Raw genomic sequence first — 57,671 nt, 5'->3', positions numbered from 1 at the left:
GGGGTGGGTGGGGGCGCCGAGCCGAGGCGCGGTTGTCGGGGCCCGCGGAACGCGAGCAATGGAATCCCAGGGGTTGCGCGCGTCGCCCGGCTCAACTGTGGTGGTGAATCGTGGGTCACGGGCCCGGCTGGGTGAAGTGTGGTGGGTACTGCCGTTTCGGTGGGGGGACCTTTCGGGGTTCGGGGGATGCTGTCGGGCAGGCGCCCTCGGGGGCACCCGGCAGAGCAGCGTGGTGCGGGGCCATCCCTCCCCCCGTCCCTGCACCACGCTGTACCGGCCGGTACGTCTGGACTACCCCACATCCGGATGAGGGTGGGGGTGCGAAGGCTGTCCGCATCGGTGTGCCTTTCTGCGCCGGCGGCCCTGCGGGGCCTTGTCCGCATGCTGCTTCCATGAGAAGGCGTGGCGTCCAATGGGGCGAATCGGCGTAGGCCGGCAGGGGGATTGGGGGTGCCGGACGTTTACGCGGGCGTGGGCCGGGTGGTGGGTCATGGGTGGCGCCCGTAGGGCCCTCGCGCAGCGACGCTGCCCCAGGAGCGCCCTGTGATGCGCCGTCCAGTCCCATCGACGCCCGCTCCGGGAGGTGTGACGGCCGTGCCGCGTGTGCGACCGGGGGAATTCGCCGAACACCGGAACCAATGGGTACGGGTGGGGCCCCGGGCCAGGCGCGGTTGTCGGGGCCCCCGAAGCGAGCAGCCCGAACCGGTTGGTTCGCCCGCGTCGCCCGGCTCAACTGTGCCGATCAGTTGTGGGTCACGGATTCGGCGGGGTGAAACGGCTGGCACCGACGCGCGGTCGCGAATTGCGCGTGCTCGCCTGACACCCGCCGGAGGCCGCTGCAGTGGCCGGTCGTGGCGGCTCCTGCCTGCTGCGCCGCCACCGCGCGATGCGGTCGTCTCAGGCGTTAGGGATGCGTAAAGGTTTTTTAGGCCGGGACCTTTCAGGACCCTTGCGGTGTCTTCCGGGCGCGGAGGCGTGCAGGCCGGTAGGCGGGGCCTTCCGCGGGTGCGTTGCGCCGTTCTACGTGGGTTGTTGAGGTGCGGGTACCGGTGACCGGGGTGGCAGGCAGTGCCCGGGGCACAGGGTCAGCGCGGGTACTTCAGCGGGCCTGTCCGGTGCGGGGCCGCGTCGGGGGCAGGCTCATACTCGATGATCGTCGCGAGTCCTTAGCTGGTGGGCGTTGTGCAGGTGCGCTGGAGAGGTCGGAAGGGTGATGGGGGATATGAGCGATGCGGATCAGACGGGGATGCCGGAGGTGGTGGACAGTCCTGCTCTGCGGGCTCAGCCGTCCGGCGGCGTGGCGCGGTGGTTGCTGCGCCACCAGGTGCAGCCGGTCGGTCCGGCCGCGGGCGAGGGGCATGCCGAGCCGCACGCCTGGTGGAAGGTGATGTGCCTGACCGGTGTGGACTACTTCTCCAGCCTGGCCTACGTACCGGCGATCGCCGCACTCGCCGCCGGGGCGGTCTCGCCCCTGGCGACACTGCTGATCGTGGCGCTGACCTTGCTGGGAATGCTGCCGATGTACCGGCGGGTGGCGAAGGAGAGCCCCCACGGAGCCGGGTCGGTGGCGATGCTGGAGGACCTGCTGCCGTTTTGGCGGGGCAAGCTGTTCGTGCTGGTCCTGCTCGGGTTCGTGGCCACGTCGTGGATCATCACGATCACCCTGTCCACGGCGGACGCCTCCGTGCACGTGGTGGAGAACCCCTTTTTTCCCGAGGCGCTGCACGGTCACGAGGTCGCCCTGACGGTGGCGTTGCTGCTGGTGCTCGGAGGGGTGTTCCTGCTGGGGTTCAGTGAAGCGGTCATTGTGGCCATCCCGCTGGTCGCGGTCTTCCTGGCCCTGAACGCGGTGGTCATCGGTGTGGGTCTGGTGGATGTGTTCACCACGCCGGGGGCGTGGTCGGCGTGGACGGACGCGCTGGGCGACGAGGGCGGCGGCCTGGGGGACCTCATGCGGCCGGCGCTGCTGGCGTTTCCGCTGCTGGTGCTTGGCCTGTCCGGCTTCGAGACCGGCGTGAGCATGATGCCGCTCGTGGCCGCCAAGGGTGCCGATGCCGGGCAGCGGCTGCGCTCGCGGATCCGCAACGCCCGCAGGCTGCTGACCACCGCCGCGCTGATCATGAGCGTCTACCTGTTGTCCGCCAGCTTCGTCACCACCGTCCTCATTCCAGAGAAGGAGTTCGAGGAGGGGGGTACGGCCAACGGCCGCGCCCTGGCCTGGCTGGCTCACGAGCACGTTGGTGAGGCGTTCGGCACCGTCTACGACATCAGCACCATCTTGATTCTGTGGTTCGCCGGCGCATCCGCGATGGCCGGCCTGGTCAACATCGTGCCCAGGTACCTGCCCGACTACGGCATGGCCCCGAGTGGGGACGCGCGGTACGCCCCGTGGTGATCGTCTACACCGCGCTGTGCGTCGTCATCACCATCGCGTTCGACGCCGACGTCGACGCCCAGGCCGGCGCGTACGCCACCGGCATTTTGGCCATGATGGTCTCCGGCGCCTTCGCCGTCACCGTGTCCTCGGTACGCCGCCGCCGACGCGCGACCGCCACAGGCTTCGCCCTGCTCACCGTGATCCTGCTCTACGCCTTGGTGTACAACATCGTCGACAAGCCCGACGGCATCACCATCTCGGGCATGTTCATCGCCGGCATCATCGCCGTGTCGCTGGTGTCCCGGGTGTCGCGTACCACCGAACTGCGCGCCGACCGCCTCGTCTTCGACGAGGCCGCGCGCCGGTTCATCACCGACACGCTCGCCCACGACAACTCGATCAACATCATCGCCAACCGCCGCCAGGCCGGCGATCTGGCGGAGTACTCCGACAAGGAGCGCGAACAGCGCGGCACCAACCCGGTACCCGGCCGCGCGGACGTCCTGTTCCTGGAGATCGACGTCGTCGACCCCTCCGACTTCAGCGAAACCCTCACCGTCCACGGCGTCGAAGTGGACGGCTACCGGATTCTGCGCGCCGAGGCCCCGGCCGCGCCGAACGCCATCGCCGCGGTTCTGCTGGCCCTGCGCGACGCCACCGGTGTCCAGCCGCACTGCTACTTCGCCTGGGCCGAGGGCAGCCCGCTGATGCACATGTTCCGCTACTTCCTGATCGGCCGCGGCGACACCGCTCCGGTCACCCGCGAAATCATCCGCAGTCACGAACCCGACCCCACCCGGCGCCCCGGCATCCATGTCGGTGGCTGACGGGCGGTGCGCTGGTTCAGATGGGACACCTTGAAGACGGCTTGGGCCGTCCCACGGTCGATACGCGCACAGCTGACGCATTCCGCTCGCACCGCACAGCAACAGCCCGCGGGTGTGGCAGGCGGGCACGTCCTCGTCGAGCAGCCGCCGCAGCGGCCCAATGGCGACGAGGACGTGCGGATCGCCCTCGAAGCGGCCCGGCCGGGCCTCGAGGGACCGGTTGCCGGCCGCCGTCGCACCAGCGGGCCGACACCAGACGGTCCGTGCGCACGCTTCGCTCGCGCAGCAGACCCAGGCACGCCATCCAGCCCGGGCCCGCCGACACCTGAGCAGGAACAAGCACCACGAACAGCAGCACGGCGAGTGCGGACCACAGCGCGGCACGCAACAGCGTGACCCTGCCTGCGCTGGCGTCCGTCAGAGGCATTAGCCCAAGGGGCGTCACGGCGCAGGCGAACCGTGCATTCGCGGCCAGCCGCTGTCTCGCACCGCTGATGCAGGAGAGCGGGCGCGCCTGGCCCTGATGTGTCTCATGAGCCCGACGGTAGAACCGCAAGGTGTCCACTCGACGGCCATTGACGCGGAACTGTCGCCGCGTGAGCGGCTCCTTGACGGCCTTCCCCTGACACAGGCGCGCGAGGAACTCTTATCAGAACAGGCTGCTCACGGCCTGTAGATCAGTTCGATCAGGAACGCGGCGATCAGGGCCCAGGCGCCGATCCCCATCAGCCACAGCCAGTCCGCGAGCCCACCGGCAACGGCCAGGGCCACGGCGGACAGCGCGAGGCCGACGACAATGCGCCGCATACCGCGGTCCGGAGTGGCAGTCATGCGAGGACCCCTGGACAAGGCGCTACGCCTTCCGTTGCTGACAGTCGAGGAGCAGTCTTCGTTGCCCACCGGCGGTGGTCGGTCATGGGGCGCAGCCTACGCCGCCCAGGATCGAAACGAGCCGATAGCCGGCGCAGCGCGATCGGCCCGACAACAGTGACTCAGGGCACTTCATGTGCGGACCCCGGCGTCCGCCGACGCCGGCTTCCTGCTGGCCGGGCGGGTGGGCGTAAGAAGTTCGTCAAGGTGGCGCCTATGGCCGTAAGGGACCCGTCAAGGGTGGTCGTGCCCGCTCAGAACCGCGCTTTCCTCGTGAGGTCCGTTTCAACCGAACCTCAATTCAGGAGCTCGCGATGGCCGATCTGGCCTTCGTCGTCACCACGGTCGCGGTGTTCGCGCTGGTGGCTTTTATTGCCAAGGGGGTGGCGAAGCTGTGACTGCCGAGAACATCGTCGGCCTGATCGTGGCCGTCTCCCTGCTGGGCTATCTGATCCTCGCCCTTGTGTACCCGGAGAGGTTCTGAGCACGGATATGAGCCCCTTCCTCGCTGGTGTACTCCAGCTGCTGGCGCTGATAGCTGCCCTGGCACTGGCATACCGCCCGCTCGGCGACTACATGGCCAAGGTCTACGGATCCACGAAGCATCTGCGCGTGGAGAAGTGGATCTACAAGGCCGTCGGCGCCAACCCCACGGTGGAGATGCGCTGGCCCGCTTACCTGCGCGGCGTCCTCGCCTTCTCCGCGGTGAGCGTTCTCTTCCTGTACGGCCTCCAGCGGCTCCAGGGATCGCTGCCCGGCTCGCTCGGTTTCGCTTCGATCGATCCGGACCAGGCGTTCAACACGGCCGCCTCGTTCGTGTCGAACACCAACTGGCAGTCGTACTACGGCGAGCAGACCATGGGTCACGTCGTACAGACCGGCGGCCTAGCGGTGCAGAACTTCGTCTCGGCCGCAGTCGGCATGGCGGTCGCGGTCGCTCTTGTACGGGGCTTCGCCCGTTCTCGCACCGGCGAGCTGGGCAACTTCTGGGCCGACCTGGTCCGGGGTGTCGTCCGTATCCTGCTGCCGATCTCCGTCGTCGGCGCGCTCGTGCTGGTCGCATGCGGCGCCATCCAGAACTTCGCGGGCATCCACGAGGTCGGCCAGTTCATGGGTGGTACGCAGCAGTGGAACGCCGGTGCGGTGGCCTCCCAGGAGGTCATCAAGGAGCTGGGCACCAACGGCGGCGGCTACTTCAACGCCAACTCCGCGCACCCCTTCGAGAACCCCAACGCCTTCACCAACCTCTTCGAGATCTTCCTGATCCTGCTGATCCCGTTCTCACTGACGCGCACCTTCGGCCGCATGGTCGGCAGCGTCAGGCAGGGGTACGTGATCCTCGCCACGATGGCCACCATCTGGGTCGGCTTCGTGCTGCTCATGTGGGCGGCCGAGTTCGGCGGTCACGGCCCGGCGTTCGAGGTGGCCGGCGGGGCGATGGAGGGCAAGGAGACCCGGTTCGGGATCGGCGCCTCGTCGATCTTCGCGGTGTCGACCACGCTCACGTCGACGGGCGCGGTGGACTCGTTCCACTCCTCCTTCACCGGCCTGGGCGGCGGCATCACCATGCTCGGCATGATGCTGGGCGAGATCGCCCCCGGCGGTGTCGGCTCCGGCCTGTACGGGATGCTGGTGATGGCGATCATCGCGGTGTTCATCGCGGGGCTGATGGTCGGCCGTACACCGGAGTACCTCGGCAAGAAGATCTCCACCCGCGAGATCAAGTTCGCCGCCTGCTACATCCTGGTCACCCCCGCGCTGGTGCTCTGCTTCACCGCGGCGGCGATGGCTCTGGACACCCCGGGCCACGCGATGACCAATTCGGGTGCGCACGGATTCTCCGAGGTTCTGTACGCCTACACCTCGGGCGCCAACAACAACGGCAGCGCCTTCGCGGGCCTCAACGCCGACACCCAGTGGTTCAACACCACCATCAGCCTGGCGATGCTGCTGGGCCGGTTCCTGCCGATGGTGTTCGTACTGGCCCTGGCCGGTTCCCTCGCCCAGCAGACGCCCGTCCCGGCCACCGCAGGCACCCTCCGTACCGAGAAGCCGCTCTTCACCGGGCTGCTGATCGGCACGATCCTGATCATTACCGGTCTGACCTACTTCCCAGCCCTGGCGCTGGGTCCGCTCGCCGAGGGGCTGGCGTCATGACCACCGACATCAAGAAGCACGAGGAGCCCGGCTCCATGCCCACCGCCACTTCGACCCTGGCTCCGCACTCCGATGTGCCGACCGGCCACAAGACCGAGCCAGGACGCGCGGGCGGGGGTCTTTTCGACCCCAAGCAGTTGGTCAAGTCGTTCCCGGACGCCGTCCGCAAGCTCGACCCGCGGGTGATGGTCAAGTCCCCAGTGATGTTCGTGGTCGAGATCGGCTCGGTGCTCACCACTGTGCTGGCGTTGAAGGACCCCGGCGACTGGTTCGGCTGGGCGATTACCGCCTGGCTGTGGCTGACCACGATCTTCGCCAACCTGGCGGAGGCGGTGGCCGAGGGGCGTGGCAAGGCGCAGGCCGACACCCTGCGCAAGGCCAAGACCGACACCGTCGCGCGGCGTCTGGCGAAGGACGGCAAGAGCGAGGAGCAGGTGCCGGGCACCGAGCTGCGCATCGGGGACCTGGTGGTCTGCGAGGCCGGGGACATCATCCCGGGCGACGGAGACGTCGTCGAGGGCGTGGCGTCGGTCGACGAGTCCGCGATCACCGGTGAATCGGCTCCGGTGATCCGTGAGTCCGGTGGCGACCGAAGCGCCGTCACGGGCGGTACGAAGGTGCTGTCCGACCGCATCGTCATCAAGATCACAACGAAGCCGGGCGAGACCTTCATCGACCGGATGATCGGCCTGGTCGAGGGCGCGGCCCGGCAGAAGACGCCCAACGAGATCGCGTTGAACATCCTGCTCGCCTCGCTGACCATCGTCTTCCTGCTCGCCGTCGTCACCCTCCAGCCGTTCGCGATCTACGCGGGCGCCAAGCAGTCGATGATCGTGCTGATCGCCCTGCTGGTCTGCCTGATCCCGACCACGATCGGAGCGCTGCTCTCCGCCATCGGCATCGCGGGCATGGACCGGCTGGTACAGCGCAACGTGCTGGCGATGTCCGGCCGCGCGGTCGAGGCCGCGGGCGATGTGTCGACGCTGCTGCTCGACAAGACCGGCACGATCACCCTCGGCAACCGGCAGGCCGCCGAGTTCGTCCCGGTCAAGGGCACCACGGAGGCCGAGCTGGCGGACGCCGCCCAGCTCTCCTCGCTGGCTGACGAGACGCCCGAGGGGCGTTCCATCGTCGTACTGGCGAAGGAGAAGTACGGGCTGCGCGAGCGGCACCAGGGCGAGCTGGCGCACGCCGAGTGGGTGGCCTTCACCGCCCAGACACGGATGTCGGGCGTTGACCTCTCCGAGAACCTTGAGGCACGCAAGGTCCGCAAAGGCGCCACCGGCTCGGTTATCGCCTGGGTGACGGAGCGCGGCGGCACGGTCGCCGAGGACGCGCAGACCCTCACGGATGCGATCTCCCAGGCGGGCGGTACGCCGCTGCTGGCCGCCGTCGAGGATGACAAGGGAGCCCGAGTCCTGGGCGTGATCCACCTCAAGGACGTGGTGAAGGAGGGCATGCGGGAGCGGTTCGACGAACTGCGCCGGATGGGCATCAGGACGGTCATGATCACGGGTGACAACCCGCTGACCGCGAAGGCGATCGCTGAGGAGGCGGGCGTCGACGACTTCCTCGCGGAGGCCACGCCCGAGGACAAGATGGCGCTGATCAAGCGCGAGCAGGCGGGCGGCAAGCTGGTCGCGATGACGGGTGACGGTACGAACGACGCGCCCGCGCTCGCGCAGGCGGACGTCGGCGTGGCGATGAACACCGGGACCTCGGCCGCCAAGGAGGCCGGGAACATGGTGGACCTCGACTCCAACCCGACCAAGCTGATCGAGATCGTCGAGATCGGCAAGCAGCTCCTGATCACGCGCGGCGCGCTGACGACGTTCTCGATCGCCAATGACGTGGCGAAGTACTTCGCGATCATCCCCGCGATGTTCGCCGTCGCCTACCCCGGCCTGGACAAGCTCAACATCATGGGCCTGGCCTCTCCCGAGTCCGCCATCCTCTCGGCCGTCGTCTTCAACGCGCTGATCATCATCGCGCTGGTGCCGCTGGCCCTGAAGGGCGTGCGCTACCGGCCGATGAGCGCCGACAAGATGCTGCGGCGCAACCTCGGGATCTACGGGCTCGGCGGGCTCGTCGCACCGTTCATCGGCATCAAGATCATTGACCTGCTCATCTCCTCCATCCCCGGAATCGGCTGACCTGCCATGAACAAATCTGTCGGAAACACGGCCCGGCTGATCGGGGCGGGGCTGCGCGCTCTCCTCGTACTGACCCTGGTGTGCGGCGTGATCTACCCGCTCGCGGTGACTGGAATCGCCCAGGGCCTCTTCAACGACAAGGCCAACGGCTCGGAGATATCCGCGGACGGCAAGGTCGTCGGCTCGGAACTCATCGGGCAGACCTACAACCTGCCGTCGAAGCCGGGCGAGGAGACACCGTCGCCCGATCTCAAGTGGTTCCAGCCGCGCCCGTCCAACGGCCTCGGCGCCAACAGCGTCAATACCCAGTACAAGCTGATCCTCTCCGGCGCCACCAACCGCTCCGGTGACAACGAGGAACTCATCCAGTGGGTCAAGGACGCCAAGGCAGCCGTCGTCAAGGACAACTCCACGGCCGACCACAAGGTTCGGCCCTCCGATGTGCCGGCCGAAGCCGTCACCTCCTCGGCCTCGGGCCTCGACCCGCACATCTCCCCGCAGTACGCCGACCTCCAGGCCCACCGCGTCGCGCAGAAGAACCACCTCGACGTCAAGCAGGTGCAGAAGCTGGTCGCCGACCACACCGACGGGCGAATCCTGGGCTTCATGGGCGAACCTCGCGTCAACGTCCTCAAGCTCAACATCGCCCTCAAGGAACTCACCGAGAAGTGACCGCGGATCGCGTCCCGGTCAGCGGGTCACCGGCCCGCTGACCGGGACCGCACGGTCCTTCACCGCACAGCAAGAAAGGCGGCACGCCGATGACCCGGGTGCTGGTGGTCGAGGACGAGCCACAGCTCGTACGGGCGCTCGTCATCAACCTCAAGGCACGCCAGTACGAAACGGACGCCGCGCCGGACGGGGCCACAGCCCTGCGTCTCGCCGCCGCGGCTCCGCCTGACGTCGTTCTGCTGGATCTCGGGCTGCCGGACATGGACGGCATCGACGTGATCAGGGGCCTCCGTGGCTGGTCCCGAGTGCCGATACTGGTCGTGTCCGCCCGCCGGACCTCCGACGAAAAGGTCGAGGCGCTCGACGCCGGTGCCGATGACTATATCTGCGCGTCTACATGGCCCAGCTCAGGCGCAAACTCGAAGCAGACCCCTCGCACCCCCGACACCTCATCACCGTGCCGGGCATGGGGTACCGCTTCGAAAAGTGACCGAGTTCGGCACGGCAACACCTCGACCAGCGAAGATCGGAACATTCGGAACCATGGGACGCGGCAAGCTCCGGATCTACCTCGGCGCGGCACCGGGCGTCGGCAAGACGTACGCGATGCTTTCCGAGGCACACCGCCGCGTCGAGCGCGGCACCGACTGTGTGGTGGCTTTCGTGGAGTGCCACGGCCGGGCGCGTACCGAGGTGATGCTGCACGGCCTCGAACAGGTGAAGCGCAAGGAGCTGGCCTACCGAGGCACCGTGTTCACCGAGATGGACGTGGACGCGGTCCTGGAACGCCGCCCGGCCGTCGCCATCGTCGACGAGCTCGCCCACACCAACGTCCCCGGTTCACGCAACGCCAAGCGCTGGCAAGACGTGGAGGAACTGCTCGCCGCCGGGATCCACGTCATCTCGGCCGTCAACATCCAACACCTGGAATCCCTCGGCGACGTCGTCGAGTCCATCACGGGCGTACGGCAGAAGGAAACCGTCCCGGACGAAGTCGTACGCCGCGCCGACCAGATCGAGCTGGTCGACATGTCCCCGCAGGCCCTGCGCCGCCGCATGGCGCACGGCAACATCTACAAGCCGGACAAGGTCGACGCGGCCCTCTCCAACTACTTCCGGCCCGGCAACCTCACAGCGCTGCGCGAACTCGCCCTCCTGTGGACCGCCGACCGGGTCGACGCATACCTCCAGGAGTACCGCACCGAGCACCGTGTCAAGAAGATCTGGGGCTCGCGCGAGCGCATCGTCGTCGGCCTGACCGGCGGGCCCGAAGGCCGTACGCTCATCCGCCGCGCCGCCCGGCTCGCGCAGAAGGGGGCGGGCGGTGAGGTGCTTGCCGTCTACATAGCGCGTAGCGACGGCCTCACCGGCGCCTCGCCCAAGGAGCTCGCAGTCCAGCGCACTCTGGTCGAAGACCTGGGTGGCACCTTCCACCACGTTATAGGCGACGACATACCGTCCGCACTGCTGGACTTCGCACGGGGGGTCAACGCCACCCAGATCGTGATGGGCGTCAGCCGCCGCCCAACCTGGCAATACTTGCTCGGCCCCGGTGTCAGCGCCACCGTCGCGCGGGAATCCGGACCCGACCTCGATGTCCACATCGTCACCCACGAAGAAGCCGCCAAGGGCCGCGCACTGCCCGCATCCCGCGCTTCCCGCCTCGGCCGCGCCCGCGTCATCTGGGGATGGCTGACCGGAATCGCCGGCCCTGCCCTGCTCACCCTCCTCCTGACGCACATCAACGTCCACCTCGGCCTCGCCAACGACGTACTGCTGTTCCTGTCGCTGACCGTAGCTGCGGCCATGCTCGGCGGGCTGCTCCCCGCCCTGGCGTCGGCGGCCTTCGGATCGCTGCTGCTGAACTGGTTCTTCACCCCGCCCCTGCACCGGATCACGATCGCCGATCCGAAGAACATCGTCGCCCTGCTGATCTTCTTCGGCGTCGCGGTCGCGGTGGCCTCCGTGGTCGACCTGGCCGCCCGCCGCACCCACCAGGCAGCCAGGCTGCGCGCCGAGTCGGAGATCCTGTCCTTCCTGGCCGGCAGCGTGCTGCGCGGCGAGACGACGCTCGATGCCCTGCTCGAACGCGTCCGCGAGACCTTCGCCATGGAATCGGTGGCCCTGCTCGAGCGCGAAAGCGACATCGAGCCGTGGACCTGCGCCGCAAGCGTCGGCCGTAACCCGGTCGGCCGCCCGGAAGACGCGGACGTGGACATGCCGGTCGGCGACTACATGGCCCTCGCCCTCTCCGGCCGGGTCCTGCCTGCCGAGGACCGCCGGGTGCTCGGCGCCTTCGCCGCCCAGGCCGCCGTCGTACTCGACCGCCAGCGCCTCCAGCACCAGGCCGATCAGGCACGCGATCTCGCCGAGGGCAACCGCATCCGCACCGCCCTGCTCGCCGCCGTCAGCCACGACCTGCGCACCCCACTGGCCGCCATCAAGGCGTCCGTCACCTCCCTGCGCTCCGACGACGTGGAGTGGTCGCCCGAAGACCAAGCAGAGCTGCTGGCCGGCATCGAGGAAGGCGCGGACCGCCTGGACCACCTCGTCGGCAACCTCCTCGACATGTCCCGCCTCCAGACCGGCACCGTCAAGCCGATCATCCGCGAGATCGACCTCGACGAGGTCGTACCGATGGCACTCGGAGGCGTACCCGAGGACAGCGTCATCCTCGACATTCCAGAAGACCTTGCCATGGTGACCGTCGACGCCGGCCTGCTGGAACGAGCCGTCGCCAACATCGTCGAGAACGCCGTCAAGTACAGCCCCGACGGCGAACCGGTCCTGGTATCGGCCAGCGCGATCGCCGACCGCGTCGAGGTCCGTGTCATAGACCGGGGCCCCGGTGTCCCCGACGACGCCAAGGACCACATCTTCGCCCCCTTCCAGCGCTACGGCGACGCCCCACGCGGCGCAGGAGTGGGCCTCGGCCTCGCAGTCGCCCGCGGCTTCGCCCAAGCCATGGGCGCCACACTGAACGCCGAAGACACCCCCGGAGGCGGCTTCACCATGGTGCTCAGCCTGTCCTCGGCGGCTGGCCACGCACCGGTGCGCCCGGACCTCCCGGCGCCCGAGAGTGCCTGAGCGGCGGAGCTTCGACTACGTCCGGCACGGCACCGTCGACCTGTCCGCCGCCCTGAACACCCCGACCGGCAAGGTGATCACGAAGCCGTCCACACCGGGCCGTGGACTTCCTCGACGAGATCGACCGCCAGACCGATCCCGGTCTGGCGGTCCACGTGATCTGGGACAACTGTGAGGATCATGGTGTGCCGCAGGGGGGCCGGAGCCTGACCCGTGCGACAACTGGCCACAGCTGCCTTGGAGTGGAACTGTCGGCCACCGGCCTCCTGCGGTGCGTACTGCCGCCGGCCCGGTGAACGTGTCCCGATAGACATCTCCGGATCCGAAGAAGTCAAGCAGCAGCTGCCAATGATGAGCGCGACGGCGGAGCGAAGGCACGTTCTTCGTCGAAGAGAACGCGCTTCTGGAGGCAGTGGAACAGCTGTCCGAGCAGGCGGTTGAACAGGTGCCGCTGAGCTTGTGCGTGCCAGTCGCCGAGGTCGCGCCGGTGGCGGTAGTGGGCCTGTGCTCCAGGCGATGAGCGCAGGGAGGAGAAGGCCCATAGGTAGCCGGCGTGGTGGAGTCGGTTGTTCTTGACCATGCGGCGCCCGACGTAGTGCTTCTTGCCGGAGGCGCGGGTGATTGGTGCGGAGCCGGCGTATGCCTTCAGGCCGCGGGCGTCGGCGAAGCGGTTGCGGTCGTCGCCGGTCTCGGCGAGAACACGTGCCGCGAGCTGGACGCCGAGGCCCGGGAAGCTCAGGAGTATCTCGGCGTCGGGATGCGCGCGAAAGTGGGCATCCACTGCTTCTGCGAGGTCGTCACTGGCTTGGCAGGCTGCCTCGAACTGCTTCAGCAGAGCGAGGAGTTGCCTGCCGAAGGCGTTCTCGACAACCGCGGGTTGGCGAGCATACTCGGCCCGCAGGACACCGCGCAGGCGGTCAGCCTCCTCCTCAACGCCGCGGACGCGGCCGGCGCGCCTGAGGGCGGAGCGCAACTGGCTCAGAGACAGCCGCGAGCCCTCCGCCGGCGTGGGTGCCTTGGCGAGGATGACGCGCGCCTCCTCGCGGGCCAGCCCGCCCTGCTTGGCCAGGAAGGCATCCAAAGCGGCGGGGTAGTACTCGCGCAGCAGGGAGCGGATCTGGTTGCCGATCTGCTGGCGATTCCAGACGGCGTCCTGCTGAGCCCGGGCCAGCACGGCGATGGCCTGAGCTTGCTCGGAGTCCGCAGGCAGCGGCCGGTGCACGGCCATGTCGGTGCGGAGGATGTTCGCCAGCACGAGGGCGTCGCCCGGGTCGGACTTCTTGCGGGACACACCGTGGCGGTCGCGATAGCGGGAGGCGGCGAGCGGGTTGATCGAGAAGACCTTGCGGCTGCCGGTCCGAAGGGCTGCCACGAGCAGGCCTCGACTGGTCTCGATGGCCACCGGTATTGGCGACTCGGGGCTGTCACCATGCTCGGCCAGGAGCTCCAGCAGCATCCGGTAGCCCGCAGCGTCATCGCTGATCCGCCGCTTGGCCAATAGCTCGCCGGACTCGTCGACCAGCGCGATGTCGTGATGCCTCTCTGCCCAGTCGATTCCGCAGAACACAGTCACACGTTCTCCCATCATCGAGTTGTTTTCCCAGGTCATGAGCTCATGCGGGTCACGCGGCGTCCTAATCCCAGGACTCGATCGGTCCGCCATCTCGGTAGCCGTTCGCGGACACCAGCGCACCCCAGGGGCCTCTGCCTGCGCCAGAGCTCGCGGCTCGCGGAGGTGGACAGGAGGTCGCCCTGCGGCGGGCTCGCGCCACGACGACAACGAACGACATGCGGTGGTGGGTTTCACGGGACGTGGAGACGCCGGAAACCGCGCCGCTCTCTCGTGAGGCCTTACGGCCGGGGAGATTCCCAGACGTCTGCCCGGCGTCCGCATGCCCCGTGAAACCCACCACCGTGACAGCGCCGCTCTATCGGGAGGCCTCAGGGGCCCGGGGCCTTGCAGGCGTCCGTCACCAGGCAGTCCAGAGCCCAAATGCGGCCCTCTGGAACCACCTTCACTACGGATTAGGGGCTTTGCTGCACAAAGCACCGTCACAGTTCTGACCGCCCACCGGACCGGTGTCAGCCACCAGACCCAGTCCAAGGAGCCTTGTGACCGTCACCAGCATGCCCCAGCCGACGCTGCCCGCGCAGCGGGTCCCGGGGCCGGCGGAGGAGGTGATCCTCGGGGTGGACACCCACAAGGACATCCACGTCGCCGCCGTCATCACCACCCTGGGCGCCTCGCTCGCCCACCAGGAGTTCCACGCCACCGCCATTGGCTATCGGCAACTGCTGGCCTGGGGGCGGTCATTCGGCGTCCTGCACCGGGCGGGCGTCGAGTGCACAGGATCCTTCGGGACCGCGCTGACCCGGGCCCTGCGCAGGGAAAACATCGACGTCGTCGAGGTCAACCAGCCCGACCGAGCCACCCGGCGCAAGCGCGGCAAGACAGACGCCATCGACGCGGACGCGGCCGCCCGCGCGGTGCTGTCCGGACGGGCCACCACCGTGCCGAAGAGCGCGGACGGCCCGCGGAGGACATGCGCGTTCTGCGGCTGGCCAAGGAATCGGCAGTCAAGGCCCGGACCCAGGCACTGAACCAGCTCAAGGCCGTCCTCATGTCCATCGATCCGGATCTGCGTGAACTACTCACGGGCCTGAGCAATCCGGCGCTGGTCGCCACCTGCGCGGCCCTCGACGTCGATGACCGCGGCGAGGCCGTCTTCACGATGCGCCTGCTCGCCCGCAGAGTCCAGCACCTGTCCGACGAGGTCAAAGAGCTCACCCGCCGCACCAACAGGGCCGTCCGCGCTTGTCGGCCCCAGATGCTGGACCTGGTCGGTGTCGGGCCCGACAGCGCCGCGGTCCTCCTCATCGCCGCAGGTGACAACCCTGACCGGCTCTCCGACGAGGCATCGTTCGCCGCGCTGTGCGGTGTCAGCCCGGTCGAGCAGTCCTCCGGCAAGACGCAACGCCGACGCTTGAACCGTGGCGGCAACCGCCAAGCCAACGCCGCCCTCTACCGCGTCGTAATGACCCGCATACGCTGGGACGAACGCACCCAGAAGTATCTGGAGCGACGCACCGCCGAGGGCATGTCCAAGCGCGAGATCATCCGTTGTCTGAAGCGGTACGTCGCACGCGAGCTCTAACGGCACATCCAGCCCCTGGCCGCGAGTCAGCTCCCTTCTGCAGCTTGACGAAACATAGGGGCTTCCTCTCCGCCCACAAGGCGCCGCCGGTCCCACCCGCATTCGTCAGATCCCCACGCACCATACAGCCAGCCTGGAGTTCGTGGCTGGTCGTTGCTCCCTGCCCTTATGGAGGAATCCGGTCGGATCTTGGACTGAGTCCACCCGATCGCGCGCACGTTGTTATATGGGAAACGACGGGCGATCGCAGGGAGTTCACCGTGCCGGAAGAGGCCGCCAGATCAGTCGGTACGACATGGGCCGCGAAAAGGGCGGTCGATGCCCGTACGCGCGCTCTGTGGGCCAAGGGAAGCGACTCGACCCGGTGGTCGCGGTGCGGTGACACCTGGGACGCGCTGGTCATCACGCCCATCGGCCTCGGCCTTGCCGCCCTGGATCGGATGGGCGCCGACGTACGCCGCGGCTACCCGGTGCTTGCCGACCACATCAGAGACCGGCTGTACGTCATGGTGCCCGCAGACACAGGCCACACCGCACAGGTGCCGGGTATGCGCGTGCTCTCCCGGGACCAACAACTGCTCCTGCCGTGTACCGAGCACGGCACGGCGGCGTCGCACTGGATCAGTGCTCCGCGTGGCAGCGCACCGCCCCTGCTCCCGGCCGATGACCTCGCGCTCGCGCTGCGCGAGGTCTGCCAGGGAAGGGGTGAGTTTGCATTCCGCTGACGGTGTGCGCACCACCGCAGCGGCGCGGGTGGACGATGGAGCGGACCTGGAACCTAGAGGAGGAGTTCAGTGGCGAGCACGTTCGGATCGGCGGTGGCACGAGAGGCGCTCGGATCCCGCTAGGCACGGCCAGCAGCCCCTCGTCGTGCACTTGTTTCCTGTGTCCGCCGGCCGCCAGGTGACAGTGTGCTGGCATGGCCAGGTCCTCGAAATTCGAGCGTAGGAGTGGCCCCCACGGGGCGGGGCGGCCACCCGCATCGGTGGCTGGCTGTGTGATCTCGTCGGGAGGGTACTCGCCGGGTACCTCGGTACGAGGACGGAAAACGTGAGGCGCCCCGAAGTTCTCGGACAGCTGTCCCCATAGGATCGAAGTCCAGAACGGCGGAGAGAGCACGTGGCACAGAAGCGTAGGAAGTTCAGTCCTGAGTTTCGGGACGAGGCGGTCAAGATGGTGGTCGTGGAGTCCCGCCCGATCGCCGAGGTCGCCCGAGAGATACAAGTGAACGAGGGAACGCTGGGCACCTGGGTCAGCCGGTACCGGCAAGAGCATGCCGGGGAGGAGCCTCCCCTGAACATCAGCGAGCGCGCCCGCTTGCGCGAGCTGGAACGCGAGAACCGGGAACTCCGCATGAAGACCGAGTTCCTGGGAAAAGCGGCGGCCTTCTTCGCCCAGGAGTACCGGTGACGGAGAAGTACGAGTTCATCGACGGTGAGGCCCAAAACTTTCCCGTGCAGCAGATGTGCACCTGGGCGGGAGTATCCACGTCTGGTTTCTATCACTGGAGATCGAGGCCGTTGTCGGCCACCGCGAAGCGCCGTGCGGAACTGAGGGCCGTCATCCTCCAGGTCTTCTCCGACTCGCAGGAGACCTATGGCTACCGGCGTGTCCACGCCGTGCTCCAGCGGATGAACGTGCAGGCCGGAGTAGAACTGGTCCGCGCGCTGATGCGCGAGCTCGGCCTGGTGCCATGCCAGCCGCGGCCCTGGCGGGCGACCACGATCGCTGATGATGCGGCGCCGGCCACGCCCGACCTGCTGGCCCGTGACTTCACCGCTGACGCCCCCGGGCGCAAACTGGTCAGCGATATCACCTACGTTCACACCTGGGCCGGGTTCCTTTATCTCGCGACCGTCATCGACTGCCACACCAAAGCTGTGGTCGGCTGGGCGATGGCCGACCACATGAAGACCTCCCTCATATCGGATGCACTCGATATGGCGGCCCGGAACATCGACCTCGCCGAAGGCTGCATATTTCATTCCGATCGCGGCAGCCAATACACGTCTCGGGAACTTCGTTGCAAGCTCCGCTCGTTGGGCCTGCGAGCGTCGGTCGGCCGCACCGGTGTCTGTTGGGATAATGCGATGGCTGAGTCATTTTTCGGCGCCCTCAAAAACGAACTCGTGCACCGAACTACGTTCCCAACACGCGCACATGCCCACCGGGCGATCGTCCGCTACATCGAGATGTTCTACAATCGAAAACGCCTCCACTCCGGACTCGGCTACAAGACGCCCGCAGAAGTCCACGCCGAGTACGAGGAGTTGCAGGCAGCGGCATAAGGAGAACCCTCAACACCACTGTCCGAGAAGCGCAGGGCCCCTCACCCCGCAGAGCCTGGTGATTCACGGACATGGGAGGTGCACGGGGCAGGCCCCTCCCTGCGCGGGCTGGCATGCGACGGCGTTGCGTCTTGCCCAGCTGCGCGATCGAGGCATTGCGCGCCTTCTCCTGCAGTGGGCCGGTGGGCTGTAGAACACTCCAAGAACGGGCGGGGCTGGGTCGTCTCCTGCCGTGGGCTGGAGGGTGAAGCGAAGTGATCTGGCAGGAGACCCGTCGCAAAAGGGCCGGCGGCAGTGGGGGCCCGGTGGCCTGGTGAGCGGGGGCCGAACGGGCTGAGGCCCGCCGTCGGCGAGGACGAGAGCGCTGGCGCCGCTGAACAGGCAATCACAGGCCCCGTTGGGCCGGGTCAGGAGGTGGGGACCGGTGAGTGGACTGTGGCAGCGGGTACTTGCCGCCTGCACAACCGACCGGCACCCGCCCCATGACCGCGAGGAGTTGCTCGCCCTGGGCGCCGCCGAGCTCGCCCACACCCGCAGTCCGGGCGGCCGGGCTGCGACCGTTGAGGATGTCCAGCGTGTGGCCCGGGAGGACTTCGGCCTCTTCCTCGACGAGCACCAGGCGCGTACCGCTCTTGCCGAGCGCCGCACGGAGCGCGCCAGGTGATGACCCACCCGCGCGTTCTGGCGGTCTTCCTTCAGACCGAGGATTGACCGGCTGCCCGCAGCCGCGTGCCGCGTGTCCGGTTAGAGCCAGGTGCCTTCGAGGGCCTGGCGGTCGCCGGTGAGCGCGTAGCGGCGTACGGCGAGGATGGTCTCGGTGTCGCTGCCGATGTCGTTGGCGAACCGGGCGAGACGGTGTCGACGGCTTCTTGTTCGGAGAGGTAGGGCGGGGCGAGTTCGAGGGCGCTCTGTCCCAGCCGGCCGCCGGCGGTCCTCTCGTCGACCAGGCGCCGTACCGCGTTCGCGTCAGCGGGATGCCGCTCGGTGTCAGCCAGTGCCCGCTCCAGAGCGCCGCCGTCATCCTCAAGGGTGTCGCCAGCTGTGTCGTCGGCGCCGGGGGTGGCCAGCGGTTCGCGGCGGAGCTCGTCGACGGCCTGGCCCACGATGGCGCGCACTTCGGGCCATTCGACGTGTCCGGCCTGGGCGGCCGCGGTGAGCCGTTCGGTGACGAGGGTGGTGAGTTCGTCGAGCCGGCCGTGGATCTCGCGCAGCGCCCGCTGCGACAGCCCCAGATCCACCAGCCCGGCAGGGTCGGTGTCACCCGCGGGTGACACCTCGGTCAGGACGCCGGCGGCACCGGTCGCCCGGCTCAGTCCTTCGGAGGATTCCGCGATGTCGATCAGCCGGTACGCCTGCGCCCTGCTGATGCCCAGCTCCACCTGCGCGTACTCACCCCACCCGCTGTGCCCCAGCGCCACCCACACCCGCGCCCGGTGCGGGTCCCGCACCCGCTGGGCCAGCACCACAGCCGCCCGCCGTGCCTCACCGATCGCCGCACGCAGCTGCTCGGTCAGCCGTTCCGCGTCCAACCGGCCCACCGGCTCCAGCCCCGCACCCTGACCCTGCTCACCCGAGGAACCCACACCTTCATGCTGCTCTCAATGAGCCCGGCTGGACAGAGGGTGGGAGAAGCGCACGTGCTGCCGGGCTGGTATGGGGGTGGGGGGCCCTGAGGGGTGGCAGGGTCCCCCCACGGGTCCGTAAGAGACGGATATGCACCCACGCATCGGCGGAACAACGACCACCAGGGCGTCACGGTCACGCTCTGCCCGGGGAGGTCCTGCCTGCGAGCGTCGTGATCTTGGCTCTTCTGGGGAGTGTCGCGGGGGACCGTGGTCGGATGGCTCTGGGGCGGGACGGCTGGGGGTGGGACCCCCGGTCCGTTGGGGCCCCCGAAGCGTGCGGTCCGAAATCCGCGGATGTGCACGCTCCGACCGGCTCGACATCGCGGGTGTCTTGGGTCACGGTCCAGTCGGGTGAAGTGTGGTGGGCGGCGCCGTTTCGGTCGGGGCAGGGCCGCTGGGGTGGGGCAGGCTGGCGAGCAGGTGCCTGTGGTGTGGCGCCAGCAGGCCGGCGTGGTGCGGGGCCGTCCATCCAAGCCCTCGTTCCCGCACCACGCTGTACTGGTCAAAACGGCTCCCGGGCCGCAGCGGCTCGCCGCCTCTACCGCCCCGCCGGACTGCGAAACCCTGGCGAGGCGGAGTGCTGCGCAGCAGTCCCGGGGGGAAAGACCCCAGATCGCGCTTTTTCGCAGCTCAGCGCCGGGGTTCCATGGGGCGATGATCAGCATGTCGCCGGTTCGCCCGGGGAACGGGTGCCGCTACCTCTTCCGCGGCGTGATGGTCGGCGATGGCCACCGCGCTGTGGGCAAGCCGCTGCGCGCCGCCCAGGACGAAGCTGGTGTCCCGCCCGGCGTGTGGATGGGCAGGGGACTGGCTGCGGTCGGTCTCAAAGACGGGGAGGTGGTGACCGAGCGGCAGGCCGAACTGCTCCTGGGGGGGGGCCGGCACCCGGACGCCGACCGGATCGAGCGCGAGCTCCGGGCCTGCGCAGGGCAAGAGCCCGGCGCAGGCCCGGCGGGCGACTGTGCTGGGCAGGCCGATCGAGCATGCACCTGGTGTTCCGGCCCCCGCCGACGGCACACATCGCGTGGGCGCTGGGTGACTACGAGACCCGCCTGGTGCTGGAGCTGTGCCAGGACATCGCCCGGGACAAGACGCTGGCGTGGCTGGGGGATGCGGTCGCACAGATCCGCTGGAAAGGCGGCGGCAAGCGCCGCGCCCGGGTCAAGGTCGCACTACAGAAGCCCCCGCCTGCCGATGCTTGGGGACGCTGCAGCTGTGCCGGTTGCAGACTGCACCGTCGACCTTGACCGCTCGGCAGAACGCGGCATGCCCCTCACAACGGTCGCCGCCCGGGGCGGGCCTACTGCGGCAAATCCGCGCTGTGCCTGAGCCTACCCAGGTACAGCGCCCGAGGTCTGCGGCGCGCTCAGGTGTGTGCAGTTCGCACGGCGCCCCCGTGACCTTGACCGGGCCAAAGCACCACTCCTTCGGCATGGTCTCAGTGGGCGTTAAGTCCGGTCTTCCTCGGTTCGTGATCGCTCGATCGTGGTACTGATCGCCGTCCCGGCCGCCTGGTGAGCATGTCCATGTTGAGATGCGAGCGTGAAGAGAGAGCCGTACCTCAGCGACTTATCAGACGAGCAGTGGGCGTTGATCGAGCCGATGATCACGGCCTGGAAGCAGGACAGGGTGGCGCGGTCGGCGACCGGAGATCCCGGGTCCTGCGACCTCCGGGAGGTCGTGAACGCGATCTTCTATCAGAACCGGACGGGCTGTCAGTGGCGCCTTTTGCCTCATGACTTCCCGGCCTGGTCGGCGGTGTTTTACTACTTCGGCCTGTGGCGTGAGGACGGGCTGGACCAGCGGATCCAGGAACTCCTGCGCTGCCAGGTGCGGGAGAAGGCCCGCCGATTAGAGGACCCGTCCCTCGTGATCATCGACACGCAGTCCGTCCGCGCCGCGGCGGGTGTCCCGAAGACCACGACGGGGCTGGACGCGAACAAGAAGGTGTCGGGGCGCAAGCGGGGACTGGCCGTCGACGTTCTGGGGCTGATCATCGGCGTCGTCGTCCTGGCCGCCTCCGCGCACGACAACGCCGCCGGCACCGCCCTGCTCGACCAGGCCGCCGAGCGGTGCGGGATGCGCCTGGAGAAAGCGCTGGTGGACCAGGGCTTCAAGGACGAAGTCATCATCCACGGCGTCCTGCTGGACATCGACGTCGAGGTCGTCCGCCGCAACCCTGCTGACCAGGGCAAAGGGTTTGTCCCGCAGCCGAAGCGGTGGGTGGTCGAGCAGACGAACGGCACGTTGATGCTGCACCGGCGTCTGACCCGGGAGTACGACCACCGGCCCGACACCTCCGCCTCACGCGTCTACTGGGCCTCCACCGCGAACATGGCCCGCCGCCTCACCACCCCCGCTCCGGCCTGGCGCGACATTCTCGGGCTGGCCGCGTGAACGTCTCCGAGCTCCTGGCCTACCTTCAAACCCAGCAGGACGAGGCCACCACCCGGGCCGCAGAACTACGCGGCCAGATCGAGCACCTCACCGCTGCCCTGGCCGAGAGCGAAGCGCGACTCACGGATCTGGCCACCACTCGAAAAGTCATCACGGAGGCCGCACCAGCAGGAGCCGAACCCGATCCACCCGAGGCGAACACCGCCTACCAGGACATCGTGAACGCGTTCAACCAGCACCCCGACCAGGTGTTCCGAGCTCGCGAGCTGCACGAACTCCTCGGCATGCCCACCGACGAGGCATCCGTCAACATCACCCGCAGCCGCCTCGGCCGCCTCACCCGCCAAGGCTTCCTCACCCAACCCGGACGAGGCCATTACCAGAAACGGACTTAACGACCTCTGAGACGCACCGGCTTCTTACACCTCGCTGGGAAGCCGCCGAGCGGCGCCGGCTGACTCAGTGGGGGCTGCCGGACAAGCGGATGAAGCCGCTGCGGGTGTGGCTCAACCCGGATCACGGCCCGGCCCTGGACGCGCTTCCCTTCGACCTGGTGTGGGCAACAACGTGGGAAGAAGAGGCCAACGCCTACGTCGCACCGGTCCTGGGACTGCCCGAGCTGCCCTTCATCGCCTGGTCCTCACCGCGCCCCGTGCCTGGCGGTGGCCTGTTCTGGAAGACGCCTGAGATCGTCACGTGGGCGAAAGGCCGGGCCTTCGCCTGGATCGACGACGACATCACCCAGGCGGACCGCACCTGGGTCAAGGAGCACCACGACGGCCCTGCCCTACTCCACCGAGTCGACCCCCGATGCGGCCTTGCCCTCGACGACTTCGCCGCGCTGACGGCATGGGCGACCTTCCTGGAATGATTCGACGGCTGGTCGACGACCGGTTGTGACGAGGTTCCGCATGAGCGCCCTCGCACGCAATTCGCTCTGTGCTGGCGGCGGGCGGCTGCTCAGGCCACCGCAGGGCGCACCGACCTCAAGTCGACGGCCCGGGCAGCCGGGGCGCACCGAGGCCGGTACGTCTGGATCACCACGTGGCGCCGGGCGGGCGCCGTTGTGCCTCGCTGTCGCCGCGACTGAGCCCGCCCCCGCCGGCCGCAACCGCCAGCATGCTGTAGTGCGCCAGCGCGTGACAGCCACCACTGAACGATTTTTGAGTGCGTTCAAATATGGTGGAGGTCCGGCCCGCCAGGACGGCATGAGGGCAGTTGCCCGGGGGAGGGGTTGGCATGGGCCGACAGTTGTGGCGCCCAATCGTCATCGTGGGGGCTGTGGGGACACTGACGGTGTCCTGTGGCTTGGCTGCGGTGATCCATGCCGCAGAGGTTTCAGCGGATCAGGTTGCGGGGCGGTGGATCAGCGAGGGGGGAACATCCCTGACCTTCCACGAGGACCACGCCTTTACCGCCGAGGACTTCGACGAGTTGGCCGTCTCATCGGGCTGCGAGAACCCTTCGGCCCTGTCATCCGGCCGCTGGGCGTTCCCCACCGAGGGCAGCCCGTTGATCACCCCTGATGAGACCGTTACACGTGGCACCGTGCTGTCGCTGACCTTCTCCGCCGGTGAGTGCGAGGTGACCGCCTACCTGTTCGGTGACGAAGACGACCCTGTGCTCTGTCCGACCGATGACGCGGATGTCGGCTGCCCCATGGACGACTATCTCCGCCCGACACCAGATCACGGCTCTCGACTCGTGAAGCCGCCCGCAGTCGGGTGACAGGGTCGCCGGAACGGGACCGGGCGCAAACCCACGGCGGAGGCCGAACGGCTGGCCCGCGTCATGGCCGCCCTGGCGGCCGACGGCATGACCGCCGAGAACAGACGAGGTCTGCCGTCGGGCGGGAGACCACCGCACGTTGCCGACTCACCGCTCGGGAACGCGCCCTGCGGCCAGAAAAATGTGCTGCCCAACCGGCAAGCGGGTAACTCATAGTGGACCGACACCACCCCGGCACGAGCGAACGGACCGACCCCGTGACCACCGCCTACAGCGAATCCTCCACCGAGCGCACCCCCGGACGGGCCTGGACCATCCGTCTCACCGGGCACGCCGACCGTTCGGCAACCGTCACCTGCGGCACCGCCGCGTGCCGGATGCCGCCCCGCTCCAGGAACCTCGCCGTGCTGCGCGCCTTCGCCGCCCAGCACGTGGCCGCCCACGCCAAGGCCGCCACCGTCCGCCCGAACGCCGCCTGCCACTGCCGCGCCCAGCGCTGTGCCACCCACGAACACACCCGCGTCCATTGCGCCGGCACCGTCGTACTCATCCTGCGCCACGACCCGACCGTCGGCCGCGTGTGGACGCTCGAAGAGGTCTGCGAAAGCTGCGCACCGCTGATTTCGAACGCCACAATCCTCGCCCGCGCCGCACGCACGCGGGCCCCGGCCCCCGCAGAGGCCGCCAAGAAGATTGCGGTGCCCGCGCAATCCGGTGTGCCCGGCGGCTTCTTCTCCTCGCCCTCCGCTGCGCCCGTTGGGGAGCCCACAAGCCGTCGCCCCGGCCGCGCAGCGCACCAGCCGCGGCGCGGCGCAGGGGCGCTGACCTGAGGGCCCGATCCGGTAAATCTCAGGTCGGCGGCTCAACTCCACGCAGCGCTCCGGCCCAACCGCCGCTAGACGCTGAACATGCCCACGACGGTGATGCTGCTGCCGAATCCAGCCGCGCCGAGGATCGTTCCGGTGATGGCGGTCCACAGGCGGCCGGTGCCTTGGTACGCGTAGTGGATACCGGCCACGCCGGCGATGACGGCGAGCGGCCCGGCGATACCGGCGATGACGGCGAACATGAACGCGGGCGTCCACAGGCCGACGACGGCGAATACCCCGAGGACGACGGCGGTGGGGCCCAACGCGACTGCGGGTGTGTCGGCTGGGCCGGGCGTGGTCGGCTGAGGCATAACCTGACTCCCTGTTTGAACGCGTTCAAATCGTAGGGTGAGCGTACCAACTCGAGGAAGGGCGCACGCGGTTGGGGCGCGGGGGTGCGGGACGGACCGCTGGTCGGGGGCGTCCGCCACAGCCCGGCGCGCCCCAGGACACGATCACGTCCGGCTGTCTGCTCCTGCTGGGCGCTCCCGCCAGGCGGGACGCCCATCACGAGGGTGCGTTGCTCGTTCCCGCAGGGCGGGACGCGTGATCGCGCGCCGCTGTGCGGCCGCACAGGCGGGGCAAGCTGCCGCCAGCCGCCGTCCTCGGGCCGCGCGGCGCCCCACCGCCGAGCAGAAGGTCCCCTCGATGAGCGAACAGCACACCCCCCTGCCCGACGACTTTCGTATCTGGCTGACCGAGCGGGGAGAGGACGCGTACGCCCTTGCGTGGGTGGCCGCGGGGAGCGAGCCGACCGGCTGGTCCGAGACCGAGGCACCCCGGGTGGGAGAGACCGGGATCGCCCGCACCGGCGCCGACCTCACACGCATCACGGTGCAGGAGGTCACCCACGGCCGGCAGGAGACGCTGCGGCGATGGCTCCAACTGGACAACGGAAGGCGGCAACTGGCCATCATCACCGCCGAGCTCGGCGGTCTGCGCGAGCACACCCCCGGCGAGCTGGCCGCCCACCTGATGCACGACCCGGACAGCGACGAAGCCCGTCTCACCGACCTGCTGGCCAGCTGGCTCTACCGGCGCAACGCCGAGGCGCCGCAGGGCCTCGAGCTCGGATGGATCGCCGCGGCCGCCGCCTGGACCTGTCACATGCGCGCCTTCACCAGCTACCCGCCGCCCTCCGTGCTCACCCAGAGCCTTGAGAGCGCCGGTGAAAAGGACGAGGCCACCGCAGAGTTGGTAGCCAGCACCGGGCTGAGGACGGCCGACCTCCTCGACCGGCTGGAGCGCCCCTACCGCCCCCGTGCCGAGCTGATCGAGGACTGGCACGCCGTGGAATCACTGGCCGCAGACGTCCCGGCGCTCACGGGGATGGCCGACTGGCTGCTCGACCAGATCGCCCTGCGCGACGCGCACGCCCAGCAGCTGCGGGCCGTCCTGGAACCGGACATCACCGACCACCTGCGCGACCGGCGGACCGACGGCTACCTGCTGGGCGTCACCGTCCCCGCACTCGACGCACAGCGCACCGCGCACCTGAACCAGGCCCGCGAGACCGTCCGCGCCTACACCGCCGCCGCGCACTCGGGACGCGAACGCGAAGCGCAGCAACTCCTGGACGCCTTCCCGATCCCGGCCCGCTCCCTTAAGACCAGCGGCCCGGCCGCCGCCTGGCGGAGGAACTCGGCCACCGCACAGGACGCCGTCGAGGCCCTGGCCGCGCAGCGCGCAGCGACCACGGCCGAGAACAGCGCCGACTACTTCGCCGACCCTGACCTGCTGCACGCCGAGACCTCTTACCTGGCCGCGCGCGAGGGGCAACTGCACCTCATGCACGATGCGCTCGGACGCCTGGCCTACCCCGCCCCGGCCCCCCGTGACCTGCCCGAGGAGCTCGCCCCGGTCGCGGCCGCGCAGACCCAGCGCCGTGTCATCGAGGCCTTCGGCACCCTCGGCCGCGCGGCTCAGGTACTGGACGGGCTGATCAGCTACCAGCTCCAGCAGCCGGTGCCCGCCCACCGGCGTGCCACCACCGGCGCGGAGACCGACCTGCTGACCACGGCCCGCGACGCACTCGGGTACACGGTCGCCGGTGTGCCCCTCGACGAGGAGCACATCCGCGCCCGGCTGCAGGAGGCCCTGGCCCGCCCCGCCGGTCGCGAACCGGTGGCCCCCACCGCCCACGACGAGGCGTACACCCAGGCGCTGGCCGCCGGTTCCACCGCTCCCGGAGTGCACCGGCGACCTGGGCACTGAGCACCACCATCTCCCAGCTGCACCATCCCCTCTTCACGTGTCGCGTTGCGTGAAGGGCGCCAGCGGCGGGTCATGCCCTGCCGACCGGGCGCCGTCCACCACCCATCACCGCGCCCTGCCGCGTACGCCCTGCGACCAGGCTTCAAGAGGCGGACCGGCAGTACAGCTTGCCGCGCCAGGTGCTGACACGAAGCGGCCGCAGCCGACCGCTGGCGGGGAAGCGGCATTGAAGCCCGCTGCAGGCCCTGCTGGGCTTCTCGCCACAGCGGTCCGTCCCCCCGAGCCGCTGCCGCCGTCCCTACGGCGCACGCCGTCCGCACGGGTATCCGACGTGCGGACGGCTCCCTCCTTCCAGGCACCCCGATCCCCCCTTTCTTGAAAAGGCAGGCAGGCGATGGCCTACGCGCAGGTCCGTGACGTACCCAGCACCACCCTGGCCCCGGACCCCGCGCCGCAGCCACCCGCACCCCTGGGGCCGGCCGCCGGGCCACCGGCCCCCCGCACACCACCGTCCTTCCGCGCCGTGCTGCACCACCGATATTGCAGCCGCCTGCTGATCGCCTCGGTAGCGGGCCGCCTGCCACTGGGAATGATGCCCGTCGCCCTGATCCTGGCGGCACAAGAAGACGGCCACTCCCTCGCCACTGCCAGCCTGCTGGCCGCCCTCTACGGCATCGCCCCCGCACTCGGACTGCCCCTGCTCGGGCGGCTGGCAGACCTGCGCGGTCTGCCGCTGCCCTGCCACCTGGGAGCCGGGGTTGCCGCGGCGGCGCTGAGCGCCCTGGCCCTCACGGGCACCTCCAACCTGCCGTTCGCAGCCCTGTGCGTCGCACTGGCCGGAGCCGGATGCCCGCCACTGGAAGGCGGCCTGCGCTCCCTGTGGCCAACCCTGCTGCCCGACGCCGCCCACGTACGCACCGCCTACACCCTGGACTCCTCCACTCAGGAGATCGTCTACGTCACCGGGCCCGCGCTCGCCATCGCGATGGCCGGCTGGCTGTCCCCGGCCGCAGCTCTCGCCTTGGCGGCCGCCGCCACCCTGGCCGGATCCATAGCCTTCGCCACCGCCCGGCCCACGCGCACCTGGCGAGCCGTACCGCGCCACCGCGACCGGCTCGGCGCACTGCGCCCCCCCGGCAATGCGACCTCTGCTGGCCGCCCTGGTCTTCTTCGGCGCCACCGTCGGCGCCCTCGACGTTGCGGGGATCGCCGCGTCCGACCACCACCACGCCGCCTGGCTGGCGGGCGCCCTGCCCGCGGTCTTCTCCGCGGCCGGGCTCCTCGGCGGCATCCTGTTCGCCCGCTACCAGCCCTCCACCGCACCCGGACCCCGTCACCTCATACTGCTGGCCGCCGGGTACGCAACCTGCTGGCTGCCGCTCCTCGCGCCCGCCCCGCCGCTGGTGATCCTCGCCCTGGCCGTCCTGCCCGGCGCCCTGTTCGTCCCCGTGCTCACCGTGGCGAGCCTGACCCTCACCTCACAGGCACCGTCGGGAACCACCACCGAAGCCATCGGCTGGCTCTCCAGCGCCATGCGCCTGGGACTCGCGGCGGGCACCGCCCTGGCCGGACCACTCGGCGGCCACTTCGCCCTCCCCCTGCTCGCCGCCGCCCTGTGCGCGCTGCTCTTCAGCACCCGCACCACCACGCCCGCACCGGTAGCCGCAACCGCGTGAGCCACACCGGCTTCCACGTGGCGCCCGTCGCACGGTTCCCATCTGCCGGAACAGCGACCGGGATTGCGGTGCCGGGCCCTGGCACCGGGAGACCGCATCCCCGTCCGAGGGCCCTGTTCGCCCGCAGGCTCTCGTGCACAGCCGCCGGCCCGCGGCTAACCGCTGGAGCGTTCCCCCGCCCCGGTGTTGCCGCGCGCGCCGTCGGTGTCGCCCGTCCGCAGGCCCCTCCGGCCACCGCATCCTTTCCTCAGGAGACTTCGTGATCAACCTCAAGAACAAGATCATCCAGCGTGCGGGCATCGCCGTGGCGACCGTCGCGATGGGCGCCGCAGGCACCATGGCGGCCGCCCCCGCCGCCCACGCAAACCCTTCCACCCAGGTTCAGGCGGCCAACTCCTGCCCCACCTGGACCGTGATGGGCAACGGGGTCAACTTCCGCACCGGCCCCGGCACCAGCTACAGGTCGATCGGGCTGCTGTACCGCTTCGACTACGGGACGCGCGTCTCGAGCACCCGGTCCTGGGTCAAGATCAAGCTGTCCGCCAGGTCGAAGACCGGCATGCGGGCCGGCACCACCGCCTGGGTCTCCAAGGCCTACGCCTACCAGTGCGTGTACATGAACTGACCAGCTGCTCGCCCGGCGCCGCAGCTGGGACCAACGCGCTCCGCGCACGGCGCACACCGGCCTCGCCACTGGGCAGCTCACCGACCACGGCGCGCGCCCGCCCAGGCCCTCTCGCCAGATGCACACCGGGCGGGCGTCGCCGCGTCGGGGCCCGGCCCACCTGCTGCCCGCGCCCCCTCTGCGCAGCTCGCCCACACCGGCGACGCGGGCAGCACCACCTGGAGGCGTCGCCGTCTGGCCCGCAACCCGCCGCCTGCGTCTCTGACCGTGCGGGCGGGGGCGGGGAGAGGGGCAACTTGAGGCCGTCACCGTGCTGCTGCCCAGGCGTCATCGTCGCTCAGGACGCTCAGCAGCGGTCGTCGCGGTAGTGGCTAGGCGTCCGCCGGGACCTTCTCGCTCGCCTTCTCGGCGGCCGACTCGGGCACCGACTCGACGGCGGCGGGCGCGGTGTACATCACCGAGTTCTGCTTGTTCTCCTTCTCGATGCTTCCCTTCTTGACGAGGCTTTCCAGGCTGTTGCGCACCACCTGGATAGAGGTCGACCGGCCGTGCTTGTCCGCGAGTTCGGTGTGGACCTCGCGGGCCAGGTGCGGATGCCCGGTCTGAGCACGCAGAACGCCCAGAACAACCTCGTGCAGCGGCGGCTCGACACTCTTCGGGGCCTCGGTGACTGACCTGGCGGCCTTCTTCGCCGGCGCCTCGGTGACAGACGCCTTCTTCTTCGGCGCGACCGCCCTCTTGGCCGACGCCTTGGTCCGCGCCACCCTCTTCTTGGCGCCGGAAGGAGCGGCAGCCGCCGGCGCAGACTCCTGTCGCGGCCGCGGCACAACCTGCGGTGCTTCAGCCTCGGCCGGTGCACCAGTCTCCTCGGCCACGGGTGCGTTCTGCAACTGCACCACCAGCCACTTCTCATCGCTCTGCAGTTGCTTCAAACGCCCACGCAGCTCCGCCTGCTCCTCACGGTTCGCCTTCAGATCGGCGGCATACTGCTCCGCATACCTGCTCTGAATGGGCGTGTTGTTCTCAGTCATAGCGATCGGCTCTCCTCGTAGTTGATTGTTGCCGCCGGATGCTACCTACCCCTGAGGGGCTGTAGATGCCTTGCGCCGCGATCTGCACCCCTGCGGGTGCATGGCTTCAAAACCGAAATCACCGCGTGCGAGCCGTGGTGCCGCGATCGACGGTGTACGGGTACCTCGACAAGACCAAGACCGTGCCCCGCCAGCCGAAGAAGACCGCCGCCGCGAAGTCCTGACCACCTACTTTGTGGCTGGTGTCTGAGCTAGGACTTCGGGGCCCGTTCGCGCCGGGCACGACGTTTATGCCGAAAGAGAAGACCCACCTCGCCTGCCGTTCCCTGGGAAAGGGTCGTGGGGTCAGTTCCGTTGACGTGTGGAGGTAGCCCGTGGGTCCGGACCTGAGCCGTGTGATGCGCTCTTCGCCGTACTGGCCGGTGATCAGTCACACGACGCTGCGGCGGGTCCTCCCGGGGTTCGCCGTCTCCTCGCTGGGTGACGGCATGGCCGTGGTGGCGGTGAGCTGGCTGGCGATTGAGCTGGCGCCGGTCGCGGAGCGCGGCGTCTGGGTGGCGCTGGCGGCGGCCGCCTACACCCTCTCCGGGGCGGTGGGCGCGCTGCTGCTCGGCCGCTTCCTGCGCCACCGCCGTCCCACCCAACTGGCTGGCTGGGACGCGGTGTTGCGGGCGGGCGCGCTGGGGGCCATCCCGGTGCTGCATGCCTTCGGCGCGCTCGGCATCGAGGGGTACGTTGCGCTGCTCGCGGTCTCCTCCGTGCTGCATGCCTGGGGGCAGGCGGGTGTCTACACGCTGATCGCCAGAGTGCTGCCGGAACGCGATCACCTGGTGGGCAACGCCGTGCTGTCCGGTGTGGGGTCGATCGCCACGGTGGTGGGGCCGCCGCTGGCCACGCTGCTGATCGTGTTCGGGGGCCCGGCGACGGTGCTGGCCGTGGACGCGACGACGTTCCTCGTCCTTGCGGTCACCTTCCTCGTCGCCGTCCCCAAGGACGCGGTCCCGGAGCCCGAGGACGACACGGCCTCGCGGACGGCTGGTTTCGCGGTGATCCGGCGCATCCCCGCGCTGTCCGGCCTCCTCGCCCTGAGCTTCGTGTTCTTCTTCCTCTTCGGCCCGGTGTACGTGGCGCTCCCGCTGCACGTGTCGGACGACCTGGGCGCCTCGGCCGGTGTGCTGGCAGCGTTCTACACGGCCTTCGGCATCGGCGCGGTGTTGGGTTCGGTGCTCACCGGCTTCCTCAGCCGGTGGCGATTGTGGCCCACGACGGTCGGCATCGTCATCGGCTTCGGCGTGCTGATGCTCCCCCTGGGCCTGGGTGCCCCAACGGCCGTGTCGGTCGTCTGCTTCGGGATGGCCGGGCTGCTCTGGCCGCCGTATTCGTCGCTGTCGACCACCCTCTTCCAGCGCTCGGCGCCCAGCGCGCTGCTGCCGCAGGCCCTCGCGGCGAGCTCCGCCGTCCGGGTGCTGTCGGTGCCCCTGGGCACCGCGCTCGGCGGACCGCTGGTGGCCAGCCTCGGCGCGGTCGGGACGCTGCGCCTGTCCGGTGCGGGCATCGCGGTGGTGGGCATGGTCGCCGCCGCCGCGCTGACCCTGCGCGCCTCGCGCAGGCGACCTGAACCGGCGGCGGGTGCCACGGAGTCGGCCGATGCGGACGCGGGGGCAGCGGCGGAAGCGCGGCCGTAGCCCGGCAGATGAGGGCTACCGCCTGGGCGGGGGTGCGGCAGGCCGCTGCGGGCGCCGTTGGCGCACGGGGTGGACGGCCCCGTGGCGGAGGCGGGGTGAACGGCCCTGTGGCGAGGGCCGGGCGGCGAGTCAGCCCGGGGTGTCGAGCACTCGGGACGTGGCGGTGAGGTAGCCGAGCTGGCCGCGGCTGTGGCTGCCCAACTCCTCGAAGGTGCACCGTACATGGACAAGCGAGATTCAGCAGGCCCTCGAAGCCCGCTTCGAGGGCCTGTTCGCGTTGCCGAAGCGGCGCACGACGGTCTGCCCGGGGAATCGGAGGGACGCGGGGATGCGGCGCCCCGCCCTTGCTATGGTGTGCGGCCCTACGCCACGTGCGAATGAAAACGTAGGGCCGCAGCCGCCCGTCCTGTCTGAAAGGCGGCCTTCCGCCAGACCGTACGACGACAAGCAGGGCACAGCGCGCTGCGCCCGGCCGAACGGGCGTGTCAGCAGCCCACCAGAGGAATTCGCGCTCCGGCACAGCGGGCGCGCCTGCGGCCCGAAGCCCCGGCTCTGAGGCGAGCGGGCAGGCGGTCAGGGACTGAAGCCTTCAGTCCCTGACCGGAGCCTCACTGTAGAACCTGCAGCTCAGAGCCGGGACGGGTATCAGGAAAGGGGCTGAAAGGGACCGAAGCTCGCAACAGGAAGGCCCATATGGGCATGTGGCCGTCGGCGCGTGCACCCGCTGGTCCCGCGCGAGCGGGCTCCAGACCATCTCTATGGTGGCGGCCTTCAGACGAACGGTTGGACCACCGGCTTGGCGTCGGAGTCGTGGACCAGCTCAGCAAGCTGGATGAGGAAGCCGCACGTAGTAAGACGCCCCTGGATACGGATGAAGTACGACCGATCGGAGCACTTGAAAATCTCTCGGCGGCGCACCTTCCACAAGCGGTCCTCGAAGGTGTCCACCGCCCGCACGAGAGCCATCTCCGCCTCTTCTGCGCTGCCCTCGAATTCCGTAACGGTCCGCGTCTCACGATCCGTCTCAGCAACACCGGCAACAGGTACGGCCAGCACTATCCATCGGGGCATCCCGCGTCAGTTCCTTCCCCCCTCGACGCCACCCGCCGCGACGCACACGAGGCCAGTGTGACAGGGCAGCAGCCGCACCGGACTGGCTGATCCAGAGCAGAATCTCGTGTATGAATCCGAGCCGCGTCTGGCCGACTCCGACACGCACCCGCGGATGCCCTGGCAGATGGCGGCCCGTCAGCGAGCAGGGCCCGCCCGGCAGGACTTCGCCGAACCTTGTAGGGGATGCGTCGGACTGTGTGACTGCTGTACCGATGACCGGCACCCGGCCGCTGGTTCTCACCGGTCGGGGGAATCCGGCACAACTGGACGCACTGGCCCGCCGGGAACGGCAGGCTGTCGACACGGGCACGCCGACCTTCCCGCAGACGCTGCCCGCACCACGATCATCGCCACACCGCTGGAGTTCCCTGTGACCTCGACCGAAACCGGTGCCGGACCCGGCGTCCGCACGATGCCGGCACCGCTGAACATGATGCGGCTCACCTACACCCACCACGAGGACTGGTACAGCACTCCGGACGACGGCCCCAGCTTCTGGAACGTCACCGCTGACATCTACGACCACGAAGGCCGCGGGGCACTCGAGCACGTCGGTGACTTCCAGTTCGTGCGCATCGATCCCTTCCGGACCCGCGACATGTGCGGCGTCCTGGACGGGCACGACGGCGACCTCGGCATGATGGCCGAGACTCTCCTCGACCCCTCCACCGGCCATTTCAGGGACGACCTCGACGAGTTCACCGAGCCGATCTACTCCAGCATGCTGATCCTCACCCACGCCCGGCTGGAAAAGCCCTGGCAGGGCTTCGGCCTCGGTGCACTGCTCACCGCACGCGCGATCGACAGGCTCAGCCCCGACTGCCGGGGCACCGCCTGCTTCCCAGCGCCGATCAACGGTGGCCCCAGCGACCCGGACGACCAGGAGACCCGCCCGCTCGCCATCGCCACCCTCGCCAAGGTGTGGGAGAAGATCGGCTTCAGGCACTACCGCGACGGCGTCTTCGTCGTCGACCTCGGCTCCGTCACCCTCGGCGAAGCGATCACAGCCCTGACCGACAGCGTCAGCAAGCTTCCCCAGACGAACGAAGACGACTACCTCGACGCGATCGACGCCCGGTAGCCACCGCGATCGAGGCGGGCCCTGCGACGCTCGCAGGGCCCGCGACCGGGCACGCACGGCAGACGAGGTCAGTGCACTCAACCGCGCCCAGCCCGGCGGATAGCAGGCCACGCCTCGACCGTCCGATGCAGCGCCGCCTCAGGTTTTCGAAACAGTGTTCCCTTTGTCGTGGTTGGCGGGTTACTGTCCCCCCAAGCAAGATCCCGCAAGGGGGGAGCACCACATGCACGCTGCCGAAACCGCAGGTCGGCCTGGTCGGCCGCCCGGCGTCCACGTCGACGCCGACGGCCTCACGCCCCGGCAGGTCGCGATCATCCGGTTCATCGAGCGGGAAGTCGCCCGGCAGGGGGATCCGCCCTCGATGCGGGAGATCGGCGCCGCCGTCAAGCTCAGCAGCACCTCCTCCGTCGCACACCAGCTCATGGCCCTGGAACGCAAAGGGGTCCTGTATCGCGACCCGAACCGGCCGTGCGCCTACCGCGTCCGTACTCGCTGGACCGACGACTTCCCCCAACCAACCACCTCGTCGGCACCGGCCATGGCCGACGTCCCCCTGGTCGGCCGGATCGCGGCCGGCGCCCCGATCCTCGCCGAGGAAACCGTGGAGGACGTTCTGACCCTGCCGCGGCGATTGGTCGGCGCGGGCCGCCTGTTCGCGTTGAAAGTGGTCGGGGACAGCATGATCGACGCGGCGATCTGCGACGGTGACTTGGTCACCGTCAGGCAGGCCGATTCAGCGGACCACGGCGACATGTGGCCGCCCTGCTGGACGGCGAGGCGACCGTCAAGCGCCTGCGCCGCGAGAACGGCCGCGTGTGGCTGATGCCCCACAACCCGGCCTACGAGCCGATCCCGGGCGACGATGCCGTCATCCTGGGAAAGGTGGTCGCCGTCCTGCGCACCCTGTAGACCAACGCAAAGCGGTCCGCCCGGTCGACGTGCGAAGGACGCCCGGGCGGACTCCGCTCCCCAGGCTGCCCTGCCACCGGCCGCCGCGCGCCTGGACACGGCCACAGCGTGCACCGAACGAGGCAGCCGCCCGGCCCCACCCCAATGAGAGCCCGACGCCCTGCGGCCTGCCTGGGCTGCACCGGGCCGGGCGTGCGCCCAGCATCACCCCGTGCCCGTGCGCGCCGCCACCGGGTGCCCGGCTACGCCGACCTCGGCCTGCGGCCACCGGTCTTCTTCGCCGGGTTCCTTGCCGTCTTCTTCTGGGCGGCGGGCTTCTTCGTGCCGCGCTGGGGCATGTCGTGGACGGTCGCCTCCTCGCTCCGGCTTTCGCCGCGCGACTCGCGGGCCGATTCCACGGACTGGCGCAGCGCCGCCATCAGGTCCACGACGGGAGCCGCGGCCGCCGGCTGCTCAGCGCCGACGGGTTGCTGGCCCTTGGACTTCTCCGCGAGCAGGTTCTCCAGCGCTTCGCGGTAATGATCGCGAAAACCGGTGATGTCGTCGGTGGTCATTGCTTCCATGAGGTCGATGGCCGCGTCGATCTCCGAGTCGTCGACCTTCACTTCCCTGGGGGTGAGGGAGGCGGGGAGCGGGTCTCGTCGGGCCAGCGCATGGAGTGCAGGACGATCGTGTCGCCCTTGATCCGCAGCAGGCCCAGGCGCTCGCGGTTGTGCCACGCGAACTTGGCCACCGCCACCTTCCCGGAGCGCTCCAGCGCCTGGCGCAGCAGTGTGTAGGGCTTGGTGGCGACCTGTCCGTCGGCGGCCAGGTAGTAGCTGTCACCGATGCGCAGCGGGTCGATGCTGTCGGCCGGCACGAACGCCACCACGTCGATCGCCTTCGCCGTCGGCAGCGGCATCTTGTCGAGATCCTCATCGGTGACCTCGACGATGGTGTCCTTCGTGACCTCGTAGCCCCGGCCGATCTCGCTCTGATCGAGCACCTGCCCGTCGAGCTCGCACGCCTTCTGGTAGCGGATCCGGCCCATGTCGGCCTGGTGGTACGGGTGGAAGGCGATGTTGTGGTTCTCGGTGGCCGGCAGGACCTTGATCGGGATCGTGACCAGCCCAAACGAGATGGCGCCGCTCCAGACGGGGCGTGGCATGACGACCTCCAGCAGGATGGGAAATCCAGCCTAAAACGGACAGGTGTGTGCGGCTCAGTAAAACTGTGCGACTCCCGACCTCAGGGAGCTGCGACCCGGTGGTCGGCGCGCGCTTACGTCGCAGTCGTGGTGGGATCGACGGTCATGGACAAGGCCGAAGACCATCACAGCGGGGGAGCGGGGCGGAGGGCGCAGCGCCGGCGGGCGCGGCTTGCTCTGGCAGGCCGTGCCAGAGACGCATCCGACCTCGCACTCCTTCTCGACATGCTCGCTCTCAGCCCCCAGCTGGACGGCGATGAGAATGCCAGCTGTGCGGGGACGGACCTGGCGGGGTTCAACGACGCTGTCTGACGACCGTGGGGGCGCCGTGCCCTGCCGCGCAGTGCGGCGGTGACCTCGACGATCGAAGCCGATAGCTCCCCAGCCGGCCCACAGCACCTCCCTGCCGTGCGAGGCGTGGAAGGCCGCTCGCCGGTGGACGCCGGTTGGTGGCAGGCCGTGGGCGGCCGTACGACGTCCCCCGCCACCTTCGGTCCGCGACGGTGGCGGTCCGGCGAGGCGCAGGTGGTCAGCCCGTCGGCCCGGGCGTGAAGCGGGGGATGTCGGCCGGGGAAAGGTCTGGGCGGGGCCGGTGCCAGCGGGCGGGGTGCCGCCAGCGCCCGGCGCTGTCGCGGGCGACGTCGACCCCGACCTCCACAACCAACTCAGGCCGCACGAGGGTGACGTGCAGGCTCTCGCGGGTGCCCCACCCTGCGGAGAACGTCCAGCCCTCCCACGGGTGCCCGTCTGCGGCCGGGGTGAGCAGGCGGGCGACGGCCCGGCCCGCGGCCTGGGGCAGGGTGGTGCTGCGGCCGACGTAGCGCAGGCGCCCGCCGGTGTCGTACCGGCCGAGCAGCAGCGTGCGGGGCGCGGCCGGGGAGCCGGTGAACGCCCCGACGACGGCGTCCTCGGTCTCGCGGACCTTGTACTTGCGCCACCCGCGCACGGACGGCTCGTAGACGCCCTCCAGCCTCTTGTAGACGACGCCCTCCACGCCGGCCGCTGTCCAGTGGGTCAGCCACTCGCGGACGGTGCCCTCGTCGGTGGTCGACGGACACAGCGCCCACGGCGCGGCGAGCCGATGCTCGACGAACAGCTTCTCCAACGCCTCCCGGCGCCGCCGGTAGGGCCACCGAGTCGTGTGCATGCCCGCCAATCGCAGCAGATCGAAGGCGGAATCCGACGGGTTCGCGGATTCATACACCTCCCTGATGGGGAACTCGCGGACCTTTGGCTGGTCAAAGTGGAGTTGGGCGTTAGGTTGCGCGAAAGTGATCTGGACCGTGGAAGGGGATGCGGCCTGTGAGCGACCCGGTCTTCCTTCATGGCCGGCTACGCCACCGCGACGGTCTGGCTGATCTCATGACCGTGACTACACGCTCCCCCCCCTCGTGCCGCCGCTGGCCCCGGCAAGGCTGCGATCTCGCCCTCACAGGCGTCATCATCGACGGCAAATGGATGTCACCGGCGCGGTGTTCTCCGACGCCAATATGGGCTGGCTGTGTCAAATTGCCGCCGCGGCTATTTACGGTTGCGACTCTGGTCTCCCCCGATACCGCCGAGGAGCGTTCCGTCGAGCTCGCTGCAGACATACTGCGCCTAATACTCCAGCTGTAGATCGTGGTCTTCACCGTTTGTGGATGGATCGCCGGATGCTTGCAGATCAGCTGTCTCGGAGTGTCCTGACGACCGCGATGGCCTGATCCAGCAAGTCGATGGGACACCCCCAGTAGTCATAGATGCCGCCGCGGGCGCGGTTGCTGCCACAGACAACAAATACGCCGGTCCCCAGCTCAACCTTGAGGTGGGTGGCCAGCCAGCCGACGAAACCGCTGTTGTCCACATGATCGGCGAAGTGGAAGGAGAAGATTCCGAAGCGTTCGACGTCGTCGCCCTCCTGGGTGAGCGGAACCAGGCGGCTCTAGCTCTCCCGGTCCCGAACGACTGCCAGCGTCTCGGCGGAGAGCGCCGGCGGCTGGTCGGCCGGAGACTCTTCAAAACACCAGACGCCGTCGTGCACGACGAGGTCAGCCTGAGCGATCACACGGCGTAGCCGCTGCTCTGTCTGTTCCGCAGTCTCCATACTCACACCGACCATCAGCGAGACTCCTTGATCCGTGAAGCCGTGGTCCCACCCGGGGATCATCGTGCGATCGCCTCCTCTGTCGGAACGCAGGCTCTTGACAGGGCAACCGTCGTCGCAACGCCCACGCCGTCTCGTCTATTTCGCACGCGGCCTTCCTCGTCTCCGGAGACTCCGACGAGCAAGATCGTGATCTTCATATGGTGGCTGCTTGTCGTCGGTAGTGGCAGGCCCGTGCGCGGGCTTGATGGCGGCGTCGCCAGTCGGACCAGGACAGTCGGTGGGCCGTGGCGTGGACGGGCTGGACGATCAGCGTGAGGAACAGGCGCTGGATCTCGTTGCAGGACAGCGGGATCAGGTCTTCAGGTTCGGAAGCGTTGACGTGTTCGTCAGCGCGGAGGACGGCGAGGAAGGCATGCGCGAGCATGGCCAGGGTGACCCAGCGAACCCAGGACGGATAGCGGCGGACCTGGTGCTCGTCGAGGCCGGCCAGGCCCTTCTCGGTCTGGAACGTCTCCTCCACCTTCCACCGTGATCCAGCGACCTTGACCAGGCAGGTCAGCGACACAGGTCCGGGCGAGTAGCAGCGGTAGTAGGCGAGTTCGCCGGTGCTGCGGTTGCGGCGGATCAGCAGCTGATGGCGGGCGGGCCGCTCCTCGGCGAGGTCGATGACGGCCCAGTCGTAGCGCGGTAGCCCTTCGCGCCGGCGCCTGCGGACAGCTGCTGCCAGGCCCGCTTCGGCAGCTTCTTCGCCAGGACGTTGGCGCGGAGCTTCCCGGCATCGGTGATGACTTCGGCGGAGCAGGCTACGGCCAGCACGTAACCGACGCCGCGCGCCTCCAGAGCTGCCCGCAGCTTCGGGTTGCCGCCGTAGACCTCGTCCCCGGCGACCCAGCCGGCCCGGTGCCCGGCGTCCAGAAACGTGGGATGTAGAGCTCGCGGTCCACCGCGGCGTGTCCGCGGGCGCCGGCGTAGACGAGGTAGACGGCGACCTGGGAGTTCTCGATCCGCCCGGGGACCCGTATTTCAATAAGTGCTCGGCAGAGGGGTGTTGGTGGGAGTCTGAGATATGACCCCGTGTCTGTCAGGCCGCGTTGCCGCTCGTGCTCTGCGAGCCAAGTTCGATCAGATCCTGCCGCACTTCGATGAGCGCCGCCGTCGGTTGTACCTGGCCAGTGAGGCGACGGCCCTGGCCGCGGCGGGATCGTCCGGGTCGCCGCCGCCTCCGGCACCAGCACTGCAACCATCGCGCGAGGCATGGCCGAGTTGGCCGGTCGCTCCTCACCGACCCTGCGGGTCCGGGCTCCAGGTGCGGGCCGCAAGCGGCTGACAGATGCCGACCCTGGTCTGCTGCCCGCGCTGGAGTCGCTGATCGAGCCGCACACCCGAGGCGACCCCGTCTCCCCGTTGCGGTGGACCACGCTGTCGTTACGGGCCCTGGCCTCGACCCTCACCACACAGGGCCATCCGGTCAGCGCTTCAACCGTCGGACACCTGCTGCACACCCTGGGCTACAGTCTGCAGGGAACCGCGAAGACAACAGAGGGCATCAGCCATCCGGACCGCGATGCCCAGTTCTCCCACCTGAATGCCACCGCTGCCGCGTTCCTCAACGATGCCCAGCCGGTGATCAGCGTCGACACCAAGGCCAAGGAATGGCTCGGCAACCGTGACCGGCCCGGTCGCACCTGGCGGCCGGGCAAGAACGCGATCAAGGTGGACTGCCACACGTTCACCACCAACGACCAGCCCATGGCGATCCCCTACGGGATCTACGACATTGCCAACAACAGCGGATGGGTCAACGTCGGTACCGACCACGACACCGCCCAGTTCGCGGTGGAGTCCATCCGACGCTGGTGGCAGCACCGCGGACGGGCGGACCACCCGAATGCCGGCAGGCTCCTGATCACCGCCGACTCCGGCGGCTCCAACGACCCCCGCCGCTGGACCTGGAAAAGCAACCTTGCCACCTTCGCACGAGAGAGCGGACTGGAGATCACGGTCTGTCACCTACCGCCGGGGACTTCGAAGTGGAACAAGATAGAGCACCGGATGTTCTGTCACATCACCGCGAACTGGCGGGGGCGGCCGCTGACCAGCTACCAGGTCGTCCTCGAGACCATCGCCGCCACAACAACCAAGACCGGCCTGACCATCGAGGCCGAACTGGACACAGGCAGCTACGGCCTCGGCATCAGCATCACACCCGCCGAGTTCCACGCCCTTCCGATCACACCCAACACCTTCCACGGTGACTGGAACTACACACTGTCTCCCGTGCCACCGCGACCGCCAGACGCGTCGGCAACGACACACCGGACCGACCCGGCCCTGACCGCGATGCTCACCGATCCGGCCCTGACCGGCATGTCACGAACCGCCTTCGAGTACTTGGTGGCGGTCTCGGAGCCTTTCTGGGACGCCTTGGCCGAGGCAGCATTCCAGCGACGCTTCCACCGCCCGCGCAGCTACCGCCACCCACAGACCAGCAGCGTGGACCACACCCACCGGCTCCTGGCAGCCATCCTCCGCCGCCGCAGAGCGATGACCATGACGTTCCTGGCCCAACTACTGGGCGTCAACCGCACCAACCTGTCCATCCAGTACCAGGACGCAAAACGGCTCCTGGACCTGCACCGGATCCTCGTCACGCCGATACCCGGATCGCCCGCCCGCACATTGGAACAGCTACACGCCCGAACAACTCCCGCGGAAACCCGTCGCTGACAGTTATTGAAATACGGGCCCCGGCGGTGCCGGTGTACTGGCGCTGGACGCCGACGGTGTGGGTGCCCTTCTTCACGTCGCCGGTCTCGTCGACCACCAGCACCGCAGCCTCGTCTTGCAGGTGCTCGACGATGTAGTCGCGGACGTCGTCGCGCACCGCCTCGGCGTCCCAGGCGGCCCGGCACAGCAGGTGCTACATGCCGTGCGGGGTCGCTTCCCCGGCCCATTCGGCGATCGTCCAGCAATTCTTGCGCGGCAGGTCCGCGAGCAACCCGAGTACCAACCGACCTGTCCGACGCCGGGGTTCGACCCGCGCGAACCGTCCGGCGATCCGCCCCATCAGGGCCTCGAAGCTCGTCCGCCAGCGAGCGGGATCTATGCTGTGACCTGCGGCCACCGTCTCTTCGTTTGTCCACACAACTCACGATGATCAACGGTGGCCGCAGCCGTGCCTGCACCGACCCCACCAGCAAGATCACGATCTACAGCTGGAGTACTAACTGCCGGCGGGGTTCACGGGGTTGAGCCTGGTGTCGATGACGTCGAGGTTGTCGACGTCCAGGAGGGGGCTGATGAGTTGGGCGGAGAGTTCCGCCCTGACCTTCATCGCCGCGTTGCCGGCCCGGCTTGCCGCCTGGACTGCGTCAGGCCGCCGCGGGTCGTCGTCGGACAACGAGATCAGGGTGGCGATGCGCCTGGTGAACAGATCCAGCGCGTCCAGGATCGCGGTCTGCTCCTCCTCTTCGATTCTGATCTGACTCTCTTGGAAGCCACGCTGGCTTGCCTCGGTGGCCACGATGAGGAAACCCTCACTCACCCCGTCATAGATCGCCTCGCTCACCGCGTTCCTGGCCGCCAGAGCAGCCGTCGCGAAGGATTCGGCATCTACCCGCCGTGGCCCTGAGTCCAGGTTGAACATGAGCAGGTGCATCCAGTCACCGATCCGTCGGCGGATGAGAGCGACGCGTGCCAGCCGGGCCATACGCCGCTCATCGGCCCTGACGGCTTCAGCCTGCGCCTGCGCCAGTTCGCGCTGCCGTTCGGCTTCCCGCAGGGCTTCCTTCTGGGCCTTCACCGGACCCCAGTACGCGGCACCGGCCGCGATGGCTGCTCCGCCCAACCCACCAAGCAGCCCGTAGAGCGCGTCTTGCATGCCCCCGCCTCCAGCCCTTTCGGAAGTGTCCCTGGCACAGTCGTAAAGGTCGCGGTCTTGCCCCACAAGACCGCGCGCCCCACGGGGCCACCTGACCGGCGCCTTCACCCTCCGTTCCGCGTCTGGCCCGGCAGCACCGCCGCTCCGAGGCGGTGCGCCTGGACCCCTACGGCCGTCCCTCCGCCGGCACGGTCCGGCTCTCCTGTTCCCGCCCGGCCTGCGCCGATCAGCGCTTGCCGAGCGCCGCTGCGGGGCGCAAGGCAGCGGTCGGACACGGCAACATGCACCTGGCCCACATCCGTACGGGCGGCGGACCTCGCCCCGGGGCGTGGTGTGGCTGCCGCACCGCCGACTGCGCGTGGCACACCCCCGACCTCGGCACCCTCCCCGGCAGGCGTGCCGAAACGCGGCCGGTGACCGGGCAGGTGCGGTGCGGGGGCCCGGTGGTCCTGGCGGTGTACGCGGACCGTGCCGGGCGACTGTGGCGAATCGCGGAGATGTGCGCGCGCTGCGCGGCCGCCACCCCCAACTGCCGGGTGCTGGACACAGCTGTACCGCCACTCCGCCTCGCCCCGGACGGGGCCGAACGCCGCGGCGGGCGAAGCAGTGGGGGAAGATCGCGCAGCGGATCGTGCCTCACGACCTTCAGCCCGACGTGCTGCGCGTGGAACTCATCGAGCTGGGCGATGCGTTCCGCGCCTATCATCAGCGTGCTGAACGAGCGTGTCCAGCAGCCGATCGACGAAGACCAGCTTGTGCTTTGCGCCGCGCCCACGGCCCGGCGTCGCGGGCGTGACGTGAGGGCAACCTGATGCCGTTCATGCCACAACGGGCCGACCTCCGCGACCAGTTCAGCAATCATTTCGGGCGTCATCCCCGTGATCCATTGGCTCCCAATAATTGCTGCACGTACCCGAGTCCCCACTGCACCGGCCATGATCAACGATCACACGACAGGCACACCACTGCCAACCGTGCACGAGTCGTAAGGGAAACCCCTCCCGTCCGAGTTGCTGATCAAGTCCATGAGAGTGACGCTGTCATTAGCGTGATGCTCGGTCCGACGGGCGTCCTGTGAGAACGGAGAGATCCGTGGCCCTCACTGTTAACGCGGTAACTATCGACGTACAGGACCGTATCAACGGGGTGCATCGGTACGACGGCACCGGAACTTCCTGGACTCAGATCAGAGGAGCGGTCACCGTCGGCGAGACTGTTGGCGGAGGATGGGGAATTGTTGTTGGAGGCACTGGCGGCGAAACGGGCCAGGTGCTCGGCTACAGCGGCACCCCCTTTGACTGGTTCTCTATGGGCGAGCGTGGTGCGACATACGCCGTCTCCCATGAAACGGTCTACAAGACAACTCCAGACGGTAGTCAGGTACTCCAGTTTGATGGCTTCGAGGATTCCACACCACTCTGGAGTAAGGTCGGCGGCTCTGCGTCCCTGGCTGTAGCAGGTTCCGTTGGCGTAGTGGCACAGATGCCCGATCTTCAGGGTGACACATTCCTCTACACCGGAAATCCTGACGACTGGGAAAACATCGGGCCAGGGGGGAATTCGTACGCAATCGCGGATACGATCTATCGATCGCATCCCCTCGGCACCAAGGTGTTTAAGTACAAGGGCACCGGAACTTCCTGGGACGACATTGGCGGCCCTCCTGGTGGTGTGGCCAGACTTTTTGGCGGAGGCTTCGGCCTATTCGCCACAGCTCTTGATGCGAGTGGCGTCTTCCGGTATCGAGGGACACCAGGCAACTGGGATCGCATCGGCGAGCAGACCGGATCCTGTGCGGTCGCAGACGATACGGTGTATCGCGTGGGTGGCGACGGGAGTGTATTTCGGTACAACGGGTCCGGGGACTCCTGGTCGTCCATTGGTCGCCCCGACCGCGTATTCTCCATCCTCGTCGCTAGCGACTAAGCTTAGCTGAGCTTGGCGTTTATCCTCGCTCGTCACCCGACCTGCTGATCTGCGGTGTTTCCGGGGACGGCGGAGGCGGCCGTTCTCCACGCTTCGAGATGTCGAGTCATGAAGCACCAGAGAACGGCCGTTGTGGATGAGTCTGTCTGCCGAGGTGTCCGGACGCGAGGCGTTGGATGTGTTGTCCCGCTTTCGTGTCGAGTTCTACGACTGCCTGTATGCCCGGGCTGACGCGCTCTTCGAGCTGACCGACGCGGTGCTGTGCGCGGAAGGGCCGGTGAACACCCTGGTCGAGCTGTCGCTGACGGCCGAGCACCGGCGTGGACACGGCGCCTTGTATTCGGGGCTGGACCGCGGCCGGATTGAACCGACGCGTCTGCGACGCACTCTGGCCGGCCTACCGCTGCCGAAGACGACCGACGGGCGGATCGTACTGGCCGTGGACGTGAGCAACTGGCTCCGCCCCGACGCTCCCACCAGCGACGGCCGGCTGTTCTGCCACGTCTACGCACGCGGCGACCGCGGCAAGGACCAGTTCGTCCCAGGCTGGCCGTACTCCTTCGTCGCCGCTCTGGAAACAGGCCGCACCTCCTGGTGCCGGCTCCTGGACGCCCTGCGGCTCGGACCCACGGACGATGCGACACTCGTCACCGCCGCCCAGCTCCGCGAGGTCGTGGAACGCCTGGCCCACGCGGGACACTGGAAGCCGGGCGACCCCGAGATCCTGATCGTGATGGACGCCGGCTACGACGTCACCTACCTCTCCCACTCCCTGCGGGACTTGCCGGTCGTGCTGCTCGGACGACTGCGCTCGGACCGCGTCATGCTCCGCGACCCGGGCCCCGCCCGCTCCGGACCGAAGGGCGGCCGGCCCCGCCGACACGGCGGCATCCTCACCTTCGCCAAGCCCGACACCTGGCACCAGCCCGACGTCACCACCGCCACGGACACCACCCGCTACGGCAAGGCAGAGACGACGGCCTGGAACCGTATGCATCCCCGACTCACCCACCGCGGCCCCTGGCTGGAGCACGCGGACGACGAACTACCCGTCCTGCACGGCACATTGATGCGCCTGACGGTCGAGCGCCTGCCGGGCGACCGCGAACCGAAACCGGTCTGGCTGTGGTGCTCCGCAACCTCGGCCACGTCGGCGGACGTGGACCGGTGGTGGCAGGCCTTCCTCCGCCGCTTCGACCTGGAACACACCTTCCGACTGATGAAACAGACCCTCGGATGGACCGCACCGAAGATCCGCCGCGCCGACACCGCCGATCTGTGGACCTGGCTGATCATCGCCGCACATACCCAGCTTTGTCTCGCCCGGCCCCTCACCGAAGACCTCCGACGGCCCTGGGAACGACGAACCGAACCCCGTCGCCTCACCCCCGCCCGGGTCAGGCGGGGGTTTCGCAACGTCCGTGCGACCGCGGCCGTCTCCACCACGACGTGAAGAGGCCCCGGATCCGGCTGGCTGGCTACCGGCGCCTGCGCCTTCCCGCCTTCGGAGAGGTCCGCCTCCACGAGTCCGCCAAACGCCTGCAGCGTCGCATCGACCGCGGGGAAGCCGTCGTGCAGTCGGTGACCGTCTCTCGTGCCGGGCACCGCTGGTACGCCTCCGTACTGTGCAAGGTCACCTCGCACGTTCCCGCTGGCCCCTCGCGCGCGCAGCAACGACGCGGCACGGTCGGCGTCGACCTCGGGGTCAAGGTCCTCGCCGGACTCTCCCAGCCCCTGACCGAAGATGATCCGGACAGCATCCTCATCTCCAACCCCGCCCCCCTGCGTTCCGCCGGCTGCCGCCTGGTGAAGGCGCACCGTGCGTTGGCGCGTACCCAAAGGGGATCCGCTCGTCGGGAGAAGGCCAAGCGGCGCGTCGCGAGGCTGCATCACGAGGTCGCGTTGCGCCGTGACACTGCCCTGCATGCGCTGACGAAACGACTGGCGACCAGTTTCGCCACGGTCGCTGTCGAAGACCTGCACGTGGCGGGCATGACCCGCTCGGCCCGCGGCACCGTCGCCGCCCCAGGCCAACGGGTGCGGCAGAAAGCCGGCCTCAACCGGGCGATCCTCGACTCCGCCCCCGGCGAGCTGCGCCGCCAGCTCGCTTATAAGACTTCTTGGACGGCTCCCAGCTCGCGGTCCTGGACCGCTGGTGGCCCTCCAGCAAGACCTGCTCGCACTGCGGCTGGCAAGACACAAGCCAGACGCTCGCCGACCGGGTGTTCCACTGCGCCACCTGCGGCCTCTCCATGGACCGGGACCTGAACGCCGCCCGGAACATCGAACGGCACGCCGTGGTCGCAGACCCTGTTCCACCCGTCGCCCCCGGTAGGGGGGAGACGCAAAACGCCCGTGGAGTCCCCTTCAGACTTCCGGCCCCTCGGGGCCGGAAGCAGGAGACAGCGAAACGGGAAGGCACCGGACCACCCGGCACGGTGTCACCTCGGCGGAGTAATCCACCGACGTTCCCCAACCCGCGCCAAGAACAGGCAAACCTGTTCTAACGCTGCACGGGGCATCATCGAGTGCAGCCCGTACGCGTAGGGAACGACCGGCCGCTACCCCGCCAAGGCGGCGGTCCCTGGTGCAGCCCGTATGCGTAGGGAACGACCGTGGCACATCCGCGACCTGTCCGTCCGCCAAGTGCAGCCCGTACGTGTAGGGAACGACCGAAGCAGGTTTCGACGGGGGAGAGAGACGGAGGCCTCGTGCAGCCCGTACGCGTAGGGAACGACCGACTGCAGGCGAACACCCCCGGAGCGAGCCCACCCCATGGTGTAGCTCGTACGCGTAGGAAACGACCGAGCCGTATATAGGACGCAGCCTAAGCTTGACGTTTATCCAGCTCTGCTGCTTGTGATGGTTGTCGTGAGGTCCGGTTGGCCCTGTTTCCCGACGGTGCGTTCGCGTGCACGGTGCTTGTTCTTCGTGCCGATTGGTCGGCCTGGGCCTGCGGTGCTGGGTTTCGGTGCACCGGCCGGTTGAGGGGCCTTGCCGTGGAGGCGGCGAAATCCTCGGCGGACCCGTGCAGGGGTGAGACGTCCTTGGCGTGCGGGCCGCTCCCAGGGTCTGCGAAGGTCCTCGGCAAGGGGCCGGGCCAGGCGGAGTTGGGTGTGGGCGGCGATGACCAGCCAGGTCCAACGGTCAGCGGCGGCCGGCTCGCGGAGTTTGGGAGCCGTCCAGCCCAGCGTCTGCTTGAACATCCTGAAGGTGTGTTCCAGGTCGAATCTGCGCAGGAACGCCTGCCAGAGCCGGTCCACGTCCCCGGCGGTGGCATCGGTGGCCGACCACCACAGCCAGATCGGCCGGGGGTGGCGGTCGCCGCGAAGGTGGTCGACCCGCAGACGGATGACGGTGCCTTCGATGATCGGCAACTCTCCGGGATGGTCGGCCCAGGCCGAGCGCCGGGTCAGCAGTGGATGCAGGCGGTCCCACGCCGTGGCGACGGCCTGCCCGTAGTGAGTGGTGTCGGTCACCGTGGTGATGGACGGGACCGGCAGGGTGGCCGGGTACTCGAAGGTGAACTCTGCCCCGTGCTTGGGTTTACGCCCGCGCTTGCCCGCCGGCTGGGGCGTAGGCGGAAAGTACAGGACTCGGTCCGAACGCATCCGGCCCAGTAACTCCACGGGCAGGTCCGCGAGCAGGAAGGCCAGGCGGGTCACGTCGTAGCCGGCATCAAAGACGACGAGGACGGGCGGGTCGCCGATCTGCCACTGGCCTGCCACATACAACCGCTGGAACACCTCTCGGACCTGGCCGGCGGTGACGGCGATCGCGTCGTCCCAGGGCCGCAGCCGGAGCACGTCCAACACGGCCGTCCACGAGGTCCGGCCCGGCTCCACAGCGGCAACGAAGGAGTAGGGCCAACCGGGGATCATCTGGGCCGAGCCTCTGCCTCGCCCGTATGTGTGGCAGAACATCCGGTCCGGGCTGGTATTCGCGTCCGGCCGCAACCAGTTGCTCACATCGACCGCCAGGACCAGCCGCCCCGACGCCGTGCGGGGAAGCGGCAGCCCTGCCAGCGTCCTGCGCAGGCGTGCCACATCCAGATCCCCGCAGTTCAGGCCGCCGTACAAGGCGCCATGCCCACGCCGGTGCTCAGGCTCCAACGACAGCTCGACCAACGTCCTCACCGGACCATCCGCGCACAGCAGGGCATCACTCAGCTCGAACAGCGCATCGCGCCGCCCGGTCAGACAGGCATAGAGCTCCGTCCGGAAGCATGACAGTTCGGCAAACGCATCCCGCGGGACGCCGTGTTGCAGCACACTCATATCTACGGCCTTCGTGTTGATCCCATGCCTCTGTGACGGAGCACAGGATCAGGCGAAGGCCGCTCTTACGTCCGGAACTCAGGCAAACCCATCAGCAAGTTCGAGGCCGTGTTCGACGGCAGACCATAAACGCCAAGCTAAGAAGCCGTATCTCAACCGAACATGATCGCTTGATTTGTGCTGGTCAGGAATGGTCTAGCTCTGAAGGAGGGAGACATCCGGCGTCTTGTTTCCGCTCTGTGAGTGAGGGGTGCGCGATGGCGTCGGTGCTGGGAGTGCTGGAGGAGCGGGAGACAGCGGCCCGGGTGCGGGTGGAAGGGCTGCGGGAGGAAGTCGCCCGTTTGGCTGGGGTGTTGGAGGCCGCCGAGATCGAGCTGGACCGGCGGGTGATCGCGCGGGAAGAGCTGGTCGAGGCCCTGGCAGCCTCGGTTGCCGGGACCACCGCAGTGACCGAGGTTGAGGCGGAGCGGGAAACCGCGCCCGCGCCGGTGCCGGGCTCGATCGTGCCACCCTGGCGCGAAGGACTGCCCGTGACGGTGCTGGCGCCGGACTACCAGCGGATCCTGGGCGTGCTGGAGGAGCGGCAGTCGGCGGGCCAAGGACCGCTGAAGGCCAGGGAGATCACGGTGGGGCTGGGCTTGGAGACGACGCCGGCGAAGGTCGAGGGGGTGCGCTCGAAGGCCAGGCGCCTGGTGGAGCGCGGGTGGCTCATGCAGGAGACGTCGGGGATGTTCAGAGCCGGCCGGCGGCCCGTGTCCGCGCCAGACGCCGGCCCATCCGCGTGACCATCGACCACCGGATCATCGCCTCGCTGCTGGCTGGCAACGTCTCGTAGTCCCGGGCCAGTCGGCGCGAATGCATCAACCACGCGAACGTGCGCTCTACCACCCAACGCCTCGGCAGCACCACGAACCCCGCCGTATCGTCGGTGCGCTTGACGACCTCCAGGGTGAGCGCGAGTTTCTGCCGGCACCAGTCGACCAGGCCGCCGGTGTAACCGCCGTCGGCCCAGACCAGGCAGATGTCGCGGTGCAGGCGGCGTAGCCGCTGCAGCAGACCCACCGCGGCATCCCGGTCACCGATGTTCGCGGCGGTGACCGCGACGACCAGGAGCAGACCGAGGCAGTCGGTCACGATGTGCCGCTTGCGGCCGCCCACCTTCTTCCCGCCGTCCCATCCGCGCGAGACGGACGGCACCGAGGCCGCTGCCTTCACCGACTGCGCATCGATGATCCCGGCCGTCGGCTCCGCCTCACGGCCCTCCTGCTCACGCACCCGTCCGCGCATCCGGTCGTGGAACTCTGTGGTCAGCCCGTGCTCGCGCCAGCGGCGGAAGAACGCGTAGACCCGGCCCCAATCAGGGAAGTCCACGGGCATCGCCCGCCAGGAGATCCCGCCCGCGACCAGGTAACGGATCGCGTCCAACATCTGCCGATGGCAGTAGCCCTCGGGCTGCCCGCCCCGTCCCTGAAGCCAGGCCGGCACCGGCACCAAAGGCCGGATGGCCGCCCATTCCGCATCCGACATGTCCGAGGGATACCGGCGTTCCCGGTCCGGATGGTCGGCCGCGTTGCCGTACACATGCGCGAGGCAGTCACACGATGGAGCAGCCGAGTTGAACTGAACGGGTTCGGACGCGTACAACAACGACACCAGGGCCTCCCGGCACTGCTCGGTTAGATTCGCATCCCCGAGCTACCGAGAGGCCCTGCCTTCATGCGCGCACAACGGGAAGATCACCCCGGCGGGAAACCTGTTCGACCCACACGTTCCATGTTCGATTGAGATACGGCTACAAGCAGCACCCAGTGGACAAAGTGGAGATCATGGCGCTGATGGACTCAGTGCTGGGCTGGGACCTCAGCAGCCGCGACAGGCGAGAGCCGCCCCCCGAGACTGTTGAGGCAGCGCTCAAGCAGTTGGCCCAGCACGCCGTGTCCCTCGGTCGTGACCTCGACGCCCACATCCGCGCCCTGCCGCGAGGTGACGACGTTCGCCGGCCTGCTGCCGTCACGCTGGAAGAGGCGAGCCGCCGCCTCCAGGCCACGGCTCGGTCACAGGGAGGCGCGCTGCGTGCGCATAACCTCGCCCGCCTGGTCCAAGCCCTCACCGCGGTGAGCGTGGACGCAGAGCGGCGCATCCACGAGCTCCTGGCCGCCAGAGCCACGGCCCGCGAGGCGCCCGCCGGAGAGCGAGGCTGGCCGTGAAGCTGCCGTTCTCCCTCCAGCTCCGGCCCCGGAGTGAGCCGCTGATGGCTCGCCTGTTGGCCGTGGAACGGGCTATGCCCCTCGTGGAGGCCGCCCGTACTGTTCGCCACCCATTCCTGGGAGTAGCCCCGTGTTCGCACCCTTACCGGCGCCGCCTCACTACGCGCCCGCGATACACCCGTTGACCCCGGTCGAGAAAGCCTTCCTTACGAGCTACGCCCTCGGTGACAGCAGGCGCCACAGGAAATGGGGCTACGAGCGGCGCGACATGGAGCACTACGCGCAGAGCGTCAAGACCAAGATGCGAGCTCGTACGAAGCGATGGCCCGAACTCGTCTACCGGGCAGTGGTCCATCAGGAAATTCCCCCGCCGCTCCCACGCCGCACAGAGGTCAGCCTCGACGACCCCATGCTCTGGACGGTCAGCGGCCTCGCCGCGGGGTGGCACTCTGCCGACCTGGCCGCAGAGCTGGGCATGGACGCGCCCGCCTGGTCGGTGTGGGAGAAGCGGCTCCTCAATCGGGTCCAAGCCAGCACCATCCCCCACACCGTCTACCTCTGCGCCCGGCTCATTCCCTGGCCGTGGACGCTCGCAGGGGAATGGGACGCACTCAAGCGCATCCCAAACCAGAGCGGACTGCTGGTCCGATCTCACTGACCCCGGCCGCGTGGACCGATCCACGCGGCCGGCCCCCGCCCGGCGAGACCCCGCGTCCGCCGCGCGGGAAGGGGGCTCGTGCCCGCCCCTGCCCTTGCGCCCGCCCGAGGAGACCGGCGATGAAGCAGCGCCTCGCGAAGACCCGGGCGGCCGTGCGCCGCCACCTCGTCCTCACGGTCACCACCGCCGTGCTCCTGCTGGCCGTCGCCGCCACGGGCGCGGCCGAGTTCACGGCCCGCACCGTGATCCAGAACCGCATCGCGAAGGCGGCACCCGCTCTCGGCAGCAGCCTGGCGGTCAGCGTCGCCGGCGACTGGGCCCTGTGGGACCTGGCGCACGAGGGCATCCCCCGACTCGACATCAGCAGCAGCGACGCCCGCCTCGGACCGCTCCCCCAGGTTCGCGTCCGCGCACGGCTCGACGACGTCCGCCTCGGCGAACGGGCCACCGTCGGCAGCGCCTCCGCCCCGGTGACCGCCTCCACCCAGTCGATCGCCGCCGCGATCCGGACCGCCGCACCGTCCGTGCAGGTGGCCGCGGTCACCACCGACCCGGCGAAGGGAACCATCGTGGCCGCCGTTGGCCCGGGCGGCGCCGGGCAGCTGACGCTGCGTCCCGTACTCGCGGACGGAAGGGGCACCCTCGCCGTCGACGGGCTCACCGTGTTCGGCCGCTCCGTCCCCACCGGCCGGCTCGGGATGGGCGACGGCGGTCTCGGACCGGAGCCGGGCGCGCGGAAGGAATACCCGCTCGGGCTCAAGGCCACGTCCGTACACGTCCAACCGGACGGCCCGTACATCGCCCTGACGGGCGGCCCCGGCACCCTGAACGGCGCGTGATGCCGACGGGTGTCGCCCTCGTACACCCGGCGCTGCTCCTCGGCCTGGACCGGATTGCCGGTGAGCGGGTCGAAGTCCTTCGCCGGGGCGAGGTGGATCCGGCGCGCCCAATGGCGTTCTCCCAGCTCGTGTGCCAGCCTCGGAGATGCCTTGGGAGCGCCCCGGTACCTGGGACGGCGCCGGCCGCACAGCGTCGATCCGCGGTTCCCGCTGCAGCCGGAGTTCTACGGCGAGGAGGGGAAAGCGGCCGCAGGAGGCCATTCCCACTGATCCCCACCGGCGGTCATCATGCCCTGCCGGTGTGTACCCCACCCCCTTCCGGACAACTCGGTGACGCCGGGCCGATGGTGCGGCCTGCCCTCCCGGACGTCCGGCCCTTCCACCTGGAGCGGCTGTGCACCTCAACGACGTGGTCCACTGCGAGATCCATCCCTCGATCGGTATCGCCCGAGTGGGCGACAGCCCCGACGGCTTCTTTCTCGGCTCCGAGAGCCCGGGCATCGCGGCACGGCCCGACGGAGGCTTCAAGGACTCCCTCGGCCGGGTCAAACGCCAGGCCGCCCGGTTCCGGGTGTTCGGGTACGACCGGGACGGCAACGTCCTCGGCGAGATCACCTCGGCCGAGGCGCAGATCACCTGGACCGCGGAACTGGCCAACGCCAAGGGCGAGTGGTTCGAGTTCGCCGGGCGCTCCCAGCAGTCCACCGCGGACTCCCGCCGCCGCAACCGGCACATCGACCCCGCCGACGCCACCGCCCGTGCGCGACTGGTCGTCCGGCCCGGTCCCCGCAGTGTGACCGGGCCGTCCCAGAGCGGCGAGGACGCCCGTTTCGACACCGGGACCTTCCTGGGGACACCGGTACCGCTCGGTGAACTGCGTACGGACGAGGCCGGCCGGCTGCTGCTCCTCGGCGGTTTCGGGAAGTCCTTCTCGACCAAGCCCGCCAACCCCGTCCACCACTACGCCAACAACGACCACTGGAGCGACGACACCTCCGACGGGCCGGTCCACGCGACCGTGTCCCTCGGACCGGAAGGCCGGCAGGTACCGGTGACCTCGGCATGGTGCATGGTGGCACCCCCCGACTACGCCCGGACCGTAGCGAGCATGATCACCCTGTACGACGTCGCCCTGGAGGTCGCCCGCACGTCGGGCGGGCTGCCCACGCCGCCGGAGGTGTCCTTCACCCGCGACATCTACCCCATGCTCGCCCGGCCGGTCGAATTCGCGTGGGTCAGCGAAGTGGCCCGCACCCGGCACGGCGACCGTGCGAGGAACTTCTTCGCGCCCGCCCGCCTCGCCAAGCTGGCCTCGAACGCCGCCGCCGACACACCGGCGCGCCGCGCCGTCTTCCGCAGGCTCCGTACGCCGGGCGCGATGGACGTCAGCCAGGCCAACAAGGGGTTCATGCCCATCCTCGCGGCGGACGGCGACCCCCAGGAGGGCGAGCCGCAGACCTGGCTGACCCTGCTTCCGGGCCAGTACGAGCGGATGCGGCGCTGGGCCGACGGCGACTTCGTGGCCGACTGGGCCGGCCGGGTCCCCGACCCGGTCCCCTTCGACCTCCTGCCGCCGGCGGATCAGCCGCACGCCCTGGTGCGGGCCGCGCTCGAGTCGGCCTGCGGCGGGGGGTTCTTCCCCGGCATCGAGATGACGTTCATCGCCGACGAGCCGGCCACGTGGTCCGCGCCCTTCCGGCTGCGTGAAGACCTGAAGGCCGGAGATGTCACCAAGTACATGGCCGTGCCCTGGCAGGCCGACTTCCACGCCTGCAAGACCCACTGGTGGCCGGCTGCCCGCCCCGACGAGGTGCTTCCCGAGTCGGAGCTCGACGCGTTCCTCACCGGTGCGGCCGGAGCATTCCAGGAGTGGGACCGGGGCCTCGGCGACGGCAAGGATGCCGTCGGCATGAACGAGATGGTCAAGAAGTGGAGCACCCTCGGATTCATCGTGGACCGGCTTGCACCGGACGGCAGCGTGGTCAAGGTCGAGACCGAGCGCACCGCCCAGGACCCCCTGTAGGACGGGCGGGCCGGCAGGAGGGGTGCGGTGAGCGGAACCGGGTCGGGCGGCGGCGTGACGACCGGCAGCTGTGACGTTCTCGTCGCCGGTGGCGGCCCCGCCGGCTGCGCGGCGGCGCTGGCCCTCGTGCGGGCCGGGGGGGACGTCGTCATCGTCTCCCCAGCCGCAACGGCGGACTGGCAGGTCGGGGAGAGCTGTGCTCCGGCCGCCCGACCGCTGCTCGAGCGCCTGGGCCTGCTCGACCGGGTCGTCCTGGACGGACATGAGCCCTGCTACGGCTTCCAGGCTGCCTGGGGCGGGGACGCGCCCGCGGAGGTGAGCCAGGTGCTCGGCCCGCACGGCGCGGGCTGGCACTTGGACCGGGCCCGGTTCGACGCCGCCTTCCTCGAAGTGGCCGAGGCCGCTGGCGCGTCGCGGCACACCGGGCGTGTCCGCGGCATCGGGCGCCGGGAGGACCACTGGCAGCTGACGACCGATGCGGGCCGCGTGCTCCGGGCCCGGTACCTCGTCGACGCCACGGGCAGGCCGGCGCGGTTGGCCCGGCGGCTCGGTGCGACGCCGAGCCGCTCCGACCGGCTGACCGCGGTCGCTGGGCTGCTGGCCGCGCCGGGCGGGGCGGCCGGGTCGGAGCACACGTCACTCGTCGAGTCGACTCCCTGGGGTTGGTGGTACACCGCCCCGCTACCGGGCGGTGGGCAGGTGCTCATGGCCATAACGGACGCCGACCTCGTCGCCGGCACGCACCTGCACGACCGGGACGCATGGTGGGCCCAGGCGCAGCGCACCCGCCACGTCCGTCACCGCATCGCGCACCTGGACGCTCCTCCCCGGCAGCTTCGGGTGCTGGCCGCGGGCTCCTCCCACACCTGGCCGGCGGCCGGCCGGGGCTGGGCCGCGGTCGGCGACGCCGCCACCGCCACCGATCCGCTGGCTGCCCGGGGGATCGTCATGGCCCTGGCCACCGGGCTGGACGCGGCGCGGGCGATCCTGGCCGACCGCACCGGTGACAGCCGCGCCCTGACGGCGTACGCCCGGCGCATCGCGGCCCTCCACCGGGAGTACCTGCGAGCACAGGCCACGCAGTACCGACGCGAACAGCGCTGGGCTGCCGCCCCGTTCTGGCACCGTCGGCACCGGGCCCTTCCCGCGGGCCCCTCTACCTGATCCGCCCGTCCGGACGACCGGGAGCGGATCTTCAGCCGAAGACTTCGGCACCCGGGTAGGGCGCGGCTTCCCGTACGGGCGGAACGAGGTACGTGCCACCCGCGCGTACGGTCAGCAGGCGGCCGGCCGGCCCGTCCGGGCCGGGCTGCCCGCCGAAGTTGACGCTGCCCAGCCAGCCGCGCTGGGTGAGGATGCGCAGGACCCGGTCGGGGCTGTCCTGGAAACTTGCGTCGGGGCCGGTCCGGCAGCTGTACGGGGGTTGACACGATGGTGGAGCGTAGTGTGCCCGACCACCTTGAACCACTGGCGGATGACCGCCGAGGGCCCTTCGGCCACTGCGCGGCAGCCCCGTGAGTATCTGCAGAGTGGCCACCGCCAGGGAGACGGCGGTGAGGGCGCAATGCACTAGGCATCCGGGCCGACTAGTACTCCAGCCGTGCTTCTGCATTAGCGCTGGTCAACGGCTTGGGCGTGGTGAGTGTAGCGGGTTGGAATAGGGGTGGGACGGTCTTTGCTGGGCCGTCCCACGAACGTGTGGCCGCGCTGCATGTGGTGGCAACGTTCCGGGCAATCCGCCCGCATGAACGATGCACCAACAAACCCGTGAGAGGAGGGACTTGGCGAGCTGCGCTACGGCCGACCGGGGGCAATCACGGCCCCTCGCGGGGTGCCCGCGATGTTCGACGGTGGGTGCGACCGGCGCGCACACACCGCGCGGTGTCCGGGGCCCCCGACCCCGGTCAGCCGGCTTCCGTCAGGGCCGCGTGCGCGGCGGTGAGGATCTCCTCGGAGAGTGGGGAACCCGCGGTGGCCCGGGACAGCACCAGCGCGCCGAACAAGGTACACAGCCGGGCGATGCCGTCCTCGCCCCCACCGGCGGCCCCGGCCGGGGCGAGGAACGCGGCAAAGTCGGCCACCCCCTCGGTGTAGGCACGGCGGGCCTCGCGACCCTCGCCCCCGCGTGCGACGTCGACGGCGAGGGCCGCGACCGGGCAGCCGCCCGCCGGGTCGTCACGGTGCTCGACGGAGAGGTAAGCGTCGATCAGGGCCCGCTGAGCGGCATCCCGCTGCCCGTCGTACCGCTCAAGCCCGGCCTCATGGCGCCGGGCGAGCTCGGCGAAGGCGTGGGCGGTCGCCTCGTCGACGAGCGCCCCCTTGGAGGCGAACTGCTTATAGAAGGCGCCGTGGGTCAGACCGGCCGCCTTCATGAGGTCGGCAACGCTCACGTGGGTGCCCTGCTCTCGGAACAGCCGGGAGGCGGTGTCCACCACCCGCCTGCGATTTTCCTCCGCCTGCGCCTGCGATACGCGGCCCATGGCCACCTCCCATTTGGATGTCGACTGGCATCTATCGTAACTCGGTGTTTAGATTGATTGCGTAATCTAATTTATATGGGTGGCCCGACGGCCCCCGCCAGGACCAGGAGCAGACATGGAACTGAAGAACGCGGTCGCGGTCGTCACCGGCGCCAACCGGGGGCTCGGGCGGCACCTGGCCGCCCAGCTCGTCGAGCGTGGCGCGAAGGTGTACGGCGCGGCCCGGCGCCCCGAGACGGTTGACGTGCCGGGCGTCGTCCCGCTGCGGCTGGACGTCACGGATGAGGCGTCGATACGGGAGGCCGCCCGCGTGGCGTCCGACGCGACACTGCTGATCAACAACGCGGGCATCTCCACCGGCGCGACGCTGATCGGAGGCGACGTGGCTGAGGTGCGCCGGGAGATGGAGACCAACTTCTTCGGCCCGCTCGCCGCGACCCGCGCCTTCGCCCCCGTCATCGAGGGCGACGGCGGCGGCGCCGTACTCAACGTCCTGTCCGCCCTGTCCTGGTTCCACCCGGCTGGCCTCGGCTCCTACGCGGCCTCCAAGGCCGCCGCTTGGGCGCTGAGCGACGCGACCCGTGAGGAGCTGGCACCGCGCAAGATCACCGTCTCGGCGCTGCACGTCGGCTACATGGACACCGACATGGCCGCCGGCGTGCCCGCCGATCAGAAGGTCGCCGCCGCCGACGTCGCGGCCCAGGCCCTGTCCGGCATCGAGACCGGCCTGCCCGAGATCCTCGCCGACGAGACCAGCCGGTACGTCAAGCAGAGCCTGTCCGCGGCACCCCAGCCGGACGCGGGCTGACGCTCACCCCTCCACCCCTCATGCAAGGACATCTCATGCGTTACACGACCTTCGGACACCGGACCGGACTTCGCGTGTCCGAGTACGCGCTCGGCACCGCGAACTTCGGCACCGGCTGGGGCGCCGGCGCCGAGCCGGAAGAGGCCCGCCGGATCTTCGACCGGTTCGCCGAGGCCGGCGGCACCTTCCTCGACAGCGCGGACGGCTACCAGTTCGGCGAGTCGGAGGAACTGACCGGAAAGCTTGTCTCCGCAGACCGCGACCACTTCGTCCTGGCCACGAAGTTCACCCTCGGCGCCGCCCCGCAGCCGGACATCTCCAAGACCGGCAACAGCCGCAAGAACATGGTCGCCTCGGTGGAGGCCAGCCTGAAGCGCCTGGGTACCGACTACATCGACCTGCTGTGGGTGCACTTCCCCGACGAGCTCACTCCGATGGAGGAACTCCTGCGCGGACTCGACGACCTGGTGAGCGCCGGCAAGATCCACCACGCCGCGCTGTCCAACTTCCCCGCCTGGCGCGTCTCGCGCGCGGTAACCCTCGCGGACCTGAAGAACTGGGCCCCGATCGTGGGCATCCAGCACGAGTACAGCCTCGTCGAGCGCACGGCCGACCGCGAACTGCTGCCCATGGCCGAGAGCCTCGGACTCGGCGCCGCCCTGTGGTCTCCGCTCGGCGGCGGACTGCTCACCGGCAAGTACCGCGGCTCCGCCGAGGGGCGCCTGACCGACCTGGGGGCGGTCATCCACACCGAGAGCACCG

41 protein-coding genes and 12 pseudogenes (1 of these 53 only partly in view) are annotated in these 57,671 nt (G+C 69.3%); 37 read left to right on the top strand and 16 right to left on the bottom strand.

Translation table 11 applies throughout. The features are described from left to right. Nucleotides 1–1,246: 1,246 nt before the first annotated feature. Nucleotides 1,247–3,204: pseudogene (locus AS594_RS47795) on the top strand (APC family permease). Between the two features lie 663 nt (nucleotides 3,205–3,867). Here AS594_RS47795 and AS594_RS44320 read toward each other — a convergent pair. Next, a complete protein-coding gene (locus AS594_RS44320) occupies nucleotides 3,868–4,035 on the bottom strand; it encodes a hypothetical protein (RefSeq protein WP_167367951.1) in 168 nt (55 codons plus the stop codon). Between the two features lie 433 nt (nucleotides 4,036–4,468). Between AS594_RS44320 and kdpF the strand changes: the two genes are divergently transcribed. The 6 genes and pseudogenes from kdpF to AS594_RS00525 all read left to right on the top strand — a co-directional run bounded on the left by kdpF (nucleotide 4,469) and on the right by AS594_RS00525 (nucleotide 12,143). Further along, nucleotides 4,469–4,558 (top strand): K(+)-transporting ATPase subunit F, encoded by a 90-nt coding sequence (gene kdpF / locus AS594_RS00545; RefSeq protein ID WP_037647273.1) that lies wholly within the window; start codon nucleotides 4,469–4,471, stop codon nucleotides 4,556–4,558. Nucleotides 4,559–4,566: 8 nt separating this feature from the next. Then, entirely contained in the window at nucleotides 4,567–6,231 is a 1,665-nt protein-coding gene (gene kdpA, locus AS594_RS00540) for a potassium-transporting ATPase subunit KdpA (protein WP_069934898.1), read from the top strand. After that, nucleotides 6,228–8,384, top strand: coding sequence for a potassium-transporting ATPase subunit KdpB (kdpB, locus tag AS594_RS00535; RefSeq protein ID WP_069925130.1), 2,157 nt, complete (start codon nucleotides 6,228–6,230; stop codon nucleotides 8,382–8,384). The genes kdpA and kdpB overlap by 4 nt, the downstream gene beginning before the upstream one ends. A gap of 6 nt (nucleotides 8,385–8,390) precedes the next feature. Continuing rightward, nucleotides 8,391–9,056, top strand: coding sequence for a potassium-transporting ATPase subunit C (locus AS594_RS00530; RefSeq protein ID WP_069925129.1), 666 nt, complete (start codon nucleotides 8,391–8,393; stop codon nucleotides 9,054–9,056). 89 nt (nucleotides 9,057–9,145) lie between these two features. Further along, nucleotides 9,146–9,546 (top strand): annotated as a pseudogene (locus tag AS594_RS40425) (DNA-binding response regulator). Between the two features lie 53 nt (nucleotides 9,547–9,599). After that, on the top strand, nucleotides 9,600–12,143 hold the full coding sequence (locus AS594_RS00525) for a sensor histidine kinase (RefSeq protein ID WP_069934897.1): 2,544 nt from the start codon (nucleotides 9,600–9,602) through the stop codon (nucleotides 12,141–12,143). A 331-nt stretch (nucleotides 12,144–12,474) separates the two neighbouring features. Here AS594_RS00525 and AS594_RS00515 read toward each other — a convergent pair whose 3' ends face one another. Next, complete coding sequence (locus tag AS594_RS00515; protein ID WP_069934011.1) at nucleotides 12,475–13,731, bottom strand: IS110 family RNA-guided transposase; 1,257 nt, start codon at nucleotides 13,729–13,731, stop codon at nucleotides 12,475–12,477. A gap of 539 nt (nucleotides 13,732–14,270) precedes the next feature. On the opposite strand from AS594_RS00515, the pseudogene AS594_RS48345 reads away from it, so the two are divergent. The 4 genes and pseudogenes from AS594_RS48345 (at nucleotide 14,271) to AS594_RS00485 (ending at nucleotide 18,250) form a co-directional block, all read left to right on the top strand. Continuing rightward, a pseudogene (locus AS594_RS48345) lies at nucleotides 14,271–15,298 on the top strand (IS110 family RNA-guided transposase). 260 nt (nucleotides 15,299–15,558) lie between these two features. Beyond that, nucleotides 15,559–16,023: a hypothetical protein gene (locus AS594_RS00500; RefSeq protein WP_107358017.1), complete on the top strand. Its 465-nt coding sequence runs from the start codon at nucleotides 15,559–15,561 to the stop codon at nucleotides 16,021–16,023. Between the two features lie 394 nt (nucleotides 16,024–16,417). Next, nucleotides 16,418–17,586, top strand: a protein-coding gene (locus AS594_RS00490; protein ID WP_107357826.1) for an IS3 family transposase whose coding sequence is annotated in 2 segments (ribosomal slippage) — nucleotides 16,418–16,670 and nucleotides 16,670–17,586 — 1,170 coding nt in all. Because the reading frame shifts where the segments join, the coding sequence is not laid out codon by codon here. A gap of 424 nt (nucleotides 17,587–18,010) precedes the next feature. Next, nucleotides 18,011–18,250, top strand: a complete 240-nt coding sequence (locus AS594_RS00485) for a hypothetical protein (protein ID WP_069934893.1) — start codon at nucleotides 18,011–18,013, stop codon at nucleotides 18,248–18,250. Between the two features lie 31 nt (nucleotides 18,251–18,281). On the opposite strand, the gene AS594_RS42590 is transcribed toward AS594_RS00485, so the two are convergent. Next, a complete protein-coding gene (locus tag AS594_RS42590) occupies nucleotides 18,282–19,169 on the bottom strand; it encodes a hypothetical protein (protein ID WP_069934892.1) in 888 nt (295 codons plus the stop codon). Between the two features lie 1,025 nt (nucleotides 19,170–20,194). Between AS594_RS42590 and AS594_RS47790 the strand changes: the two genes are divergently transcribed. The 6 genes from AS594_RS47790 (at nucleotide 20,195) to AS594_RS00455 (ending at nucleotide 24,166) form a co-directional block, all read left to right on the top strand. Next, complete coding sequence (locus tag AS594_RS47790) at nucleotides 20,195–20,458, top strand: hypothetical protein (RefSeq protein ID WP_167367932.1); 264 nt, start codon at nucleotides 20,195–20,197, stop codon at nucleotides 20,456–20,458. Nucleotides 20,459–20,753: 295 nt separating this feature from the next. Continuing rightward, entirely contained in the window at nucleotides 20,754–21,608 is an 855-nt protein-coding gene (locus AS594_RS00475) for an IS5 family transposase (RefSeq protein ID WP_079148671.1), read from the top strand. Further along, nucleotides 21,605–22,003: a hypothetical protein gene (locus AS594_RS00470; protein WP_176733066.1), complete on the top strand. Its 399-nt coding sequence runs from the start codon at nucleotides 21,605–21,607 to the stop codon at nucleotides 22,001–22,003. Before AS594_RS00475 ends, AS594_RS00470 begins: the two co-directional genes overlap by 4 nt. An 89-nt stretch (nucleotides 22,004–22,092) precedes the next feature. After that, nucleotides 22,093–22,479: an HAD domain-containing protein gene (locus tag AS594_RS00465; protein WP_420877761.1), complete on the top strand. Its 387-nt coding sequence runs from the start codon at nucleotides 22,093–22,095 to the stop codon at nucleotides 22,477–22,479. A 410-nt stretch (nucleotides 22,480–22,889) separates the two neighbouring features. After that, nucleotides 22,890–23,336, top strand: coding sequence for a hypothetical protein (locus tag AS594_RS00460; RefSeq protein WP_141747128.1), 447 nt, complete (start codon nucleotides 22,890–22,892; stop codon nucleotides 23,334–23,336). Between the two features lie 257 nt (nucleotides 23,337–23,593). Continuing rightward, nucleotides 23,594–24,166 carry a hypothetical protein gene (locus tag AS594_RS00455; RefSeq protein WP_069935926.1) on the top strand — a complete coding sequence of 191 codons (573 nt, stop codon included), beginning with the start codon at nucleotides 23,594–23,596 and terminating at the stop codon, nucleotides 24,164–24,166. A gap of 65 nt (nucleotides 24,167–24,231) precedes the next feature. On the opposite strand, the gene AS594_RS00450 is transcribed toward AS594_RS00455, so the two are convergent. Next, nucleotides 24,232–24,516 (bottom strand): hypothetical protein, encoded by a 285-nt coding sequence (locus tag AS594_RS00450; RefSeq protein WP_069934889.1) that lies wholly within the window; start codon nucleotides 24,514–24,516, stop codon nucleotides 24,232–24,234. A 337-nt stretch (nucleotides 24,517–24,853) separates the two neighbouring features. Here AS594_RS00450 and AS594_RS00445 point away from each other — a divergent pair, with 337 nt between their 5' ends. The 4 genes and pseudogenes from AS594_RS00445 (at nucleotide 24,854) to AS594_RS00435 (ending at nucleotide 28,720) form a co-directional block, all read left to right on the top strand. After that, nucleotides 24,854–26,419, top strand: a complete 1,566-nt coding sequence (locus AS594_RS00445) for a hypothetical protein (protein WP_069934888.1) — start codon at nucleotides 24,854–24,856, stop codon at nucleotides 26,417–26,419. A gap of 394 nt (nucleotides 26,420–26,813) precedes the next feature. Beyond that, nucleotides 26,814–27,491: pseudogene (locus tag AS594_RS45750) on the top strand (MFS transporter); the annotation flags it as partial. Between the two features lie 67 nt (nucleotides 27,492–27,558). Further along, nucleotides 27,559–28,095, top strand: a complete 537-nt coding sequence (locus AS594_RS45745) for a hypothetical protein (RefSeq protein ID WP_240509322.1) — start codon at nucleotides 27,559–27,561, stop codon at nucleotides 28,093–28,095. 259 nt (nucleotides 28,096–28,354) lie between these two features. After that, on the top strand, nucleotides 28,355–28,720 hold the full coding sequence (locus AS594_RS00435; RefSeq protein WP_069934887.1) for an SH3 domain-containing protein: 366 nt from the start codon (nucleotides 28,355–28,357) through the stop codon (nucleotides 28,718–28,720). Nucleotides 28,721–29,091: 371 nt separating this feature from the next. Here AS594_RS00435 and AS594_RS00430 read toward each other — a convergent pair whose 3' ends face one another. Beyond that, nucleotides 29,092–29,751, bottom strand: coding sequence for a BlaI/MecI/CopY family transcriptional regulator (locus AS594_RS00430; protein WP_069934886.1), 660 nt, complete (start codon nucleotides 29,749–29,751; stop codon nucleotides 29,092–29,094). Nucleotides 29,752–30,125: 374 nt separating this feature from the next. Here AS594_RS00430 and AS594_RS00425 point away from each other — a divergent pair, with 374 nt between their 5' ends. Further along, nucleotides 30,126–31,436, top strand: coding sequence for an MFS transporter (locus AS594_RS00425; protein WP_069934885.1), 1,311 nt, complete (start codon nucleotides 30,126–30,128; stop codon nucleotides 31,434–31,436). Nucleotides 31,437–32,207: 771 nt separating this feature from the next. On the opposite strand, the gene AS594_RS00420 is transcribed toward AS594_RS00425, so the two are convergent. Next, nucleotides 32,208–32,507 (bottom strand): hypothetical protein, encoded by a 300-nt coding sequence (locus AS594_RS00420; RefSeq protein WP_069934884.1) that lies wholly within the window; start codon nucleotides 32,505–32,507, stop codon nucleotides 32,208–32,210. Nucleotides 32,508–32,919: 412 nt separating this feature from the next. On the opposite strand from AS594_RS00420, the gene AS594_RS00415 reads away from it, so the two are divergent. Then, entirely contained in the window at nucleotides 32,920–33,630 is a 711-nt protein-coding gene (locus AS594_RS00415; RefSeq protein WP_069934883.1) for a hypothetical protein, read from the top strand. Between the two features lie 223 nt (nucleotides 33,631–33,853). Beyond that, nucleotides 33,854–34,539 (top strand): annotated as a pseudogene (gene lexA / locus AS594_RS00410) (transcriptional repressor LexA). Between the two features lie 242 nt (nucleotides 34,540–34,781). Here the strand turns inward: lexA and ku are convergent. The 4 genes and pseudogenes from ku to AS594_RS40405 form a co-directional block, all read right to left on the bottom strand. Further along, nucleotides 34,782–35,686: pseudogene (gene ku / locus AS594_RS00405) on the bottom strand (non-homologous end joining protein Ku). Nucleotides 35,687–36,254: 568 nt separating this feature from the next. Continuing rightward, nucleotides 36,255–37,001 (bottom strand): ATP-dependent DNA ligase, encoded by a 747-nt coding sequence (locus tag AS594_RS00395; RefSeq protein WP_079148670.1) that lies wholly within the window; start codon nucleotides 36,999–37,001, stop codon nucleotides 36,255–36,257. Nucleotides 37,002–37,388: 387 nt separating this feature from the next. Then, nucleotides 37,389–37,808, bottom strand: a pseudogene (locus AS594_RS47440) (DUF6196 family protein). A gap of 196 nt (nucleotides 37,809–38,004) precedes the next feature. Beyond that, nucleotides 38,005–38,821, bottom strand: a pseudogene (locus AS594_RS40405) (IS701 family transposase); the annotation flags it as partial. A 56-nt stretch (nucleotides 38,822–38,877) separates the two neighbouring features. Between AS594_RS40405 and AS594_RS00375 the strand changes: the two are divergent. Beyond that, a pseudogene (locus AS594_RS00375) lies at nucleotides 38,878–40,675 on the top strand (ISAzo13 family transposase). Here AS594_RS00375 and AS594_RS45740 read toward each other — a convergent pair. Beyond that, a pseudogene (locus AS594_RS45740) lies at nucleotides 40,558–40,878 on the bottom strand (transposase); the annotation flags it as partial. The pseudogenes AS594_RS00375 and AS594_RS45740 overlap by 118 nt on opposite strands. 156 nt (nucleotides 40,879–41,034) lie before the next feature. Then, entirely contained in the window at nucleotides 41,035–41,691 is a 657-nt protein-coding gene (locus AS594_RS00370) for a hypothetical protein (RefSeq protein ID WP_069934878.1), read from the bottom strand. A gap of 1,092 nt (nucleotides 41,692–42,783) precedes the next feature. On the opposite strand from AS594_RS00370, the gene AS594_RS43740 reads away from it, so the two are divergent. From AS594_RS43740 to AS594_RS45725, 4 genes and pseudogenes are all read left to right on the top strand, one after another. Then, nucleotides 42,784–43,617: a hypothetical protein gene (locus AS594_RS43740; RefSeq protein ID WP_141747127.1), complete on the top strand. Its 834-nt coding sequence runs from the start codon at nucleotides 42,784–42,786 to the stop codon at nucleotides 43,615–43,617. 136 nt (nucleotides 43,618–43,753) lie between these two features. Continuing rightward, a pseudogene (locus tag AS594_RS00365) lies at nucleotides 43,754–45,040 on the top strand (NF041680 family putative transposase); the annotation flags it as partial. 26 nt (nucleotides 45,041–45,066) lie between these two features. Then, nucleotides 45,067–45,681, top strand: a pseudogene (locus tag AS594_RS45730) (RNA-guided endonuclease InsQ/TnpB family protein); the annotation flags it as partial. Between the two features lie 56 nt (nucleotides 45,682–45,737). Continuing rightward, complete coding sequence (locus tag AS594_RS45725; protein WP_240508868.1) at nucleotides 45,738–46,124, top strand: transposase; 387 nt, start codon at nucleotides 45,738–45,740, stop codon at nucleotides 46,122–46,124. A 333-nt stretch (nucleotides 46,125–46,457) separates the two neighbouring features. Here AS594_RS45725 and AS594_RS00360 read toward each other — a convergent pair whose 3' ends face one another. Further along, nucleotides 46,458–47,894, bottom strand: a complete 1,437-nt coding sequence (locus AS594_RS00360) for an NF041680 family putative transposase (RefSeq protein ID WP_069774663.1) — start codon at nucleotides 47,892–47,894, stop codon at nucleotides 46,458–46,460. Nucleotides 47,895–48,151: 257 nt separating this feature from the next. Here AS594_RS00360 and AS594_RS00355 point away from each other — a divergent pair, with 257 nt between their 5' ends. Then, nucleotides 48,152–48,679 (top strand): hypothetical protein, encoded by a 528-nt coding sequence (locus tag AS594_RS00355; RefSeq protein WP_107358027.1) that lies wholly within the window; start codon nucleotides 48,152–48,154, stop codon nucleotides 48,677–48,679. Here AS594_RS00355 and AS594_RS00350 read toward each other — a convergent pair. Further along, complete coding sequence (locus AS594_RS00350; protein WP_107358026.1) at nucleotides 48,627–49,421, bottom strand: IS5 family transposase; 795 nt, start codon at nucleotides 49,419–49,421, stop codon at nucleotides 48,627–48,629. The two genes, AS594_RS00355 and AS594_RS00350, sit on opposite strands and share 53 nt — an antisense overlap. Nucleotides 49,422–49,702: 281 nt before the next feature. Here AS594_RS00350 and AS594_RS00345 point away from each other — a divergent pair, with 281 nt between their 5' ends. From AS594_RS00345 to AS594_RS00325, 5 genes are all read left to right on the top strand, one after another. Continuing rightward, nucleotides 49,703–50,101, top strand: coding sequence for a DUF6415 family natural product biosynthesis protein (locus AS594_RS00345; RefSeq protein WP_069934877.1), 399 nt, complete (start codon nucleotides 49,703–49,705; stop codon nucleotides 50,099–50,101). Nucleotides 50,102–50,282: 181 nt separating this feature from the next. Beyond that, complete coding sequence (locus AS594_RS00340; RefSeq protein WP_141746909.1) at nucleotides 50,283–50,759, top strand: hypothetical protein; 477 nt, start codon at nucleotides 50,283–50,285, stop codon at nucleotides 50,757–50,759. 119 nt (nucleotides 50,760–50,878) lie between these two features. Continuing rightward, complete coding sequence (locus AS594_RS00335) at nucleotides 50,879–51,598, top strand: DUF2993 domain-containing protein (RefSeq protein ID WP_069934876.1); 720 nt, start codon at nucleotides 50,879–50,881, stop codon at nucleotides 51,596–51,598. A 394-nt stretch (nucleotides 51,599–51,992) separates the two neighbouring features. Continuing rightward, nucleotides 51,993–53,621, top strand: coding sequence for a LodA/GoxA family CTQ-dependent oxidase (locus tag AS594_RS00330; RefSeq protein WP_069925117.1), 1,629 nt, complete (start codon nucleotides 51,993–51,995; stop codon nucleotides 53,619–53,621). 27 nt (nucleotides 53,622–53,648) lie between these two features. Beyond that, the gene (locus AS594_RS00325) at nucleotides 53,649–54,785 is read left to right on the top strand and encodes a tryptophan 7-halogenase (RefSeq protein ID WP_079148401.1); all 1,137 of its coding nucleotides are present in this window, start codon (nucleotides 53,649–53,651) and stop codon (nucleotides 54,783–54,785) included. Between the two features lie 31 nt (nucleotides 54,786–54,816). Here the strand turns inward: AS594_RS00325 and AS594_RS43735 are convergent, their stop codons facing one another. Together AS594_RS43735 and AS594_RS00320 are read right to left on the bottom strand one after the other, a co-directional pair. Continuing rightward, nucleotides 54,817–55,089, bottom strand: coding sequence for a hypothetical protein (locus tag AS594_RS43735; RefSeq protein WP_141746908.1), 273 nt, complete (start codon nucleotides 55,087–55,089; stop codon nucleotides 54,817–54,819). A gap of 436 nt (nucleotides 55,090–55,525) precedes the next feature. Beyond that, nucleotides 55,526–56,101: a TetR family transcriptional regulator gene (locus AS594_RS00320; protein WP_069925118.1), complete on the bottom strand. Its 576-nt coding sequence runs from the start codon at nucleotides 56,099–56,101 to the stop codon at nucleotides 55,526–55,528. A 115-nt stretch (nucleotides 56,102–56,216) separates the two neighbouring features. Here AS594_RS00320 and AS594_RS00315 point away from each other — a divergent pair, with 115 nt between their 5' ends. Together AS594_RS00315 and AS594_RS00310 are read left to right on the top strand one after the other, a co-directional pair. Beyond that, entirely contained in the window at nucleotides 56,217–56,909 is a 693-nt protein-coding gene (locus AS594_RS00315) for an SDR family oxidoreductase (protein ID WP_069933705.1), read from the top strand. Nucleotides 56,910–56,944: 35 nt separating this feature from the next. Then, nucleotides 56,945–57,671, top strand: partial view of an aldo/keto reductase gene (locus AS594_RS00310; RefSeq protein ID WP_069933704.1) — the 5' portion only. The gene runs 329 nt beyond the window's last position; only the first 727 of its 1,056 coding nucleotides appear in the window; its start codon is at nucleotides 56,945–56,947; the stop codon falls past the right edge of the window.

Source organism: Streptomyces agglomeratus (assembly GCF_001746415.1).
Taxonomy (GTDB): domain Bacteria; phylum Actinomycetota; class Actinomycetes; order Streptomycetales; family Streptomycetaceae; genus Streptomyces; species Streptomyces agglomeratus.
The sequence above is the reverse complement of the archived record's forward strand: the minus strand, read 5'-3'. Positions and strand labels throughout refer to the sequence as shown.

What these genes read in the sequence shown, in the direction of transcription:
- AS594_RS00515 (WP_069934011.1), bottom strand. Translation starts at nt 13,731, where the DNA reads ATGATGGGAGAACGTGTGACTGTGTTCTGCGGAATCGACTGGGCAGAG.
- AS594_RS00450 (WP_069934889.1), bottom strand. Translation starts at nt 24,516, where the DNA reads ATGCCTCAGCCGACCACGCCCGGCCCAGCCGACACACCCGCAGTCGCG.
- kdpB (WP_069925130.1), top strand. Translation starts at nt 6,228, where the DNA reads ATGACCACCGACATCAAGAAGCACGAGGAGCCCGGCTCCATGCCCACC.
- AS594_RS00465 (WP_420877761.1), top strand. Translation starts at nt 22,093, where the DNA reads ATGAAGCCGCTGCGGGTGTGGCTCAACCCGGATCACGGCCCGGCCCTG.
- AS594_RS00315 (WP_069933705.1), top strand. Translation starts at nt 56,217, where the DNA reads ATGGAACTGAAGAACGCGGTCGCGGTCGTCACCGGCGCCAACCGGGGG.
- AS594_RS00530 (WP_069925129.1), top strand. Translation starts at nt 8,391, where the DNA reads ATGAACAAATCTGTCGGAAACACGGCCCGGCTGATCGGGGCGGGGCTG.
- AS594_RS00525 (WP_069934897.1), top strand. Translation starts at nt 9,600, where the DNA reads ATGGGACGCGGCAAGCTCCGGATCTACCTCGGCGCGGCACCGGGCGTC.
- AS594_RS45745 (WP_240509322.1), top strand. Translation starts at nt 27,559, where the DNA reads ATGCGACCTCTGCTGGCCGCCCTGGTCTTCTTCGGCGCCACCGTCGGC.
- AS594_RS00370 (WP_069934878.1), bottom strand. Translation starts at nt 41,691, where the DNA reads ATGCAAGACGCGCTCTACGGGCTGCTTGGTGGGTTGGGCGGAGCAGCC.
- kdpA (WP_069934898.1), top strand. Translation starts at nt 4,567, where the DNA reads ATGAGCCCCTTCCTCGCTGGTGTACTCCAGCTGCTGGCGCTGATAGCT.
- AS594_RS00445 (WP_069934888.1), top strand. Translation starts at nt 24,854, where the DNA reads ATGAGCGAACAGCACACCCCCCTGCCCGACGACTTTCGTATCTGGCTG.
- AS594_RS00360 (WP_069774663.1), bottom strand. Translation starts at nt 47,894, where the DNA reads ATGAGTGTGCTGCAACACGGCGTCCCGCGGGATGCGTTTGCCGAACTG.
- AS594_RS00350 (WP_107358026.1), bottom strand. Translation starts at nt 49,421, where the DNA reads ATGTCGGATGCGGAATGGGCGGCCATCCGGCCTTTGGTGCCGGTGCCG.
- AS594_RS00430 (WP_069934886.1), bottom strand. Translation starts at nt 29,751, where the DNA reads ATGACTGAGAACAACACGCCCATTCAGAGCAGGTATGCGGAGCAGTAT.
- AS594_RS00420 (WP_069934884.1), bottom strand. Translation starts at nt 32,507, where the DNA reads ATGCCCCGATGGATAGTGCTGGCCGTACCTGTTGCCGGTGTTGCTGAG.
- AS594_RS00320 (WP_069925118.1), bottom strand. Translation starts at nt 56,101, where the DNA reads ATGGGCCGCGTATCGCAGGCGCAGGCGGAGGAAAATCGCAGGCGGGTG.
- AS594_RS44320 (WP_167367951.1), bottom strand. Translation starts at nt 4,035, where the DNA reads ATGACTGCCACTCCGGACCGCGGTATGCGGCGCATTGTCGTCGGCCTC.
- AS594_RS47790 (WP_167367932.1), top strand. Translation starts at nt 20,195, where the DNA reads ATGCACCTGGTGTTCCGGCCCCCGCCGACGGCACACATCGCGTGGGCG.
- AS594_RS00335 (WP_069934876.1), top strand. Translation starts at nt 50,879, where the DNA reads ATGAAGCAGCGCCTCGCGAAGACCCGGGCGGCCGTGCGCCGCCACCTC.
- AS594_RS00355 (WP_107358027.1), top strand. Translation starts at nt 48,152, where the DNA reads ATGGCGTCGGTGCTGGGAGTGCTGGAGGAGCGGGAGACAGCGGCCCGG.